Origin of the sequence: Kordiimonas aestuarii (assembly GCF_025574465.1) — a bacterium.
GTDB classification, from domain to species: domain Bacteria; phylum Pseudomonadota; class Alphaproteobacteria; order Sphingomonadales; family Kordiimonadaceae; genus Kordiimonas; species Kordiimonas aestuarii.
Map to the genome: position 1 here is coordinate 1 of NZ_JAOBPP010000021.1, position 55,687 is coordinate 55,687.

Below are 55,687 nucleotides of genomic sequence, written 5' to 3' on the forward strand. Positions count from 1 at the left end.
AAACTCATAAAAGGGATTCCCAAACAGGCGAAGATATGATTCAACGCTTCTCAAATCATTGAGGAGGTTTTGATGCGCCGCCGCCGGTATGAACTGACAGATTATGAATGGTCGATCATAGAGCCTTTGCTGCCGAACAAGCCGCGCGGGGTGCCTAGGGTGGATGACCGCCGGGTGATCAACGGCATCTTGTGGCGCTTTCGGGCGGGAACGCCGTGGGCAGACATTCCCGAAAGATATGGTCCCTACACCACCTGCTACAACCGGTTTGTCCGCTGGCGCAAGGCCGGGGTGTGGGACCGACTGTTCGAGGCGGTGAGCAAAGCCCATGACGGTGACATCATTATGATCGACAGCAGCTGTGTCCGTGTGCATCAACAAGGGGCCACGGCAAAAAGGGGGATCAGGACGATGGCTGCATGGGCCGTTCCCGGGGTGGACTGACCACCAAAATCCACGCCCTCGTCGATGCGGATGGTCTGCCGATCAGGCTTTCGCTGACTGCTGGACAGACCCACGACAGCAAACCGGCCCTTGATCTGATTGAGGACATCAAGGAGGAAGCGATCTTGCTCGCTGACAAAGCCTATGATACCGACGCGCTTCGTGCCTTCACCACAGCGCGCAGAGCTTGGGCCAATATTCCGCCAAAAGCCAACCGCAAGCAGTCCTTTACCTTCAGTAAATGGCTGTACCGACACCGTAATCTCGTCGAGCGTTTCTTCAATAAGCTCAAGCACTATCGGGGCATTGCAACGCGCTATGACAAAAACCCGGAGAATTTCCTCGCCGCTGTAAAACTGGCTTCAGTCTGTATCTGGTTGAAAAATTATGAGTCTACGACCTAATTCGGGCAGGCATCAAAATGCAACTGGGCAAAGCTGCACGGCTTTGGTGCATCCTCCTGCATTGCCAAAGCTCCCACAAGGCAAAGCACACCGGCAACCCACAATGCCGCCAGCAACCGGAACGAAAACTCTATGGATATGTCAGTGTCGGTGGTCATGCCCCTAGGGAACGATATCCCGGGAAGGCTGGCGATTGCTTTGCGGTAAAATGCCATCAGGGTGCGACTATCCGATAAGCTTTTGCTAAAAACAGCCGGTGAGACCACTGCCGACGTTAAGAGGCAGCAACCACCACTGAACCGCCAGGCGGTGCACGCCCTCCCTCCGGCAGAAGGGGAACGGTCGTGTCACCGCCGTGCAACAATACACAGGCACAAGATTAGGCATACCGCCGCCTTTACACTTGCCGGATGGGGCAAACGCGCGTATAAGGCGCGCAAAGTTTGAAGCACAAAAGCCCGCGGCCTCCCCCGCAGGGGCTTTTTTTATATGACGCAAGCCTCAATACCCCGATGTGGGTCAGGGCTGCCCCAGGACACCAGACATGACAAAAGACATTCGCAACATCGCGATCATCGCGCACGTTGACCACGGCAAAACCACACTGGTTGACAACCTTTTCCGGCAATCCGGCACATTGCGTGACAACCAGCGCGTGGAAGAACGCGCCATGGACAGCGGCGACCTTGAAAAAGAGCGCGGCATCACCATTCTGGCGAAATGCACCAGCGTGATGTGGAAAAATACCCGTGTGAACATCGTCGACACCCCCGGCCACGCCGACTTTGGCGGCGAGGTTGAGCGTATTCTGTCGATGGTGGACGGCGTTGTATTGCTGGTTGACGCCGCCGAAGGCCCGATGCCACAAACCAAGTTTGTGACCATGAAGGCGCTGGCCCTTGGCCTGAAGCCGATTGTGGTGGTGAACAAGGTTGACAAACCTGACGGCGACCCGGACGCCGCAACAGACGCATGTTTTGACCTGTTCGTGAACCTTGACGCCAACGACGAACAACTGGACTTCCCTGTGATGTACGCCTCCGGCCGTGACGGCTGGTGCGATAACGAGCTGGACGGCCCGCGCGAAAACCTGCACCCGCTTTTCGAGAAAATCGTTGAGCATGTGCCCGCGCCGAAAGTGGTGACCGACAAGAACATCGACAAACCGTTCTCGATGCTGATCAGCCTGCTGGACCGTGACAACTTTGTTGGCCGTATCCTCACGGGCCGTGTTGAAACGGGCCGTGTGAAAGTAGGTGATGCCATCCACGCCCTCAGCCGCGACAGCAAGGTCATTGAGACCGGCCGCATTTCCAAGCTGCTGGCCTTCCGCGGCCTTGAGCGTGTGCCGGTTGAAGAAGCCGAAGCGGGTGACATTGTCGCCATCGCGGGCCTCACCACAGCCACCGTGGCCAACACCATCGCGGTGCCTGAAGTCACCAAAGCCTTGCACGCCATCCCGGTTGACCCACCAACCCTTGCCATGACCTTCATGGTCAATGACAGCCCGCTGGCGGGCCGCGAGGGCAAGCATGTCACCAGCCGTGTCATTCGTGACCGTCTGATGCGCGAGTCTGAGGGCAACGTGGCGATCGAGATCACCGAAGCGGAAAGCAAGGACGCGTTTGAAGTGGCTGGCCGCGGTGAGCTGCAGCTTGGCGTTCTCATTGAGACCATGCGCCGTGAGGGTTTTGAGCTGGCGATCAGCCGCCCGCGCGTGCTGTTCAAGCAGGATGAAAACTGCAAACGCCTTGAGCCGTATGAGACCGTCCAGATCGACGTGGACGAAGAATATCAGGGCGCGGTTGTTGAGAAAATGTCGCTCCGTAAGGCTGAGCTGACGGGCATGGTGCCATCGGGCGCCGGCAAGGTCCGCCTGACGTTCGACGCCCCGGCCCGCGGCCTTATCGGCTATCACGGCGAATTCCTCACCGACACGCGCGGCACCGGCATCATGGCCCGCGCCTATGACCGCTATGACGCCTACAAGGGCCCGATCCGCGCCCGCCAGCGCGGCGTGCTGGTGGCAACAGCGGGCGGCAAGGCCGTGCAATATGCGCTGTTTTACCTGCAGGAACGCGGCACCATCATGATCAACCATGGTGTGGAGGTGTATGAAGGCATGATCATCGGCGAACACAGCCGTGACAACGACCTTGACGTGAATGTGCAAAAAGCCAAGCAGCTCACCAACATGCGCGCATCCGGCAAGGATGATGCCATCAAGATGAGCACGCCCAAGATCCTGCCGCTTGAAGAAGCGCTGGCCTATATCAACGATGACGAACTGGTGGAAGTCACGCCGGAGAGCATCCGCCTCAGGAAACGCTTCCTGCTGCCACACGAGCGCAAACGCGCCGCCAAGGCCGCCGAATAAGCGCCTGCGGGAGCGTATCAGAGAGAAACACCAAAGCCCCGGCCGCCGCGCCGGGGCTTTTTGTATGCCGCAACCCTTTTATACCGTAGCACTGGCCGCTACTGCACCGCTGGTCGCGCGGGCGGCACGGCTCGCAGCACAGCGGTTTACACTGGCTATCTTTTTTTTATAGGAAAGAGGTGTTATAGTCTTGTAATACACCTAAGGCTCACAATATGTGAGAAACCGGCAACGACCGGAAATCAGAAAACAGACCAGCACATGCTGGCACGACAAAAGCGAGATAGAAAATGCAACAGCAAGCACCCCTCCCTGCCTATGGCATCACCAAAGTCGAATATGCGCGTATGGTGCGCGAGATGGAAGCACGCCAGGCGTACCGCCCCGGCGAAGGCCTCTTTGCCCGCCTGCGCAAACGCTTCAGCTAAGCCCTTCTTGAGCCGCCCTTCTAGCTAGGCCCGCAGCGTGAACCCCTCGCGCTGCGTGATTTCCTGCGCCCTCACCCCAATTTGAAATAATTGCGGATGGCCAGCAACAGCCGCGCCTTGCGCATGTCAAAATCCATGATACCCGGATAGTCCATCCTCACCCCGGCCTGAGATAATTACAGCTTATCAAGTCCCCACCATGCCGCTCATGGTCGCGTGTCTGCAACTATTTGTGCGCATGGACAAACCCTTGGCGCACCTCAAACATTGACGCGGGCGCGTTTGCGTGCACACTGGTGAGCAAGACAGAGACTAGGGGAAAGTGTATGGCAGACCGCAAACTGCAGGTCTTTTTCTACGGCGGTTACATGAATATGAAGGTGCTGGAAGATGCCGGCATCAAAAAGCGTGCCTTCGCGCCCGCAAGCATTCATGGCTATGAACTGGTGATCCAGCCGCACGCCAACATCATCGAGGCCGGTGACGGTGTCGTCTATGGTATCCTCGCCAACATGACCCATGCCGAGCTGGAAATCCTCTATGGCGACAATATCAACAAACTGACCGGCACCCCGTACCTGCCGGAGGCCATGCTTGTCTTCACCCGCGGTGGCAAGATCGCCCCCGCGATCGTATATGTGGGCGACGGCATGAAACCCGGCAAAGCCGACAATGATTATGTGGACAGCATCCTCAAGCCGGCCGAGGCATATGGCTTCCCTGGCTGGTACCGCGAGAAGATTGCCTCCTTCAAGTCCTGATCAGGGCGGGCGTTCTAGCCCCGCATGCGGTCAAGGAAACGGTTCACGGCAGCTTCAAGCACGCTGGCCTGCTCCGTCAGCTCACCCGAGTTTTCGTTGACCACCTGGGCGGCCCCCGCGCTCTTGCCCGTCATTTCCTGCACGCGGCCGACGTTCTGGCCAAGGTTTGCAGTGCCCTGGCTTGCGTTCTGTACGCTGCGGCCGATCTCACCCGTTGAAGCTTCCTGCTCCACCACGGCGGCGGCAATCATGCCCGATATTTCACTGACCTGATTGATGGTCTTGTGGATCTTGTTCACCGCGTCCACGGTTTCACGGGTGGCAAGCTGCATGGCGCCCACCTGCTCCTCGATCTCCTGCGTGGCGCGGGCTGTCTGGTTGGCGAGGCTCTTGACCTCGGATGCCACCACGGCAAAACCCTTGCCCGCCTCGCCCGCACGGGCTGCCTCAATGGTGGCATTGAGCGCGAGCAGATTGGTCTGCTCAGCGATATCGTTGATCAGGTGAATGACCTCCGCGATACGTTCCGACGCGCTGGAGAGCGAACTGACGCGCCCCTCGGCGTCTTTGGCCACCGTCATGGCGTCGGTGGTGATGGAATTTGCCTGCTCCACCTGCGTGCGGATTTCGCCAATCGCCCCTGTCAGGCCCTCGGCGGCTTCCGCCACGGTGATCATGTCCTGGCTGGTGGCGTCGGTGGCGCTGGCGGCCGCATTGACCTCAAGCGAGGTTTGTTCAATGGCGTCGGTCATGGTGTCAGCGGCCATCTGCAGTTCCACCACCGCGCCTGAAAGCGACTGGATCACCGACGACACTTCTTCCTCGAAGCTATTGGCAAGGTCCAGCTGCAGGCGGCGGCGTTCGTCCGCCATTTCGCGGTCGCGGGCGAGCTCTGCGTCGCGCTGGCGCACTTCCTCGGCGCGCTGTTGTTCCTCAAACGCCCGCTCTTCAGCGTCCCGCTGCTTGCGGGCTTCCTCAGCCTCCTCGCGCAGGCGGGCGGCTTCAATTGCGCGCTGGCGCATCACCTCTGCCGCCTTGCCCATGGCGGCAATGCCGTCTTCATGGTCAAGGTCAGAGATCGCCGCGTCATACTTGCCGTCCGACAGGGACATCAGCTCCGCCTGCAAAATACGCAGTGGTTTCATGATGCTGGATGTAATGGAGATGGCCAGGAACAACAGCAACACAACCATGATCGCGGTTAAAATCCAGACAATCTGCTGGTCGCTGGCGAATTGCGCGTCGCTGACGTTGCCAGCCTTCAGCTCCCGCACCAGTGAGGAATATTCAACAATAATCAGCGCCATGCCAATGAACGCCAACACAGTCAACGCCCAGATACGCGCGCTGACTTTAAACTTACGCAGGAAGTTCGTCATACTGACCTAATGCCCCATCACTTAACAAAAAAGTGGCCCTGTTTCGCTCATTAGCACAGCAAGCTTCAAGCGCGGAACAAAAAAATTGCCGCAGGACAACTTGTCCCATACCGCTTTCTTCTTGAAACAGGCTGCGAGCGCTCCCACATATTGAAGACAAAACAAATAAAGATACGATAACGCGAGGAAATAGGAGGAGCAGATGCGCCTGATACTGGCCATTATCTTTCCGCCACTGGTATTTTTCACTATCAACCGCCCCTTTCAGGGCCTGATGAACCTGTTTCTCTGGTTGACCTTCATCGGCTGGCCGGTAGCTGCCATCTGGGCTGTTTATGCCCTTAGTCAATACCGCAATGATGAACTGCGGCGCGAGTTTGATGGTGACCGCCGCTATGGCCGATATAGCCGTTATTAAGGGGGCAGCATCATGATCAGCACTATCATCTTAGGGGCACTTGTCGGTTTTCTGGCGGGCCACATTATGCGCGGCGAAGGCTTTGGCGCCATCGGCAACATTATCCTTGGCGTCTTCGGCGGCATTATCGGACGGTTCCTGTTCGGGCTTGCCGGGCTTGGGCCAACCGGGCTGGTCGGCGATATCATCGCCGGGGTTGTGGGCGCTTTGATCCTTGTCTATGTCTTTGGCGAAACACGGCGCAGGCGCTACCGCTAGGCGCTCAGGCGGGCTCTGTCACGAGGCGCGCCGGACTATAGGTAGCCTGATCAACACCCGCGCCTTCAAGGTAAGCCGGGACCTTCCGGCCAAGCACCAGCGTGGCCAGCAGGTCTGACCACGCTGGGGATGTCTGGATGCCATATCCGCCCTGCCCCACATTCCAGAAGAAAGCAGGGGCGTCGCTTGCGAAACCGATCACCGGTGTGCGGTCCGGGCCAAAGGTCCTCAGACCCGCCCATTTAGCGTCGATTTTTTCCACCTTACGGCCAACCGCCTGCTCAAAACAGTTGACGGCGCGGGCGACATCTTCAAGCTCCGGCTGGGCATCGCAGGCAACACTCACGCTCTCATCCGCCGGGGTGACCAGATAACCATCGCCCTCCGGCTTGAAATAAAATTCTTCCTCGATATCCAGCACCACGGGGCCATGGCGGTCAAACGGCAAGTCCGCCGGGCGCGGCAAGGTCACGATGGTGCGCCTGAGCGGCATGAGCCCCAGGGGCTCCACCCCCGCGCGGCGGGCAACCTCATCGCCCCATGCCCCGGCGGAGTTGATGACCACCTTCGCCCGGATTGGTCCCTTGCGGGTTTTCACATGCCAGCTCGTGCCGTCATGCGCAGCGGTTTCAAACAGAGCATCCAGCATGAGTGTGGCCCCCATGGCCTTGGCGGCGCGCAGGTAGCCCTGATGCAGCGCTGCGACATCAAGATCGCCACAGTCAGGGTCATCAATCGCGCCAGCAAGCGCGTCGGTATCCACATGGGGGGCGCGGGCTTTCACCTCAGCCGCGTTCAGGCGTTTCACACCGGGAAGCGTGGCGCTCAACTCGGTAAACAGGCGGTCAGCGGCGTGGCGTTGGTCCGCGCGGTATATATGAAGGGCGCCAAGGGTTTTCAGCAACGGCACATCGGTAAAACCCGCAGGCGGCGTGCGGAAGAACGCCTTGGACGCTGTCGTCAGCGGCTGCACCTTGGGCCCGCCGTAGGTTTCCGCATAAAAAGCCGCAGACCGACCTGTGGTGTGATAGCCAGCCTGCTCTTCCATATCCAGCATCACCGTGGGGCCGTGTGGCGCGAGGCGATAAGCGGCGCCCGCACCGGCGATCCCTGCGCCGATGATCAAAAAATCACACTCTATCATGCTGGTTCCCGTTGCTCATGACAGCGCAATATGTGATCTAAAGTGGCCGCGCTTGCAAGGCGTTGGCGCATGAAAATTATAAGCCGGGCACAAAAGCCAGACTTGATGAGTGTAAAGGGGACAGACCGTGACATCAGCCATCAGCGATCAAGAGATCAAAACCCTCAAGGCTTTCGCCCTTGAGCTTGCGGATGCAGCGGCCGAAGTAACGCTTGGCTATTTCAAGACGCCGATCTCGATTGACGACAAGGACAAGGGCGCTGGCTTTGACCCCGTCACCAAGGCTGATCAGGGGGCGGAGAAAGCCATCCGGGCGCTGATTGAGGCACGCTTCCCCGACCACGGCATTTTTGGCGAGGAGTTTGGCATCAAGCCTGCCAACGGCCCATTTGAGTGGGTGCTGGACCCGGTTGACGGAACCCGCGCCTTTATCTCGGGCCTGCCCACTTGGGGCACCTTGATTGCGTTGCGCCACAACGGCGTGCCCATCATTGGCGTGATTGACCAGCCCTACATTCGCGAGCGTTACGTGGGCTGGCCCGGCGGTGCGACCCTGAATGGCGAGCCAATCAAGACACGCCCCTGCCCGGTGCTTGAGGACGCCACGATTTCCACCACGGATTTCGCGCTGTTCAAAGACCATGAACGCGGTGCATTCGAGACACTGCTCAAGCGGTCAAAACTCATTCGCTATGGGCTGGACTGTTATGCCTATGCCGTGATGTCGGCGGGGCATATGGACCTTGTGATCGAAAGCGGGCTGAAACCCTATGACATGATGGCGTTGATCCCGGTTATCCGTGGTGCGGGCGGCAGCGTCACCAACTGGGAAGGCGATGCGCCGGGCGACTGCGGACGCCTGCTGGCGCTGGGTGACCCGGCGATGCTGGACGATATCCTGAAGGTGCTGGAAGGCACCGTTCCCGACCTTGACCGCGCGCCCTAGTCCGGCGTCACAAAGGGGCCAAAATCGGGGCCGTTTTCAAGGTCGATAAACTCCCCGATGGCTTCCCAAAGCTCGGCCCGAATATCGTCGGTTTCCTTGAGTATCTCGTGCATCGCGCCCTTAACCACCACAAGCCGACCATGGGGCAGACGGGCGGCAAAGGCGGCCTGCGCGTTGTTATCGACGATGCGGTCCATCTCGGCCTGCAACATCAGAACGGGGGTTTTGATGGCTTCCGGATAGCCCGGCGCATTCAGCTTCTCGCACGATTTCAGCGCTTCGTGAAGCCAGCGATATGTCGCCCCACCGACAGCCAGACGGCGATCTTTTTCCTGAATGAAAAAGTCTTCATCCCTGAAGCGTTCTTCATCATGGGTCAGTTTCCTGCGCCAGCCCCAGCGCCCTTCCTTGAAGGCCGTATGACCCGGGATATAGGCCGCGCCGCGGCCCAGCATACGCATCAGCATGGGCAACCCGTTCACAAAAGCTTTTGGCATCGGGCCGGTAAAAATCTTGACCATCGGCGCCACCGTGATGGCGGCATCCGCATAGCCCGGATGGTCATGCAGGAAACGCAAGATGACATGGCTGCCCGCCGAGTGCCCCATCAGGATGAAAGGCTTTGGCATTTTGTCGATCAGCTTCTGGTCAAACAGCGCGCGCACATCGTCGACATGCGTATCGAACGTTTTAACAAAATGTTTTTCACGGTTTGGATGCGGACGATAGGACATGCCCTGCCCGCGCAGGTCCATCGCGGCGCAGGCAAAACCCATCTGGTTGAAGATATGCACGTCCTCAAGGAATTTTTCGATAAATTCGGTGCGGCCAGGCATGAAAATAACGGTACCCTTGGGCTCAATCACCTTACTGGCCGGAAAGCGGGCAAACCTGATCGGCATCTCGTCATCCGCCAGGAACTGGCCAAACACAGCATCCTCCGGCACTTCGCGGCGATGCTGTTTGGCATAGGCCATAATTGCCGGGCCAGGTGCTACCGAATTGGGGTCCGCTGCAGGCGCCACCACTTCCTTGGTCGCTGTCATCGCCTCGTCGCTCATCTTGTCGTGCCCTCCACACTCTTTGGGTCAACCCTAGACAGCATTAAGCCAATGAGACAAGGCGAAATTTTGACAGCTGGGTGGTTTCTCGTATTCCCGCCAGGCGGACCTCCGCTGGCGACGCACTCAGTTTTGCTAAAATTGCCGCCAAACCTTTACGGAATTTCAAACTGTTGACGAGATGATACGGCAGGCAAAAAATCAGGCAACCGACCCATGAAACAGTATCACCACTCACTCGTCCGCAGGGGACGGGGCTTTATCACCTCCTTCTCGCGGGACGAACGCGGCAGTCTTCTGCCCATGGTAGCCGGAAGCATGTTGATGCTGACCGGTGCGGCAGGTGTCGCGATCGACGGCGCCCGCATGTTCTATGTAAAGGACGTCCTGCAAAAATCGCTCGACAGCGCCGGGCTGGCGGCAGGCCACGCCATGTCGGTCAACGACATGGAAAGTGACGCCCGCGAATTTTTTAACGCCAACGTCGGCTCCATGGCGGGGGTGGTCAGCAGCAGCAACATGGTCGTAGACATCAGCGATGACAATGAACTGATCACGCTCACCGCCAGCGCCAGCGTTGACGCAACCTTCATGCGGCTTTTTGGCTATGAGGCGATTACCGTCAGTGCCAGTACAGAGGTAAGCCGAGAAACCCGCGGCATGGAGCTTGTGCTGGTGATGGACAATACCGGTTCCATGGCATGGGACGACAAGATCGGCACAATGAAGACCGCCGCCACAAATCTGGTAAATATCGTCTTCGGTGACGATGAGACCAATACCAACCTTTGGGCTGGTGTTGTGCCCTATATCACCCATGTCAATGTTGGCAACGGCAACTACAACTGGCTGTCAGAGAGCGGCAAAGACAAGGTCGACAACGAATATTACAGCACGGAATGGAAGGGCTGCCTTGAGGCCCGGGCTGACGGCGAAGACGAAACCGACACCCCACCGACCGAAATTCCGTTTGAGCCTTTCTACTGGAACGACACCGACCCTTACTGGCAATATCATAAGAAGAAGGGCTGGTATCAGGTCGATGAAGATAACAACTGGATTGATGACGATAGCGGTGACGTAACCATCAACGAGGTCAACAACCGCTCAAGCGCGCGCGGCCCCAACCGTGGCTGCGCGAGCGAGATCACCCCACTTGTCGCTGAGAAAAGCAAATTGATCGCCGCCATCGACGTGATGGAGCCCTGGAGTTTCGGTGGCACCGCCGCCAATTACGGCCTTGTATGGGGCTGGCGGGTCATCAGCCCGCGCTGGCGTGGCCTTTGGTCCGGCAGCCCGGCAAACCTGCCCCTTGACCACGATACCCCTTATATGGACAAGGTCATCGTGATGCTGACGGACGGTGTGAACGAGTTGATCAGCGCCGACAGCGAACTTGGCGGGTCCGACTATACCGCCTTTGGCCGTCTGGACGAGTTTGGCTACGCCAATATCTATGATGCGCGGGACGAGTTTGACGACCGCTTCGACCGTATTTGCCAGAACATCAAAAATGATGATGTCCTCATCTATACCATCACATTTGGCTCCACCCCTGATGAAGATACACAGAGCGCTTATGCCGCCTGCGCTTCCAATCCCGCTTTCTACTTCCACGCGCCGACGGCATCGTCCCTGACCGACGCTTTTGAGGAAATCGGGCGGCAGCTTTCAAACCTGAGGCTATCGAAATAATGGGCGTGCGGACAACCATACGGCGCCTGATAGGCGATCAGAGTGGGGCAAACGCCATTGAGGCCGCCCTCGGCCTGCCTATCCTGCTGGTACTCATTATCGGCGTCCTTGAGGTGTCCAACCTGTTTTTCCTGTCGGCCACCATTGAGAATGCCGTGCTCCGGGCTTCGCGTTTTGGTGTCACAGGCAGCAACGAAGACGGGGTAACCCGCGAGGATCAGGTACGCGCCATCATTGCGGAGCAAACCTTCGGCCGGGTGGACATGGACGCAGTTGAAATTGAAACACTGGTCTATCAACAGTTCGGCGACATCGGCGAAGCGGAACCTTTCACGGACGAAAACGGCAACGGCAGTTACGAGGCCGGCGAACCCTACTCGGACGTAAACGGAAACGGCCAGTGGGACGATGACATGGCGGTCGCCGGGCTTGGTGATGCGGGTGATATTGTTCTTTACCGCGTGACCTATTCGGCGCCGAGCCTGAGCGGCTTTATGGACTGGGCCACCAGTAACGTGAATATTTCAGCAACCGTGGCGGTGCGTAATGAGCCTTATTGAGAAATTGCGGTCATCAACACTGCTGGCCCGGCTGCGCCGGGACCAAGGCGGTGCGATCCTTACCGAGCTGGCCTTGTCGGTGCCGATATTCCTCACCCTGCTGACAGGGGTGACGGAGGTGGGCAACTATATGCTGATGAACCTGAAACTACAGCATACCGTTGTGTCCATCGCCGACCTTGTCACCCGAGACGAAACCATCTCTGAGGATGTAATCGACGACATCTTCAAAGCCGTGCCCCAAATCCTCAACCCTTTCCCGACAGGCGACAAGTCCCTGACGATCGTATCATCGATCAGCCAGACCGAAGATGTCGTCGCGTCTGTCTTCTGGCAGCGATCAGGGGGCGGCAGCCTTGATGCCGACAGCGCCCTGGGGGCCGAAGGCGACCCGGTGAACCTGCCCGCGGGGCTTACGCTCCGGGATAATGAGACCATCCTCGCCACCGAGGTGTATTATCGCTATGAGCCACTGGTGTTTGACTTCATACCGACAAAGACCATCAGGAAAGTATCCTACTTTCGTCCCCGCATTGGCGCGCTGCAGGAAATTGAGCCCTGACAGCCACCACCTGGACAACCGGCCAACCCGCATCTGAATAAAAAAAGGGGGTGTCCAGCGCGGCACCGCAGGCGCGCGGTGCCGGGCCGTTGACATGATCCGGCCTTCCCTTCCTGCCACACAGCATGCTCAGTCTCGCAATTGAATGCTTCCCTCCCCGAGAATCACCTCCATGTCGCCCAAAAGAATCGCGTGTGCCGGCTTCCAAAACCAAAAGAATCGGCTCTGTCCCCGCTCCACAGAACGTAAATCAGCGCAAAATTATTAAGTTTCGGCATGCCATCCCCCGTTGTCTGGGGTCGCCGCGACGCCCTGAAACCGTCCCTGGGCGCAATTTGTTAACCATGAATCGCCCGTGCCCGCTTTTCCCCCAACAGGAATCTACGTGCTGTTTCAGCGCTTTAAAAATAAGTGTAAAATTTGATGTAATATTTTGGAACATTTTACATTAACCAGTTGTAATTAAATGATTTTTCTTCTTGTCGTTAACTTTTTATTTAGGCCCATGGCGCTATAACGAGGACATCCAAACTTGGCAGCTGGAGAAAAGCTATGTTGAAAATTCTGAATAAAATCCGTCGTGACGAAGAAGGCGCTACCGCCATTGAATACGGCCTGATCGCCGCCCTCGTTGCAATCGCTCTCATCACCGCGCTCGGCGACCTCGGTACCGCGCTCGACACCAAATTTGGTGAGATCGAAACCGCAGTAGATACGGCTGGTGACCCGGCAGGTTGAGCCCTGGCTTAACCAACCACACTAGCGGAAGCTCAAAAAAAGCCGTCGGGGGACGATTTTTCCGGCGGCTTTTTTACTGAAACACGGATCTTGAACCAGATCTCAGGCAACAAAATGCAGGCAGCATTAATGATAGAGACAAGCGCCTATGTCGCGCTTGCGGGCATCCTGATCACCGCCGCGATAAGCGACCTTCGCTTTCGGCTGATCGCAAACCGGCTCCCGCTTCTCATTGTATCCCTGTTCGTGGTGGCAGCCGCGGCGAGGGTGATGGTGGGAGTACCGGTACCAACCGCCCTTCTATGGCCGCTTGCGACAGGCGTTATCATCTTCCTCGTTGGCCTTGCGGGTTTTGCTGCTGGCATGATGGGAGGGGGTGACGTCAAGCTCCTTGCCGCAACGGCCCTGATGGCCGGACCGGCACTCGCCATGCCGCTTGTATTTTATACGGCGCTGACGGGCGGGCTTGTCGCCCTGGTACTGCTGATATGGCAACGTGCCTCAAAAAGCACATCGCCCTTCGCGCTGAAAGTACCATATGGGGTTGCTATCATGGCCGGTGGCCTGTGGGTCTGTTTTCATAAGGTTTCCGCGGTTTCAGTCTGAAAAGTTTACAGTTTTTCCGGGTCTCGCGCCAAACGCGCCACCGGACAGGCAACTTGGAAGCCGGGAGGGGCCAAATGAACCCCAAGAGTTTGATCTTAATCGTCCTCGCCGCCGTCGGTGTTTTTGCGGTTGTCATGCTGACACGCAGCTACCTGAGCGGCATTGAAAACACCCAGACAGCTCAGGTGGCTGTCAAGCAGATTGACGCCAGCAAGGTTATGGTCGCCGCACGCGACCTTCGCGTTGGCACCATCGTCAAGCCGGAAGATCTGACATGGCAGGCCTGGCCCGAAAGCGGGGTGAATGAGGCCTATTACACGTCGCGCAAACGTGGTGACGAAGACCCGGCCACCCCCAAGGGTCTCTCAGGCCAGGTGGTGCGCAGCCCGCTCTCGGCCGGTGACCCTGTCACACGCTCCTCCCTCGTCAGCCAGGGTGAACGGGGCTTTCTGGCCGCAATCCTCACCCCCGGTATGCGTGCGATCACGGTGCAACTTTCCCCGACATCCGGCATCGGTGGCTTTGTTTTTCCCGGCGACCGCGTGGATGTGATCCTGACCCACGCGGTGGAAAAATCGCGCACCGAGCGCTTCAACATCGCAGAAACCGTGTTTCAGAACGTGCGGGTACTGGGCGTTGACCAGCGCAGTGCTGCCGTGGGTGATGAGGTACGCGTTGCCAAAACCGCGACCCTAGAGGTGACGCCAAAAATGGCTGAAAAAGTGGCGATGCTGGAAAGTATCGGCGCCTTGTCCCTGAGCCTCAGGAGCCTTGCCTCGGGCGGGGATACCCTGCTTGCAAACCCTGACAGCCCGCCGGTTGGCAACACACTGAGCCACACCATGGGCAATGAGATCAGCAAATTCCTGCCATCCCTTGAGGTTGAAGACAAGGACGGTACTTCCGTGCGTGTCACCCGGGGCGGCAACAGCACCTTCGTGGCGCTTGAGGACGTGAAAGAGGACGGGAACAAATGATGTTCAATGTATCGTATATCGTCAAAGCCGTCTTGTTTGGCCTTGCCCTGGGCATGACCCCGCTGGCCAGTGCGTCCGGGCTGAATACCGTCTCGGGTGCCCACGTCATGAATGCGGAGGGCAAAAGCCTCACCGTTGAAGTCGGCAAGGGCACTCTCATTCGCCTCGACCGCCCGGCCACGGAAATCTTCATCGCCAACCCCGAGGTTGCCGATGTACAGGTCAAGTCCTCCCGCGTGGTCTATATCTTCGGGAAAGGTCAGGGCGAAACGACCTTTTACGCGCTGGATGAAAATGACCGCACGGTCTATGGCGCCACAGTTCATGTCACCCGCAACCTGGGCGCGCTGCGGTCCGCCTACGACCGTATGCTGCCCGGCGTGCCCATCGAGGTAACCACCGTTGGTCAGTTGATCGTGCTGCAAGGCAGCGTGGGCGGCCCCGATGAGGCTGCCCTGGCGGAACGGCTTGCCCACACCGTGCTCGGCACGCAGGACGTGCTCAACAGCATCAATGTAACCCAGCCCACACAAGTAAACCTGCGGGTACGCATTGCCGAGGTTTCGCGCACTGTGCTCAAGCAACTGGGCGTATCGTGGGAGGGTTTTGCCTCCAGCGGCAGCTCGGTTTTTGGCCTGCTGCAAACCCGCAACGTGGCGGATGTCATTCTTCATGAAGCAACCAACCTGCCGACGCGGGTGTTTAATTCAGTCACAGATGCCTCCAGCCTTGTTGGCAATATCGGCGGCAGCGGCCTTGATATCAACTGGGCGATCGATGCGATGGATCGTGAAGGTTTCCTGCGGGTACTGGCAGAGCCAAACCTGACAGCCCTCACCGGCCAGACGGCAAATTTCCTGGCGGGTGGTGAATTCCCGATCCCCGTGCCCACCCGCGACGGTATCGGTATCGAATACCGCGAATTTGGCGTGAAGCTTGATTTCACCCCAACGGTCATGAATACCGGCCGCATCTCCATGCACGTAAAACCGGAAGTAAGCGATCTGTCCAGCGCGGGCGCCATCCGTGTCGAGGGTATCAGTATCCCGTCCATCAGCACCCGCCGCGCAGAGACAACCATCGAGCTGGGCTCGGGCCAGTCTTTCGCCATCGCGGGGCTGTTGCAGAACAATGTGGTGCAGGACGCCGACAAATTCCCCGGGCTTGGTGATATCCCGATCCTGGGCGCGCTGTTCCGTTCCGAGAAGTTCCGCCGTGAGGAAACCGAACTGCTTATCGTTGTCACGCCTTACATCGTGCAGCCGGTGTCAGACCGCAAAATGGTCCTGCCCACAGACCGCTACGTCGCGCCGGGGGATATGGACCGGTTCCTGAACGGAAAACGCTGGGTGCCCACCGAGGCCGAGGCCGCCGCCACGCTTGATACCGCTGAAGGCGCTTCCCTGAAGAAACGCGCCGGCTTCCAGCTGGACTAAGGAAAGGCAAGAACCATGATGCACCTGTCACAATATATTGTCGCAAAAGCGTTCAAACCTGCCCTGTTGGGTCTGACGCTGATGTCCACCGCCGCCTGCATGCACGACAGCATCGCCAACCCGGTGGTGGGCGAGACAGTGACGCGCAACACCGTTACGCTTGTGCGCCTAGCCTATACGATTGAAGCAGAAGACGACGGCACAGACACCCTGTCCGCTGGCACTGCGGCATCGCTGCAGGCGTTCCTGCAAAGCGTGGGTGCGGGCCACGGCGATATCATTATGCTGGATAGTGCCAGCACGGCGGGGCGCCGCGATGCCATTGCCCAGACGCTACGCAAGCGCGGCCTTGTGTATGGGGGCGAAGCGCCGCTTGGTGAAACACCGGAAGGCGGCAACATCGCCCTTTATGTCGAACGCTACCTCGTCACCCCGCCCGCGTGTGGTCAGTGGCCCAATGAACCAACGAACAATACGCGCAACAATGCGAGCGCCTATTTTGGCTGTAGCAACACAGCCAACCTCGGCCTGATGGTCGCTGACCCCCGCGACCTGATCGCAGGTCAACATCGCGGCAATTCGACCGCCGCTGCGGTCGGCGCGATCTACACACCGGTTGTTAAACCCGCAGGCCCCAGCATGACCCTGTCCATTGACGGCATGCCTGGCGCCACACAGCAGGTTCCGCTCGGGCGCAATACGCCGCCTGCGGGCAGCAACAAATAGGAGCGTGGCATGATCGCAACATCCAACATTACCGCAACCGGCACCCGTGAAACCTATGCCGCCTTTGTCTGTGATGAAATCTCCTCACAGATCCTCCTGCCGGTGATAAGCGAGCGGGACTGGAACCCGGATATGATCTTCTCTGGGGGCGTGGCGTCCGCCGTACGCGCTCTTGGCGGCATGCCCTGCCCTGAATTCCTGATCGTTGACCTGTCCGAAAGCGAAGATCCCCGCGCCGACATGCAGTCCCTTGCCGATGTATGCGAACCCGGCACTGTTGTGCTGGCGCTGGGCACACTCAATGACGTAACCCTGTACCGCGACCTGCTGCACGCCGGTGTGCATGACTATCTTGTCAAGCCGTTGACCGCTGACGTCCTGCGCGACGCCATCCGCACTGCGGAAGAAGCAATGTTTGCGGATGAGGAAGTCGACGACACCGCGCCCAAAGGCGACACCCGCCAACTTGTGTGTGTTGGGGTGCGTGGCGGTATTGGCACCAGCACCATGGTGGCGAACCTGTCGTGGCTCTTTGCCGATCAGGGCAAAAAGACAGCGCTTCTGGACCTTGATCTGTTTTTCGGCACATCGGCCATGCAATTTGACCTTGAACCCGGACGCGGGCTTTCAGACGCGCTGGATAACCCACGCCGGGTTGATGGCCTGTTCCTGGAACGCGCGGTGGTCAAACCGCATGAAAACCTCTCCATCCTCGGCTGCGAAGCCCCCATTGGCGGCATGAGCGACCCGGCGGAAGGCGCGCTGGAACAACTTGTCGACGCCCTGGGCGAAAACTTCGACTGTGTAGTGGTAGACGTACCGCGCCAGCTTCTTGGCACTCATGTGGATGTGCTGCGCTCCGCCACCGATATCGTTGTGGTGACAGATTTTTCGCTGACCGCCGCGCGGGATTGCATCCGGCTGCTCGCGCACATCAAACAGATCGCCCCCGAGGCAGACATCTACGTGGCAGCGAACAAGGTGGGCATGGTCCCCAGTGAAGTGGACGAAAAGGACTTCGAAAACTCCATCGAGCATGCGGTTGATGTCAAGATACCGTTCGATGTGAAAGCCATGATGACCGCCACCCAAAGGGGTACGGTCATCGCTGATGACGCCCCGTCCGCCCGGGTTTCGCTGTCTTATCTCGACCTTCTGCGGGCAGTGACCTCCGATGACAGCATCGGCAAGGCGACAAAATCTTGGTTCGGTAAGCTTTTCAGCCGGTAAGGATGATCTGAGGAATGAAAGCGTCAGGCTTTGGCAAACGCAAACAGGGTTTAAAACGCCAGACGGGTGGTTTCGGCGGTGGTTTTGGCCGCGGTAACGCGGTACCCGCGCTTGACCCTGCAACAAGCCCCCTCGCGTCAGCGGCCAACGAGCAGGCTGACAGCCCGGCGCCAGAGCTGGTGGACCGCCTTGCCGAGTTGGGGGAAGAAGCACTCAAAAGCCACTTCACCGCCGATGAGTTGCGCATGGCCACCAAAGGTGAGGTGATCAGGAAAATTGAAACCCTTATCGACGAGATGTTGGTAAACGAGGGCGAGAGCCTGAACCCACAAGAGAAGAAAGACCTAGCGACCTATCTTCTCAATGAGGCGGAAGACGCCATTGGCCCCATCGGGGACAGCGCCGACAGCGCACCAGCCAAAAAAGACCAGAATAAACAGACCCTCTTTGAAGCGCGGGACCGTATTCAGGTATTGCTGATGGAACACATCGACCCGACGGCTGCATCCGAGTTGCCGCGCGCCGAGCTGGCCGATCAGGTGGGCGAAGTGGTGGGTGAGTTGCTGGTGCAGGAAAAGATCAACCTGAACCTGACAGAGCAGCGTGACCTTGTCTCCCTGCTGCTGGACGACATGCTGGGCCTTGGGCCCCTTGAGCCCCTTCTCGCCGATGACGCCATCTCCGACATCATGGTCAATGGCCCCAAGCAGGTCTATGTGGAGAAAAAGGGCAAGCTGATCCTGACCGACGTGCACTTTCGCGACAATCAGCACCTGATGAATGTGGCGCAGCGTATCGTGACCGCAGTTGGCCGGCGGGTTGACGAAAGTTCGCCCATCTGTGACGCCCGGCTGGCCGACGGCAGCCGCGTGAACGTGATCGCACCGCCGCTGGCGATTGACGGCGCGTCCATTTCCATCCGGAAATTCACCCAGGACAAAATCACACTCGACAAGATGCTTGAGTTTGGCTCAATCACGCCGCCCCTGGCCAAGCTGCTTAAAATCGCGGGTGCCTGCCGCCTGAACATCCTGATTTCGGGCGGTACAGGCTCGGGTAAAACCACCATGCTGAATGCACTCAGCCGCATGATCGACAAGGGCGAGCGTGTCGTCACCATCGAGGACGCGGCGGAGCTGCAATTGCAACAGCCGCATGTTGTGCGCCTTGAAACCCGCCCGGCCAACCTTGAGGGCCAGGGCGAGATTGACATGCGCGACCTTGTGAAGAACGCCCTGCGCATGCGCCCTGACCGCATTATCCTTGGAGAGATCAGGGGTGGTGAGGCCATCGACATGCTGCAGGCCATGAACACCGGCCATGACGGTTCCATGGGCACTGTGCACGCCAACCGTCCGCGCGAGGCGCTGACCCGGCTTGAAAATATGGTCAATATGGCAGGCCTGCACCTCCCCGCGAAAGCCATCCGCGAACAGATATCCTCCTCGCTCGACCTTATTGTACAAGTTCAGCGCATGCGCGATGGTGGCCGCCGCACCACCCATGTGACCGAGGTTGTGGGCATGGAAGGCGACGTGATCACCACGCAGGACCTGTTCAAATATGAATTCACCGGCGAAGACGAAAGCGGCCGCCTTGTCGGCAGCTTCAACTCCACCGGGGTACGGCCGCACTTTCTTACCAAGGCAGAATATTTTGGGCTGGAACGCGCGCTGATGGAGGCGATGAATGGCTAGTGCAAACCTCGATGTTATTCTGCTGGCCGGTGGCTTTGGTCTGTTTCTGGTGCTACTGGCGCTGATCGTGCTCTCGAGCGCACTCAGCAAGGGCCGCAAGGAGACCCGCCAAAAGCTTGACCGCTTCAAGGCGCGGTTTGACCGGAAAACCGCCCTCAAAGGTGAAGGCGCGCGTTCCATCCGGGTCAACCAGCAACAATCCGGGCTGGCAGCCAGTTTGTCTGAACTGTTGCCGCGCCGCGACCAGGTAAAAAAACGCCTGTCGCAGGCCGGGTTCGAGGTAGACCTCTCGCGTTATACCACCATCGCGCTGGGGATTGCCCTGTTCACTGCCGTCACCATGTTCCTCTTGGGGGCAAGCTTTGTCATGGCACTGGCGCTGGGTGTGATTGTCGGCATTGGCCTGCCGCATATGTGGGTCTCTAACCGCATTACCGCGCGTAAAAACAAGTTCACCAAACAATTCCCTGAAGCCATGGACCTGATGGTCCGTGGCCTAAAATCCGGCCTGCCGGTAAACGAATGTATCGCCAATGTGGGCAAGGAGCTGCCCGCCCCCACAGGGCTTGAATTCCGCAAGATCACCGACGCCATGCGCCTTGGCAAACAACTTGAAGAAGCGCTGTGGGAAACCGCCGACCGGCTTGACACGCCTGACTTCAAGTTTTTTGTCATCTCGCTTGTCGTGCAGCGCGAAACCGGTGGCAACCTTGGCGAAACTCTTGGCAACCTGGCCAATATCCTGAGGCAACGGCAGGCGATGAAGCTGAAGATCAAAGCCATGTCGTCCGAAGCCAAGGCCAGCGCATGGATTGTGGGATCGCTGCCGTTCATCATGCTCGGCGTCATCATGATCATGAACTACGACTATGGCATCATCCTCTTTACCGAACCCAAGGCCATGATGGCGGGCACGGTCGCGCTTGTCTGGATGATGCTTGGCGTTTTCATCATGTCCCGCATGATCAAGTTTGAGGTGTAGCCATGCAGGCTATTGAAGACATGATTGGCATAGCGGTTATTGACCTTTTGTCCTTCGCGGCCGGGCTGGTGGCGCTGCTTGTGATGGTTGCCGTGTACCAGACGGCGCTGGTGCGGGACCCGATGAAAGGGCGGGTGAAAAACCTGCAGAACCGCCGCGACGCGCTGAAGGCGGGCCTGATGACCACCTCCAAGCGCCGGTCGCCGGTCAAACGTGTTGACGGTGTCAGCGCCATGCGCTCGCTGGCCGAGCGATTCCAGCTTCTGCAAAAGGAACAAACGGCCAAGGTTTCACAAAAACTGATGCAGGCCGGGCTCCGGTCCTCCGACGCGGTGGTGATTTATCAGGTGGCGCGGCTGACGCTCCCGCTTCTGATGGGGCTTGTCGCCGTCATTATGTTCTATGGCCTGAATTTCCTGCCAGAGCATGAGCGCATGCATCCGATCTATTCTGCCGTCGCGGTTTTCCTCGGCCTCAAGCTGCCGGATATATATATTGCTAACATCAAGCAAAAACGCACGGACGCGCTCAGGAAGGGCCTGCCCGATGCGCTCGACCTCTTGGTTGTGTGCGCCGAAGCGGGCCTGACGCTTGATGCCGCGCTCAACCGTGTCGCCAAGGAGCTGGGCCGCGCCTACCCGGAGCTCGCGGACGAATTTTCGCTGACCGCGATCGAGCTTGGCTTCCTGCCGGAACGTCGCCAAGCGCTGATCAACCTGTCGGAACGGGTGGACCTGCCGGCGCTCAGGGGTGTCGTCACCACCCTGATCCAGAGCGAGCGGTACGGGACACCACTCGCCTCATCCCTCCGTGTTTTATCGGCCGAGTTCAGGAACGAACGCCTGATGAAAGCCGAGGAAAAAGCCGCGCGCCTGCCCGCGACCCTGACCGTGCCGCTGATCCTTTTTATCCTGCCTTCGCTCTTCGTTGTACTGATCGGCCCGGCCGCCTGCAAGGTGGCTGATGATTTCATCGGCAAAGGCTGACCCCAGTGTCACTGCGGGGATCCGGTGTCACTGCGGGAATTCGATGGGAATCACTGCGGTGTCATCAAAACGTAGCGAATCACCCCGCGCGCAACATGAATGTGTGTTCAAAGAACGCTAAACCTAGTGTGCATGACGCCGGAAAATCGCGCATTTTGTTGCGCTGCAGCGGCATTTTTTGGCTATTTTTCAGGGATTTGGTGGAATGTGATCAGACAGGCATTGACCGCGAGGCCGATATTTGGTTTCTTAGAGGTGCGAGAGGGCACAACTCGTTTGTGCTCACTCCTATTGCGGTGTGCGTGACTGCCGCCGCACTATCCTCGCTGTCGTGACTCGGGCCGGGTATTTACCCGGCCATTTTTTTGCCTGGCCCCCGCACACATTCGGCACATATCTCGCACACATATGCGCAGCCTTGGCACAGAACATGCCCCCAAAACACGACACTAAAAACACGGGAACAAAAGGAAAGGCGGCCCGACCTTGATCAGAACCGCCTCTACCAGACCGCTGAATTGTGACGAGAATCAGGCAGCGGCCTGAATTTTTTATCGGAATACAATCCATCCGTTTTAGCGCCTGCCCAGCCTGGCATCGGCCCCGCCTGGATTCGTCTTCCTCTGGCATCGCCTTCCTCTGGCATCGGCAGGTCACCCCCGACCGGGCATACCAAGGGGGATTGGATTGCCGGGGGCGACCGCCGTATGCCGCACAAGGTCGGGCCTTGTGCAGCGGGGTTGCGTCATATTCTGCATAGGGGCAACGCCCGTCGTATTTTCTGTTGCCCCGACTATGCCGCTTGCCTTAGCATCGATCCAACAAATAGAACTGCATTTTGTAATCGGATAATTCGATGAGCTTCCCCCCCACCCTGAAACAGCTGCGTTATCTTGTGGCCCTGCATCGCACCAACCATTTCGGCAAGGCGGCAGATGCCTGTCATGTCACGCAATCGACCCTGTCGGCAGGCCTGCAGGAGCTGGAAAACCTGTTGGGTACACAGCTTGTGGAACGCACCAAACGCAGTGTGATGTTCACCGCCCTCGGCGAGGAAATGGTGCGGCGCGCGACGGTTATCCTCAATGACGTGGACGACCTGACAGATATGGCATCGTCGGCGAAGGACCCGCTCAAGGGCATCGTGCGGCTTGGCATTATTCCAACCATAGCCCCCTTCCTGCTGCCCAAGATCATGCCGCGTATCCGGGAAAAGTTGCCGGACCTTGAACTGCACCTGCGAGAAGACAAATCGGCCGAACTGTGCGAGCTCGTACGCTCTGGCGAGTTGGACCTTGTCTTGTTTGCCCTGCCTTTCGCGTGCGGGGACGTGGCGGAAATGCCGCTGTTTCATGACCGCTTCATGGTGGCTTATCCCGCAGGTGAAGCGCCCGAGGACGGTATCGATACAACGGAGCTGGATGAAAGCCGCCTGATGCTGCTGGAAGAAGGGCACTGCCTGCGGGACCACGCGCTGGCAGCCTGCCAGCTTTTGGGGCGCGGGGCACGACGCGAGCTTGCGGGCACCAGCCTCAACACCATCGTGCAGATGGTTGCGGCTGGCCACGGCATCACGCTACTGCCGGGCATGGCCGTTGACGCAGGGTTGGCAGATGGCGCCGGTGTGCAGGTGGTACCGTTCAAGGACATGATCCCCACGCGTACCATCGGGCTTATCTGGCGCAAAACCAACCCGCGCGCCAAAACGTTTGAAGCCCTTGGCAATGTCATCAAGGATGTCATGCATCCGCATTAACGGAGAGCAAAAAAATGAAACCGCTGTTTCTTGCGCTGATCATCGGCTTTATATCCTTGCCGGGCGCGGCGCAGGCAGACAAAGAACTACATGACCGGTCCGCCATCATGGCGCAATCCCGGTCGTTTTCAGCCGCCTATGTCGCCATCTATACCCCAGACGCCCGCATAGTCCCCACCAACCAGGCCATCAAGGCGGGCGAACCGCTAATCCGTCAATACTGGACACCGCGCAGCGGCGCCAAACGCAAACCGGTGCGCCATGAGATCACCTCGCAGGAACTGATCATCGACGGCACCATCGCAGCAGATATCGGTTATTTTGAAGGAGCGAGCGCCGACGCCGATGGCAAGGAATATCCCTTCAGGGGCGCCTATCTCATTACATGGCGCAAGACCGGAGGTGTCTGGCGTATCCAGCACGACATGTGGAACAGCCTGAAAGTGGAAGAATAATCAGTGCCCAGCGATTTTGGGGTCTGTATCTATACGCCGGGCATGACCCCCGGCACGCTTGAGGCATCGTGGTTTGAAGCCGGCATGGATACGGCCTGCAAAGGGTTGGCCACCGGCGGCCCGGCAAGCGGTTTTGACGGCAGCTACAACGTGACATATTTCGGGGCGGATGGCGCCCCTCTCGCCACGTTCGATCTCACCATAAAGCATCACGGCGAGATTTTTGCGCTGACATGGCAATCTGAGGGGCGCACAGCCTGTACCGGTGTGGGCCTGCCCACTGCAGATGGCGGTATCGCACTGGCATATCGAACCTCGGACTAGCGTCCAGCGGACCGACCGACAAGCCGCCAGAACTTGAGCATTTCCTCCACCCGGTCGCCGGAGAAATACTCCTCCCGCGCAATCATATCGCCCTGCCAGTAAAGCACATGCACGCCGTTGACCTTGCCGCTGCCATAGTCGGCATGCTCATAACTGCTGCGATTATAAAAAACCGTGATGCCGCGCCCAAGGTCGGTGTGAACCAGTTCGATATTGCCCGTGAACTGATCGCAGGTTTCGATAAAGTTGGCCTGGCGTTCCCGCGCTTCCCCCGCACTTTCGGCAAACAGGAACTCGTTTTCGTAAAAACGGGCGTTGTGACGGTAAAATTCATCAAAGACCGGCATGAACTCCCCGGCATTCAGCATCGCGAGCATCCGCTGAATACGGCCGCTTAGGTTACCTCCGGTCATGTTTGCTCCCTGTACAAAATGACGCGCTCACCGCCCCCAGCCCCAAGACGATGGCACCCTTCATTTATGCACCCCCGCTTTCAGGACAAGCGAGAAAGCAGCAGCCCTCAAGAAAACATACAAAAACCCGCCGCCACCGTGAGTTAGGAGGACACGGCGTGGCGGCGGGCAGGCGTCCCGAAGGACAGCGAGGAAGGAAATGGGAAGCGATCCCGCTTTTTCTACGCAACTCATAGCACCCTGGATTTCACTGGAACGGCAGCAGAGGGTTAGCCAAGATGCAGCGTATCGTTCCCTAAACGCGATAAGGAAAAGATGGCACGCCGGAGCGTATCAATCCAATTGATTGACATTCTGATTGTGATCGAAATTACCGATCATGGGTGGAGCGGTAGATCCATTCCCCAACATCTTCGCCGCGATGCGGGGAATGATAGGTGTCCTCGCCCATGCGCTCGAACTCACATTTCTCAAGCACACGCACCGATGCCGCGTGGTCCTTCGCCACCCGGGCATATAACCCGCCCTCAAACGGGGGCGCATCCATGAGCCATGCGCTGAGCGCTCGTTCAGCCAGCCCCTTACCGCGAAAGTCTGGCCCAAGCCAGTAGCTGACCTCCCATTTTCCGTCACGGGCATAGGCCCCTAGATAACCGGCTACCGCACCTTCATACTGGATAACGTTAAAAAGCGCGCCCTTGTCGATATAGCCCTCGATGCGCTTTTGCATGGCTCCGGCGCTCTCGTCACGCGCGCCGCCTCCCGCCTGATACAAGGCGTCATCATCGACGAAACCGTGCAGTATTTCAAAATCTTCCGCCTTATGCGGACGCAGGCGAATGTCGTCGCGGTAGATGGTTTTGTAGAGCGGCATATCACCGCCGCGGCCCATGGAAGTGCCCATGCCCTCGCCAGTGTGAATGAAGCCAACCTTCTCCAATACCCGGCCCGAGGCCGGATTATCCTGCGCATATCCCGCATGGATGGGGCCGACAAGGCCATGGTCGCGCACCAGTTCAACCCCCAACCGGGCGGCGATGGTCGCCAACCCCTGCCCCCGATGCGCCTTGCCGATGGCATAGCCGATCTCGATATCCCCGTCGCGGAAGAAATAGCTGACGTCGCCCACAAGCTCGCCGTCGCGGAACAGGCCGCGCTGGGCCAATGCGCCCTCTTCTTCCTGTTTGCGGCGGGTGACAATACGCTCGCGCGCCCACTCAAGCGTGACGGGGTGCGGCACCGTGCCCGCCATGATCGCGACGCTCTCGTCATTCATCAGGTGGAAATAGGCTTCGATGTCCTCGTCCGCGATTGGCCGCAATTCTATCGTCATTGTCTCGCTCTCAATTTATTTTGACGCACCGGAATTTTGTGAAACTATTCCAGTGTTTACGGGTGAAGGCAATCGCAGAAAGGGGCTGTCGGTGACAAAATGGATTGAAGGGAAACGACTTTTCATTCCCGTAGCCCTGATCCTGTTTGGCTATATCTATAGCCAGATTGAGGCTGCCGGCAGTTATGTCGCAGCACTCCCCTACATCATGAGCCCAACAGCGCAGATGGGTTTTGTGCTGTTTTTCTTTGCTTTCACTGCGTCTGCCCTTGCCCGGCTGGCACCGGGGCCGGGGCCCAAATTCCTGATGCGCAACCGGCGCTATATCGGGCTTTCCTTCGCGCTGGTGCATTTTGTCCACGGCGGCATTGTGCTATCGAACCTCGCGCTCACGGAGGCCTCACGCGGCATACCGGAACTGATGGTCGGCGGCCTTGCCTACCTGTTCCTTGGCTTGATGGCGCTGACCAGTAACAACGCCTCCGTGCGCAAGCTGGGCGCCAAACGCTGGAAGCGCCTGCACAAGGTGGGCAGCTATTATATCTGGTTGATCTTTGTGGTCACGTCACTGGGGCGCGTGGCAAGCTTCGGGCCGGAACCCGGACATACGTGGGTACCCATACTGGGGTTGGTTGCCCTTGGCCTGCGCATCGCGGCTCACCAAAAAGGAAAGCGTAAAAAGGCAGCATGACGGATGGCGTTGCTGAGATAAGCCTTGCGGCCCTTGCGCTGGCTTTCCTGCCTGCCGCTGTGGTGATTGCTGTCCTTTACCGGTGGTCAACTGTCGGGCGGGAAACGCTCTATGCCTTTGGCCGTATGTTGCTGCAGCTCACCGTTATCGGGTATGTGCTGGTTTATATTTTTGACGCCTCGCACCCCGGCATTGTGCTTGCGGTACTTGCCTTCATGATGCTGGTTGCCAGTTGGATTGCGCTGCGGACCAGCAACCTGCCGCGCGCGCAGCTTTACCCCCGTGCGCTGGCCGCCATCCTTGTTGGCGGCGGCAGCGTGCTCCTGCTTGTCACCCAGGGCGTGTTGTCGCTTGAGCCGGCGTTTGAGCCACGGTACGTCATCCCGCTCGCGGGGATGATCTTCGCGTCGTCCATGAACAGCATCAGCCTGGCGGCGGAGCGTTTTGAGGCGGAGGCCAGGCGCGGCGGCGACTACCAGGCCGCACGCGGCACCGCGCTCAGGGCCTCGCTGATCCCCATTACCAACTCACTTTTCGCTGTCGGCCTGGTGTCCCTGCCCGGCATGATGACGGGGCAGATACTCTCCGGCGTTTCGCCACTGGTCGCCGCGCGCTATCAGATCATGGTGATGTGCATGATGTTTGCGTCCGCGGGGCTTTCCGCCAGCCTGTTCCTCTTGCTGATGAAGTCAAGGCTTGGCCTGCTTAAACCCGCGGCTGAGGAACAAAGGCCCGGCGACGCCGGACCCCCTGCCTAGTTTTGTAGCGCGGCCAAAAGCGCGGCGCGCATCGCAGGGAAATGGGTCTTGTCCGTCACAGAACCCGAAAGAGCCACCCCGGTCGCCGGGTTATAGATGGCGAGCGTGCCCCAGAAGCCAGAGTGCTCGTAATAGGTGGTTCCATCATGTTCCTTGACGAAGACACCAAGGCGGTAAGGGCTGCCAGATGGCAGGCCTTGGGGAGACAGCATCACCTCGAGCGTACCGGGCTTTTTAAACACCTTGCCTGAGAACAGCGCCTGAAAGAAACGCGCCATATCACGCGGGGAACTGACGATACCGCCACCACCATAAAGGTCGAGCGACGCGCTCCAGCCGAAGGTATCCAAGCCATTGAGCATCTGGTGCGCGCGGCGGTTGGCGATGCCCTCCCCCTTTTCCATGATTTCCCAATAGGTGTCCGGCAAGCCGATGGCATCAAGGCCAAGATGCTGCCGCACCGCTGCGGCCAGCGTCATACCGGTCTGGCGCTCAATGATATGGCCAAGCAGGATATAACCGGTATCTGAGTAGGAAAAACGCTCCCCCGGTTTACCCTTGGGTTCCGTCCAGTCCACAAGGCCGCGCAGGTCTTCTTCCCGTGTCCATGCATGGGTAGGGTCTTTGATGATGGTATCGAAGAAGGTTTGTGTTTGCGCATGGTCCGCCATGCCGGATGTGTGCGACATCAGATGCCTGACGGTAATCTCGTCCGCATCATAGCCGTCTTCGGCTATTATCGTGGCGAAAGCCGGGTCGATATAACACGCGATGGGGACGCCCAACTCCAGCTTGTCCTCTTCCCATAGCCTGAGCGCAGTGGCCGCCACATAAGTTTTTGTTACGCTTGCAATACGAAGCGGCGTGGTGGATTTAAGCGCTCCCTGGCCAAAACTTTCCTCCTTGCCCAAGGCACCGACTTTGTAGAGCGCGACATCCGCCTGTCCCAGTTCGGCCTGTGCTTCCTTACTGGTTGGTGTCCAGTCGGATGCGCGCAGCGCTGACGGGCCGAGCAAGGTTATTCCCATGACAACTGAAATAATGATGGAGCGCATGGCGCGACCTCCCTGTCTATTTGTCGTGATGATTATTGTTATGAAAAAGCCGGGACACAAGGCCCCGGCTTCCAGTCATTCAATAACGCACAGCATACGTCCCTGTTACTTCACGTAAGCAGGGGAACGCGGCAGGTCGATATAGCGGTCGCGCAGCTTGGTCTGGCGGCTGACAAGCGGTACTTCCTCGCCGCGGATGAAGACCGCGTCGGGGCTTGTCATCAATTCAAGCGGGTCACCGTTCCACACCACGACATCGGCGTCCTTGCCCGCTTCAAGCGTGCCGTAGCTGTCGGCAATGCCGAAGATTTCAGCCGGGTTGACGGTCATGGCGTCAACAGCGGCCTCCCACGGCATGCCCATGGCAACGGCGTTGCCCGCGTTTTGCACCACAAGGCGGGTGTTGTTGGTGTCAGGTGGCAGGAACGCCACTTTCACCCCAGCCGCATGAAGACGCGCGGCCGCCGCACCTGTTGTGCCAAGGCTGTCGAAGTCTTCCGGCAGGTTGCGGGTCGGGTTCATCACAACCGGGATACCGGCTGCGGCAAGCTCGTCCGCGACCATCCACGCTTCAGCGGCAGATGTCAGCACCACATCAATGCCAAAGCGTTCCTTCAGCTTGATGACATTCAGGATGTCTGCTTTGCGCTCAACTTCCACAAGCAGCGGCATTTCGCCTGCAAAAAGCCGGTCAAGCGCTGCTTTGGCGCTGTCATACTTGGGCTTTTTGTCTTTCTTGGCGTCGTCCTTGTTGTCGTCATCGGCACCGGGGCGAGATTCCTCAAGCTTGGTAATCACCATGTCCCAAAGGGCGGCACGGCTGTCGCCGTTCTTCTCGGCCGAACCCTCGTCCATGTCGATGCTGAGCACGGCATGTTCCTTGACGATCATATTGTCACCGGCCAGCGCGATAACCGCACTTTGGCCACGCCACATGTCCTTCGAGGCACTGAAGCCTGTCACCGCGCGGGTCACCCCTTCGATCCGCGTATTCGGGATGAAGGTCGTCGCCGGGTTGAAGGCATAGCTGACTTCAAGGCCGATGCTGTTTTTGGCGTCGGACGCGCGGGCATCATTGATGCCGCCCGAAAGCCCCACTTCCATCAGGCCAAGGTTGGTGCCCGATGCCATGAAGCCCGTGGTCACCCACTTGCCGCTGGCATCTACCGTGCGGTAACCCGCTGGTACCTCACCGCCGGATGTAACCGACTGTACCTTGCCATCATGGATCAGCACGGTGGCGTTTTCCACCTTGCCCTTGCCGCCCATCGTGAAGGCTGTACCGCCAGTGATGGCAACATCTTCAGCGCTTGCGCCCACTGCTGTGATCGCGAGGAGGGAAGCGCCCATAAGCGTTTTCATGATGCTCATTTCACGTCTCCTTCACCGGGTTGGCCAAGCTCGAAGTCCATCACACCCTGACGCGCGGGATCATTGCGGTCAAAGGTTACAGCCCCATCCACAAAGGTCATGTCCGCCTTGGTGTAAACGCTGAATGGATCGCCGGACCACAGTACGATGTCTGCGTCCTTGCCCACGTCAAGCGAGCCGGTCTTGTCAGCAATGCCGAGCGATTTTGCAGGGTTCAGCGACAGCCACTGCCACGCTTCGGCCTTGGAGATATCCACGCCTGCCTTGCGGCCATCAGCAAGCGCCTTGGCAGCTTCCTGATTGAGGCGCTGGATGCCGTAGGGGTCATCCGAGTGCACGATGGCACAGGCCCCTGCCTTGTGCACAAACGGGATATTTTCGCGGATACCGTCATACGCTTCCATCTTGAAGCCGTACCAGTCGGCCCACATGGCGCTGCACACGTTGTTCTCAGCCAGCTTGTCAGCGATTTTATAGCTTTCAACCGCATGCTGGAACGAGGTGATCTGATACCCGAACTCTTTCATGACGTCGAGCATGGTGCCCATGTCATCGGCACGGTAGCAGTGCATGTGCACGAGGATTTCCCCGTTGAGCACGCCGGCAAGCGTTTCAAGGTTCAGGTCGCGGGCTGGTGGCTTGGCGTCAAGCCCGGCCTTATAGTCCCGTTCATACTTCTGCCATGCGCGGTTATAAGCCTGAGCGTCTGCCCATGCCTGACGGTAACCAGCCACGTTGCCCATGCGGGTGTGCGGGCGATACTCAATGCTGTTTTTGCCGCTGCCGTAAACCCGTTTCGGGTTTTCGCCACACGCCATTTTCATGCCGTAAGGCGCGCCGGGAAACTTCATGTCCTGCGCCACGCGGCCAGGCACGTTCTTGAGTGTAACCGAGCGGCCACCAACAAGGTTGGCAGACCCCGGCAGAAGCTGAAGCGACGTGATGCCGCCCGCTGCCGCGCGCAGGAAGCCGGAGTCCTGTGGCCAGTTTGAGTGTTCAACCCACGCGTCGGCCGTTACAGGTTCGCCCACTTCGTTACCGTCGGAAAGCGACTGCACGCCCGGGCTTGGATAAACACCCAAGTGGCTGTGCACATCGATGATGCCAGGGGTAACCCAACGCCCACCCGCGTCAATTACCTTGGCGCCGTCCGGTGCTGCGATATCCTTGCCAACAGCGGTGATTTTACCATCCTGAACCAGCACGGAACCGCCATCGATGCGGCCCCCCTTGCCGTCGAGCACAGTTGCGTTGGTGATGAATGTGGTGCCGCTTTCAAGCGGTGTGTAGCTGGATGGAAACGGATCTTTGTTGAGTTCAACAAAGTCGCCCTGTTCCTCTCCACCGGGTTGACAGGCAGCAAGCGAAAGCCCCATTGCTGCCACGGCCAACCCGCGCTGGACCAAACTGGTCCGCGAGCGTTTCGTCCTCATTGATTATTCTCCCTTTTTCGCCCCCTAAAGGCGTTTAGCGCGGCGAGCCTAACAGCCGATCTAATTCGAGTCATCAAAAAGCCTCACCCCCGCCACCGGCTGCGACGAGCCGTGCATAAACTGCGACAAAAGGATTATTGCGCTTGCTTTCCTTCGCCGCCTGAAAGGATATACTAGGGAACAGGCATGAATCTTGGCGGGGAAAAACAATGAGAAACCGGGCTTTTGCATATCTACTGATGCTGTTTTCAGGAGTCTTTGCCACAAGTTCGGCCGTAAGCGCACAACCTGCGGACCTGCCAACACCAGAGGCACTTTTCGCGGCGGCAGCGCAGGCGCATGGCTGGGACAAGCTCAAGCCGGACCTGGGCACAATCGAGGCCCACGCCGATGTGACCGTGGGAGACGTGGCGTATGAAACCATCGTGCGCGGCGCCGTCACCGAGGCGGGCCTCGGTAATGCCACCTTCACGCTGATCCGCGAGGGCGGCACCTCGGTCTATTCGGAAACAAACGGCGACATTCATTACACAAGCCCGGACGGCACGGTTAAACAGCTTGCACCCGTCATGGCGGCCTATGTGCGCGGGCACCAGTTTCACCGGCGGGTGTTATATCCAACCCTTGAGCTGGCAACCTACAGCCCCAATGTGGAAGAGGTGGAGTTTGAAGGCCGCCCGGCCTTCAAGGTGTCTGGGCAGACCCACGCTGGCGCGACGCTTGAGTATTATTTTGATGAAAGGCTCAAGACCATGTTGGGTTTCCACCTCACAGTGCAGGAGCCCGACGGCCCGCACCCCATGTCCTTTGTCCTGAAGGATTGGCGGGACGTGGATGGCAGCGATATCTTTTACCAGATCGAGATCGTCGACCGGGGCGACTTATACGTCTATCGCTTCAGCAAGATCCTGCTGCTGCCCTAGCAACCGAGAGGGTCCGTGGCTCGCCTTCACGCACCACCTTCTGCCCTATCACGGGCACGACATCCTCATACACACACATGTGCGTGCCTGCCCCGCACGCGCCAAAGGTAACGGTGACCGTTGAAATGGAAACCAGCCTGCCCGCCACATAGGTATCGCAGCGATAAGCGATATATTCTGCCTCAATAATCCTGTTGTAGGTCAGCTCAAGAAGAAAGGCCCGGCCGTTCTCAAGGCAGATCAGCGTTTCCTGCCCACCTTCCCTGAAACCGGTGCCGCCAATACCGACACGGGCATCCTTTGCAAACCATGCTGCCTTGGCGCGCGGGTCGACCCACGCCGCAAAAACCTGTGCGGGCGTTGCACCGAAGTACCTCTCCATCCCGAGACTCAAGTCGTTTTGCTGTTGCATATCCCCTCCCCCAAGAAAGGCTGCCGACACACCGCCAGCAGCCTTGCCTCGTCAGGCTGCTTTGCGGCCCTCGAAGTTCACCATCCAGGGGATGCCGAATTTGTCCTTGAACATGCCGAATGCCTCGGCCCAGGATGTTGGACCAAAAGGCATGAACACCTGCCCGCCTTGCGAGAGCGCATCAAAAATGCGTTGGGCTTCTTCCATGCTGTCCGCCTGGAGCGCGCATGTGGTGCCTGCCGCCTGTTCATAAGCGCCGGGCGGGCAGTCGGATGCCATGATGACCACATCGCCAACTTCAAGCCGCATATGTGCGATCAGGCTGCCCATTTTTTCCATATCGAATTCAGCGCCAGCGCATCCTTCCTCCGGCGGGCCGTCTTCACCCGGCGGCATGTCGGCATAGGTGACGATGAAGGCAATCTCGCCACCAAGGCAGCTATGGTAAAACACCATGGCCTCACGGCAATTGCCGTCAAAATTCAGATAAGGATTCAGTTTCATGTGCTTGTCCTCTGGTCCTTCGCTTTGTCATAAACTCGGGCGTTACCCGTACGTGAATATGTCGCATATCCACATCACGATGTTTCATATATGTTGATATCAACCTACTTGACAAAAAGCTTGATATCAACATAATCAGCTCATGTCAAAAGAAGATTTTTTACCGCTTGAGATTACCCATTTGGTCCGCGACAGTTGCCTTTGCATGCATTTGCAGCGCGCAGCGCGCGCCATGGCCCGCCATTTTGATGACGCGCTCAGGCCTCACGGGCTGACCAGCGGCCAGTTCTCGCTTCTTATGTCGCTCAACCGGCCGGATGCCCCGTCCATCGGCTCGGTCGCCCAGCTTCTGGCCATGGACCGCACCACGCTCACCGCCAACATCAAGCCGCTTGAACGGCGCGGGCTGATGAAAGTATCTCCTCATCCGAAGGACAAGCGCAGCCGCTGCCTCTCTCTCACAGACGAAGGGCGGCGCCTCCTGAAGGAAGCTTTCCCTACATGGCAGTCCGCGCATGAGCGTGCGGAAGACCTCATCGGCACACCGGATGCCGAACGCCTGCGCTGCAATCTGGTGCAATTGTCATAATCTCTCATTCCCCGTCGCACCAACCGGCCTGACGCAGGCGTTGATGATGTCGTTGTTGCCAACCTGCGGAGAAACCGGCTTTTTAGCTCGTGGAAACCGGAGAGCTGTGGCACACTTCCGTTCTGTGTGAGGTGATATAGTGGCGTCTACGGCCCTCAAAATTATAGCATTGTCAGGCATTTTTGCCTTTGGTTCATATGCTCCCTTGCTGGCATGCGATGCGGTTTTGAATGTCGTTTATTTCAACTCCGCCCCCTATCATTATGAGAAAGATGACGGAACGCTCACTGGCCTAGATGTGGAAATTCTGGAAAATGTGCTAACCACGGCAGGGTGCCAGTGGCGCTACACAAAAATGCCGCTCAAACGCTCCCTGTCCGCTCTCAGGGCTGGCCTTGCGGATGCTGCCATGGGCGCATCCATCACGCCGGAACGGGAAAGATACGCCTATTTCAGCCAGGCGTACCGGCGTGAAATGATTGTCATGTTCATGCGGAAGGAAAATGAGGCCGCCAGGAGGCTGAAACGTATCTCCGACGTCCCGACATCAAACCTGCGTGTGGGTGCACACCTTGGCAGTTGGTATGGTTATGAATATGCCCGCCTGTTTGAGCAAAGCAAAGATTTTCGCAACCGGGTTTTACAATCAGTTGACTATGAAAACCTTTACCGGGCCTTGCTTGCCGACCGGGTTGACGTCGTCATTGATGACATATTCAACGGTCATGCCCTGCTGCTGAAGCTGGGTGTCATTGACCAGGTCGATGCCCACGTCAATCCGGTGAACGATAGCCTCACCCATTTTATGCTGAGCCGGAAATCCGTCAGCACCGCCACAATTGAGAGTATCGACCATGCCATCAGGGCGTTTCAGCACAGCCCCGTCTATAAAAGCATTATTGCCCACTACGTGCCCGAGGAATACATATTGCGCTACCCCCTTCTCAGCACGTCGCCGGCGATCGACGATGTAAGCAGCAAGCCTGACGCCCCCACCGCGCACGCTCGCTAAAACCGCCAAGCTAAAACCCCCGGCGCGAACCGGGGGTTTCCAATTTTTTAGCCGAAGCAATCAGCGTTTAGTGCACGCCGTGCATGCCCTTGCGCAGAAGCGGGGTCAACAGCAGGATGAAGATACCGACGCCACCGCTGAGATAACCGATGGTCGTGTACACATCCATTGTTGCCGCCATATTGAGCATGCCGGAGTCCGCACCGTGACCGCCACTTCCGGTCAGCGAGCTGATCCAGCCTGCGACATAGTTGCCAAGAGCGGTAAACAGGAACCATGTCCCCATCAACATGCCAACAATCTTGGTCACCGAAAGCTTGGTGACCATGGACAGCCCGACCGGGCTCAGGCACAGCTCCGCCAAAGTTAGCGACAGATAGATGAATACCAGCCAGATGAAGCTCTTGTTGGTGCTGTCATCCAGTGCCATGCCCCAGGAAAAGACGATATACCCAAGGCCGATAAGCAGCATGGCAATACCAAATTTCGCCGGTGTCGAAGGCTCGACCTTTTTATTGGCCAAGGCAACCCACAGCCACGCCATCACCGGTGCCAGCAGCACGATGAAAAGCGGGTTCATCAGCTGTACCTGGCTGGCCAGCACATTCATGCCCAACACATCAAGGTTGAACTGTTGGTCGGCAAGCAAGGTCAGGCTTGCGGCCTGCTGCTCAAACAGTGCCCAGAACACGCTTTGGATGGCAATCAGGAAGCACGCAACCATCAGGCGGTCACGCTCCACTTTGGTACATTTGGTAAAGGCGTAGAAAAGGATCAGGCCAATCATGACAAAACCCGAGAAACCAAGAAGCTGGCCAACAAATTCCTGATACTGCATCAGGGCCCAGCTCACGATTACCATCAGGATACCACCAAGATAGATGGCGTGTTCCTTGCTGATGCCTGCGAAGGCCTTTTCTTTCAGTTCAGGTGGGTTTGGTGGCTCGGCGCGGCCGTCCAACAGGCGCTGGCCCCAAAGGAAAACCATAAGGCCGAACAACATGCCGATACCAGCAAGGCCAAAGCCGTAGTTCCAACCGTAGGTCTCGCCCACATAGCCGACAAGGCCGGTTGCGATAAGCGAACCAACGTTGATGCCCATGTAGAAAATGGAGAAACCCCCATCGCGACGGGGATCATTCGGGCCATAAAGTGCGCCCACGATCGTGGAGATGTTGGCTTTCAGGAAGCCAACACCCGCGATGATCAAGGCGAGCGCGAGGAAAAACAGGTTCAGGTAAAATTCGCTCCTGACCACGGTTTCGCCGTCCATGAAGGCAGCGGGGCCATGGAAGCCCATCAGACCATGCCCCAGCACCAGAAGGATGGCACCATAGGTCACGGCTTTACGGCTGCCGAGATACCGGTCAGCCATGTATCCGCCAATGATCGGCATCATGTAAACAAGACCGGCGTAAGCGCCGTAAATCATGCTGGCTTTTTCAGCACTGAAAAGGTGATATTTCACCAGATAAAGCACAAGGATCGTGCGCATGCCATAGTAGGAGAAACGCTCCCACATTTCGGTCAGAAAGCATACGGCCAATCCAATCGGGTGGCCCAGAAGCTCACGCTCCTGCGACCCCTCGGTCGAAACGACTGTGTCGGACATCTTCACCCCTTAATATTATAGTCTGGGCTGCCCGATTATTTTTTTGTGCAGACAGCCTCTCCCCGTGCGCCCTTATGGCGGGCTCACCTGTCTTTAAAACCACAAAACGGGGGTTGGAGAAAGGAAAATTGGCGCAGCAGCACCACTTTCACCATATGTTCTCAGCCGGTCTTCAGCGGTTGCGCCCGATGTGAGCATCAAGGAAGTTAAGCGCACTTTGGTAATAAATACGCTTGTCCGCTGTGCGCACAAGTTGGTGCTCAGCCCCCTCGAGCACAATGAAATTATGCTCTTTTTCCAGCTGCGTCAGCGACCTGTGCATGAGTTGGGAATGAAGGAAGGGCACATTGTTGTCCTTCGTGGCATGCAACAGCAAAACCGGCACCCGCACAAGGTCCGCGCGGTTGAGCGGTGACCGCCGCCGCAATGAATAGTCAGACAAGCGGCCCCTGATACGCGGGACCGAGAGATCGTGAAACCGCAACGTCTCGAGAAAATCCACCAGAAGCGGCAGGGATGTCACGCCGTTGAGGCTGATGGCACAGGCGATGAGATCATCATCCTTGATGGCCGACAGCAGGGAAGCATAACCGCCGTATGACCCCCCCATCGCACACATCCGGCCCGCTTCCGCCACCCCCTTGTCTACCATCCAGTCAAGGGCTGTGCGCACATCCTCCTGCATATCGCGGCCCCATTCGTTATATCCTGCCCGGCGCCAGCGCTCGCCAAAGCCACTCGACCCGCGGAAGTTGGGTTGCAGCACGCTATATCCGTTTGCGGTTAGCCAACTGACCAGCGGGTTGTAGCTGTCGGTGACCCGTTTTACAGGACCACCGTGAACAAGCACCACCGCACGGCCTGTCACGCCTCCGGGTGGCACGCTCAGAAGTGCATGCATCGCGCCGTCGCCCCGCTTCGGCAAGGGTATCCACACACCCCGGGTTTCAGGTTTGGGCAAGCTGTCGTCTTCCGCATCATGAGGCAGGGTGATCAGCGTCTCGCTCTCCGCGTCATACAGATGATAGCGTGGCGGCGCGGACTTGAGATATTGCCGGTACAGCAGGCGCCTGCCATCATAACTTGCCGTGGCCAGGGTAAGCCCCTCTGCCCCGGTCTGCGATGATACGTCCGCCAGCCGCGCGCGGTAGGCATCCTGCCAGATCACTTCCTGAACATCGTCTGCCACATAGGACGCGCCCACCGCCATTGCCGTCACCGGGTCCAGAATCGCCGACGCGATATCAAACTTTTTGTGGCTGGCGAGCTTGCGCATGAAACGGCCGCTTTTGATATCATATCGCCACAAGGCGCGCGTGTCGCTGTCATGCGCGGCCAGCACCAACGCGGTCGCACCACCCGTTTCCACCGCGAGGACCGACCGCACCGCGCCTTTGAAAAAATCCTCATCACTGATTTTGCGCCATGCGCCATCTGCTGTGCTGCTGAACAAAAGCTGATCACGACCATTGAAGCCTTCCCCCAGCTTTACCTTACCCTCAGGGGAAGCCCACCAGCGGATGACCGGCGCCCAGCCACCAACGATCTTTTCACTTTCGCCGGTGACAGCATCCACCCGGTACACAGCCGGATATCCCGGTACACCCGGGTCTTCCCATTGCAGCAGGATTTTGGTCGGGTCATCAGGCAGCGCGCTCAGCAAGATGGGGGGCAACTCATCGGGGCGCGGTCCGGCCCCTTCGATCAACGGCCTGAGGCGCCTGATATGGGCATCATACAGCACAAGGCCATGCTCCTTGAGGGAGATCAGCAACCGGCCATTGCCCACCCATGAAATCCAGCTAAGATCCTTGTAAAGATACGGCAGCGCATCCGCTGTATCGGCCCCGGCATCCACGTTCCAGACGACCAGTTCGGCGTCATCGCCCTTGCGGTGAAGGGCGGACAGAAAGTGACCATCCGTCGACAACGCCACCGCCGCATATTTCGGCACCCGCACCAGTTGCTCCAGAAGCGCGGCGTCCCCCGTGGCAAAGGCGCGCCCGTCCGGCATGGCCGACAGCAACATAACAAGACACATCAAACGGGCGAAAATCGAAATCATGGTCCTATTCTATCAAGCCTGGTAACCAGTTCAAACGATACAGCGGTCGCTCGCTGACATTTGATCACGCGGACGCGGGTTTGAAAACTGGTGAATACAGGCTATTCTCTTTTTTAGACTCGCGGTTCCAGTATTCATGCGGCAAAATCCTTAAGGAAGGTTTTAGGCCGCGCGGGGCGGCGATCTTTTTGGGGGAAGAGGGAAGTGACATGTCCACGCAGTGGCAAAGCATCAAACCGTCTGACATTCTGACGAAGGAACAATCCCATCGGCTCAGACAACGGTCTGACCTCATGGGCGCGTGGCTTCTTGTCCACTGCTGGGGTGTCATTGCGGTCGCCATCGCGCTTTATGCGCTTTTCCCCAATGTGCTGACCTTCCTGGTCTGCGCCGTGCTTGTTGGCAGCCGCCAGTTGGGCCTTGCCATCATCATGCATGAGGGCAGCCACGGCATGCTGTTCAAAACCCGCTGGATAAACGAACGCTTCACCGCATGGTGCGCGGCGTGGCCCATGGTCCTGCGTATGCAGAACTACCGCATCCGTCACATGGCCCATCACCGCTTCACCCGCACGGAAGACGACCCTGAAAACTTCCTCTATACCCCCTTCCCTGTCTCAAGGGAAAGCATGCTGCGCAAGGTCGCGCGCGACCTGACCGGGATTGTTTTCCTGCGCACGCAGCTTGGCATCTTCCGCTTTATCTGGGGTGGGAGAGAAGGCCGCATAGAACGACTGAAGGCTTTTTACACCGGGCCTATCCTCTTTTATACGCTGTTCATCGCAGGCTTTGCGCTTGCCGGGCGGCTGGACCTTTTTGTCCTGTGCTGGCTTATCCCCTTGATGACCACGCAGCAGCTTTTCCTGCGCGTCCGCAACATCGCCGAACATTCCACCATGCCGGACCTTGCACACCCGCTCAAAAACAGCCGCACAACTCTTGTCAGCATATGGGAGCGCATGACCTTCGCGCCTTATTATGTGAATTATCACATTGAGCATCACATGCTGCCCTTTGTGCCCTGCTGGCGTTTGCCCGAAGTGCACCGCATCATGCTTGAGCGAGGGTTCGGCGGCGAGATGGAAATCAGACGCGGCTATTGGGATGTGCTCAAGCTGAACGCCGCAGCCTAAATATTTTAGAGGCGGCATCGCCCTCCTGCGCAGTGTACAAATTATCAAAAGGATAGTCCAAAGCGCATGGGCGCGCACGAGACGGGGATTAAAATGTCAAAAACCACAAAACGGGTGGCACTCGCTGCCCTCATACTGGTTCTGCTGCCTTTGGGATATTATGGCTACACCTACGGCACGGCCTTTGCCCGCATGGCGTCCTATTACGATCTCGAACACATCACCGAAAATTACCGTCGCACCAGAGAGTTTTTTGACACCACAACCGTACACGCAGGTGATGATCCGTGGCAGTTCACATATGCCAGACAGCCGCTGCCGGACACTTATGTCTATGGCGGCGAAGAACGCTCCATCAGGGACCTGATGGTCGAGACAGGCACCACCGGCCTGATTGTAGTGCGCGACGACACCGTTTTGTTTGAGGAATATTACCAGGGCGAAAGAGCGGACGACCGGCACATCCAGTTTTCGGTCACCAAAAGTTTTGTCTCCGCCCTGTTCGGCATCGCGCTTGAGAAGGGGCAGATCGAAAGCATCGAAGACGACGTGACCAAATACCTGCCGGAACTCAAGGGCTCAGGGTATGACATGGTCAGCCTGCGTGACATCCTGACCATGTCGTCCGGCATTCGCTTCACCGAGGACTATGGCGACCTGACATCCGACGTGAACCGCATGTCCATGGTGATCGGCACCGGCGCCAGCCTTGACGGTTATGCCGCCAGCCTTAAGCGGGAGCGTGACCCCGGCACCTTCAACGACTATGTCAGCGTCAACACCCATGTGCTGGGCATGGTGCTGGTGCGGGTAACCGGCAAATCATTGACCACGCTGCTTGAGGAGCAGATCTGGCAACCCATCGGCATGGAACACGACGCCTATTTCCTGATCGACGGCCACGGCATGGAAGTGGCCATGGGCGGCCTGCAGGCCAGCCTGCGCGACATGGCGCGCATGGGTCGCCTTTACCTGCATAAGGGCAATTGGGAAGGCGAGCAGATTGTACCCGCTGACTGGGTCGAAGCCTCGATCACACCGTCCGCGCCGCACCTCGCCGCGGGCTTTGACAATGCAAATTCGGATACACCATACGGCTATGGTTTCCAGTGGTGGACCCCCTCAAACCCGCATGGGGACTTCATGGCCGCCGGTATTTACAGCCAGTATATCTATGTGGACCCCACAACCCGCACCATCATCGCCAAAACCAGCGCCAACAAAGGCTATAACGACCCTGCAAACAAGCTGCATATGGACATGATCATCACCGCCTTCCAAGCCATCAGCTCGGCCGTGGGCGAGATGGACGGCCGGCGTGAATTTGCCGCGAGCGGGGAATAAGGCCCCAGGCGTATTTTCCTCTTGAGCCTGTAGCGGCTACAGGCTTTACGGTTGGGCGAATCGCCGTACAATTGGCTGATAGGAGAAGCCGCCGATGTCCAACTATGACCTGATCACCTATTACGGGCCACTGGTACTCATCGCCCTTGCGCTTGCCTGGGGTTTTGCCCGCATCATGTACCTGAGCTGCGCAGAGGACATCACCGTGCTTGCTGTTGTTGGCCGCAAGCGCACGGGGCCAGAGGCTGTGCTGGCGCTTGTCGCCATCGTGCTTGACCTTTACCTCGTGGCGCGCCCCTTTGTGCCGGGGCTGGACCGGCTCGTGATGACGGCGCCCAATGCCTACGCCCATTATGGTGTCGCCGTTATGGCGCTTGGCATCGGTATCGCCGTGCTTTCGCAGGTGGACATGGGCAAGGCGTGGCGCATTGGCATCCCCTCCGGTATTGAGGCAAGCCAAAGCCTTGTCACCGGAGGGCTGTACCGCTTTTCCCGCAACCCGATCTATGTTGGCATTATGCTGTTTATCGTGGGCGCTGTCATTGTAGCCCCCGGCCCTCTCACCATCCTGTCGCTCCTGCTGACAGGGGTGTTCACCACCAAAATCATCGAAGCGGAAGAAGCCTTCCTGCACGGCGCGTTTGGCGCGGAGTTTGACGCCTATCGCCAGTGCACGCGGCGCTGGCTTTAACGGCCGCAGCCCATAAAAAAGCCGGAGGCAAGCGCGCTCCGGCTTCAGGCATAGGTGCAATAGGCTGGTTAGTCGATATCAATCTCGACATTCGCGCCACCACCGGTGCGGCAGCCGTAAACCAGTTCCCCACCCTTGTCGGTGCGGTCGCGCACAAAAAGCGACGTGCCATCAGGGCAACCGAACTTCACGCGTTGGCCGTCGGGCAATTTCACGGTTGCCTGACCGCCGTCCCAGTCATAATGACGAGGGCCATAACCACGGTCTTCACCCTCGACCGAAATCGAACAGGCGCCAAGGCCAACACTTAAAATGGATAGAATCAGAGCGTCTTTTGCTCGCATGGGGTATCTCCTCAACTGTCGTTAGCTATCGTTTGTATATTTTTATATATCGAAGTGATACAGGGGCGGGCGGCGCTGTGCAAGCCAAAATAATCAGAAATTCGCCCGCAAACCCACACGCCAGAAGCGGCGCTGTGCGAGCGTTTCCACCCCGTCCTCCGTAAGAGCCGAGACTACCTTGGCATCAAACAGGTTACGGATATCGGCAAACAGGCTTACCCCGCTGCCCAGCGCGTAATCAGCGCGAGCGTCAAAGGTGACGATACCCTCCAGTCTGCGGATATTCAGGTCATCATCATACTGGCCCGAAGCGTAGCGCATCAGGCCCAACAAGGTAAGCGGCCCACCCGCATCATAGGCAAGTGAGAGGTTCATCCCGTGCTTCGGGGTCTGCACCGGGCGGTTGCCCACAAGCTCGGGCCTTGCATCAAACGCTGTGATACGAGCGCGGGCATATTGATACCGTGCCCCCAGAGTCCAGCCGGGTTGCAACTTCAACTGGCCCTCAAGCTCAATGCCATCGGTGATGCTGGCGTCGATATTCGCCCGCTGCCTGAGCACTCCGCCCTCGGGCACAAAACCGCCAAGCGGGAAAAAGCCGGGGCCAAGGCCAATGGTCACATTACCCACACCGTCTCGCAGCCAGTTGCGGAAATAGGTGATGGACGCCTTGAAGGTGTTCAGCGGTTCATAGTCCGCCCCGATCTCTAAGCCATACAGTTTTTCGGGCACCAGGCCAGGGTTGGCCTCGGTGATGTCATTCACCACGCGGAACGGGCGGTAATATTCATTAAGCGTGGGCAGGCGCCAGCTGCGGTAGGCTGCCGCACGCAGGTCGATCGCCCCCGTGACCGGCACCACGGCACCCAGCCGTGCTGACGGTTGCCAGCCACTTCTGTCGGGCACCTCATCATCGCGCAGCACTGCGCCGGTTGTCATATCGCTTTCGGTGCGGGAGCCATTATAGCTGCGCCAGCGGTCCAGCCGAAGCGTGGCGGAAACCACAGCCGCGCCCACCTCCATCTTACCTTCACCGTAAGCACCCATCGTCCACTGGTCACCGCCAGCTGTGCGTTCGCGGGTGAAGCCGTCGCCCAGGTTGCGAAAACGTTCATTGGTTTCCCCGCTCATCCGGCGGCCATCAAGGCCAAGTTCAAAACCTTCAAATTGCATGCGCGCCAGCAGGCCCGCGCCCCATGCGGGCACATCATATTGGTCCAGCACTGCAAGTTCGGTGGTACGGCCATCACGGGCGGCAGAAAATACATTGGCAAAATCGCGCGTGCGGTAGTAGCTGACAACCTCCCACCGGCCGTCGCCCGCGTCACCTGAAAGCGTGAGCGAGGCATCGGCCGCTTCTGTCTCATTGGTTGCGAGGGCAAGACCGTTCACCCGGTCCTCGCAGAAGTAGCGCAGGGCGCCGCGGGCTTCAACGCCGCCGACATCATGCTCAACCTTCATGCTGGCAAAGGAGGCCTCATTAGCCGCCCGCGTGTCAACCGCGCCACGGTCAGCGGACCCAAGCAGATAATCGCCATCCGTCTGGAAATGCCCTCCAGCCAGGGCAAGGCCCATATCACCGAGGTAAAAACCCGCGCGGCCCCTGACGCTGAAGCTGTTGTCAGATCCATACCAGCCCTCAACACCAGGGCGCATGCCACGGATGGTGCGGCTGCGGATATCCACTACGCCCGCCAGCGCCTGCGCGCCATATGCGCCTGCGCTGCCACCGGGTTTCACGCGCATGTCCGCCAGCTCAAACGCATCAAGCGCGGACCAGTAGATCCAGCCGCCAAACGGGTCGCCCATGGGTACACCGTCAAGTGTCACCAACACCCGCCCTGCCGCGCTGGCGCCCACGCCGCGCATGGAAAGGCCTTGTGTGGTGGGATGGCCCGTCAGGCTGTCAGCGCGGCGGAAAAGCGTGACGCCGGGCACCGCGGCAAGCGCGGTATCCAGCCGAAAGCCGGGAGCAGCGCCTGCATCAAGGTCCAGCGCCTTCTGGCCAACAGCGTCAGCGGGCAAGCGTTTTTCCACAACGGAAATTTCCTGCCAGTTGGTCGTGCCGCCGGGCTTACTGTCCTGCGTGGCTCGCGCGGCGGGCGCGCACGTCATCAGCAGTGACAGCGCCGCCACTATTTTCAAAATGGGTTCGGACATAAGATGCAATCAGCGCAATATCTTCATCAGAGAGATAATCAAAAGGCGGCATTTCGTTGGAGTAGCCGCTGGTGCCCGCGGGCACGGCGGCACTGCCGAGCAGAATCATGTCAATCACCCCGCCAATGTCACCGTTTGCCTTCTCACTCAGGATCAACTCAGGCTGCATCATCGGTACACCGCCCCCGTCATACTGGTGGCATGCCGCGCAGTTGGCCTCGTATAGCGCCTGTCCGGTGCCACCGTCGGCTTCCTCATCCTGCGCATACGCCGCGCCTGTGAGGGAAGCGGCGACAAGCGCCGCCGCAAATTTATTGGCCTTCATAAACCACCTTCCAGACGCGACCGCCTGACATCAGGCTTGAAATATAAATCGCACCATCCGCACCTTCGGCAAGGCCCGTCGGACGGTGCTTGGCGTTCCGTGGGCTCATGATCGGGCCCTCGCCGGCAAAGCCGTCCGCGAAGGTGACCCAGTCACCTGAAACGGCGCCGGCTTCATCCATTGGCACAAATACAACGCGGTAACCGGCCTGTGGTTTTGGCGCCCGGTTCCACGACCCATGGAAGGCAATGAAGGCCCCGGTGCGCATCTCTGCTGGCAATACCTCACTGCGCGGGAACAACAGGTCATTAGGTGCCCAGTGGCCAGGGAAGGCAATCAGCGGTTCCTGGCCGCGGTCGGTTGTCGCCTTGCCATCACCGCCATATTCCGGCATCAGAACACGGCCCTCGATATCTGGGTCCACATAGCCGTAGGGCCAGCCTATGTCAGCTCCCTCTTCCACGCGGTGGAATTCCTCGGCGGGCAGTTCAGCACTTTGCTGTTCCGTGTACATATCTGGGAAAAAGCTGTTCAACTGGTCGCGGCCATGCTGCGCGATGTAAAGCGCGCCCGCATGCGGGTTCCAGTCAATCGCCATGGCGTTACGGATGCCGGTGGCGTAGCGCATACCGTCTACCTGGGTTTGCCCGGCCTTGTCGGCGTCAAAACGCCACACGCCACCGAATTCCTCAAGAATGGGGCATGGGTCCATGCCCGGGGAGCCTTTGGTGCGCATCTTTTCCATACAGGCGTTCGACGGCGCGCCAATGTTCACATACAGGTGGCCATCACTGTCAAAAGTGAAGGGCTTGGCTGAATGCTGGCGCTTGTTGGGGAAACCTTCGACGATCATCTCTGCCTCGCCTTCGGGTGCGCCACCTTCCGGCAACGGCCAGCGCATAATGCGTTCGTCTTCTGCAAAATACAGATGCCCATCGTTGATGCCCATGCCGGTGCCGGACATGCCCCTGGCAAACGGGACCCGCTCATCAGCCTTGCCGTCGCCGTCGCTGTCATAAAGCGCCACGGCACCAAAACCTTCCTCTGGTTTCATCAGCGCAACGTAGACCCAGCCATTGTCACTGACGGCCATGTGCCGCGCAGCGCCAATGCCGTCAGCAAATACCGTGGCCCGGAAACCGGGCGCAAGCTTGATGCCTGTGTCCGCCGGAATGGGGGCATCCTCTGCCACACCCGTAATGTCAGCCTGCGCAGGCACAGCCATCGCCGCACTCATCATCAAAATTGCCAGCAACTGTCGTTTCATCGACCATCTCCCAAATTTTGCCCTCAGGTATAAACTATGCGTGGCGCCATGCAAACAAACAAGAAAGTGATAAAAGCACACATATGTGATTAGCTAAGCTTTTGTAAAAACATGCAAATTTTCTATGGCCTTTTCTACGCACTGCCCATACTCTCGGATTAAAGTGGCTTCAGGCAGCCACCCGAGAGAGTGAAAACGGACGTTTGGCCATATTAGCCGCTCTCTGATTATATTTTATGGAAACTTGGATTTTTCAGGCGAATGCAAGTTGAACAGATAGAAGACCTTTCGCCCTATCTGGCGGATTTGACCGATATTCTTGTCGCCTCTGTGGCGGCTGGAGCGTCTATTGGTTTCCTGCCCCAGCTCGCGCGCGAAGAGGCCGAAAATTACTGGCTTGATGTGCAGAAAGCGGTCAATAAAGACCGCATCGTATTATTACTCGCAATCGAGAACGGCAAGGCGTACGGCACTGTACAGCTTGTACCTTGTCTTAAAGGCAACGCTGAGCACCGCGCCGAGGTGCATAAATTGATGGTGGGCCCACGCTCACGGCGGCACGGTATTGGCCACCGGCTGATGGCAGCACTTGAACACACAGCATGGGAAATTGGCCGCACGCTCCTTATTCTCGACACACGCAGGGGCGATGTTGCAGATGGCCTTTATGGTCGCATGGGCTATACCCGCTTTGGTATCGTGCCCGCCTTCACAATTGACAGTGATGGCACAAGCCATGATACCTGTTTCTTCTACAAACATCTGACCCCTGCCAAGTGAGAATTTGATGCCTTTCAATACCCCAAGCGCCGAGACCTATGAGCTTTTGATCAACCGCCGCAGTGTAAAAGCGCGCGATATGGTCGGTCCGGGCCCTGACAAGGCTGACATGGAAAAAATCCTCGCCGCCGCGCTGAGGGTCCCTGACCACGGCAAGCTGTTTCCGTGGCGCTATCTGGTGCTTGAGGGTGCAGCGCGCGAGAAGTTGGGCGACCTGATTGCACATGCGCTTGTCAAAGAAAATGAAAGCAGCCCCAAGGTTGCAGAGAAAATGAAGGGCTACGCCACGCAAGGCCCCGTGCTGGTGGTAGCCATCTCCAGCACCAACCCGAACAGCTCCATCCCCGTGTGGGAGCAGGAGCTATCGTCCGGCGCCGCATGCCAAAACATGATTATCGCCGCCACCGCGCTGGGGTACGCAAGCTGCTGGCTTACCGGCTGGGCGTCCTACAGCCCTGCAGTCAAGGGCGGACTGGGCCTTTCAGAAAACGAGAATATTGCGGGCTTTATTTTCTTTGGCACACAGGCCGACGAGCCAAGCGAACGCCCACGGCCCGATTTTGACAGCCATGTGACTTGGGGTTTCCCGTCCTGACCTGTTAGGCTAAGCGCCCACACACTGGTCAGAGGAATTTATGCCCCTATCCAAAAACTATAAGGCAGACCCGGCCTTTGCCACGCTTGGCGATGGGTTTGGTGATGCGGTGGAAGCCGCCGACTTCCCCAAACATATCCTCAGGTACCGCAATGATCGGGCGGCAGGCGACGTGGGCCTCAATACCCTCACCGATGAAGAGTGGATTGCACACTGTGCGAAGTTTGTGCGACTTCCGGGCAATCTCGAAAGCCCCATCGCACAGCGGTATCACGGGCACCAGTTCCAGGTTTACAATCCCGACATCGGCGATGGTCGCGGCTTTCTGTATGCCCAGATGCGCAACACACGCGGGCGCCTGATGGACCTTGGCACCAAGGGCTCCGGTCGCACACCTTATAGCCGGTCAGGGGACGGCAAGCTGACATTGAAGGGGGGCGTGCGCGAGATCATGGCAACCGAGATGTTGGAGGCGCTTGGTGCCTGCACGAGCCGCACCTTTTCTATCGTTGAAACCGGCGAGAGCCTGATGCGCGGCGACGAACCCTCGCCCACCCGCTCTGCGGTCATGGTGCGCCTGACCCACGGCAATATCCGTATCGGCACCTTCCAGCGCCATGCTTATTATACAGATACCAACCGGCTGAATACACTGGTGGACTATTGCCTGAAATATTATTTCGATACCGAAATGAAATCCAGCGACGCTGACAAGGCCCTGCATTTCCTTGGCCTTGTGATGGAACGCGTGGCGATGCAGGCGGCTGACCTGATGGCCGCAGGCTTCGTGCACGGCGTGCTTAATACCGACAATATCAACATTACCGGCGAGATATTCGACTTTGGCCCGTGGCGCTTCCTGCCGCGCATGGAGCTGGGTTTCACGGCTGCCTATTTTGATGAGCGGGGACTTTATGCCTTTGGCCGCCAGCCGGACGCGTTGCACTGGAATATCTACCAGCTTGGCGGGGCGCTGGCAGACATCTGCGAGGAACAGGCACTCAAGGACGTGCTGGAACCCTTCCCCAAGGTTTATCTTGCTGCCTTGCGGTCAAAACTGCTGGCCCGCATGGGGGTGAAGCCGAAGGGAGACAAGGATGACGACGCGCTGTTGAGCGCCGTCAATAATTTCATGCTGCGGGAGACCTTCTCCTACGAGCGTTTTTTCTTTGACTGGTACGGCGGCAGCCAAAGCGAAAAGCGCGCTGCCAAAAGCCCAGAGGCCGCGCGCTACGACGCCGACGCGGCGCTGAAAGCCGCGATCACCAGCTACGCCCCCGCCCGACCGGACGCATTGAACCATGCCTATTTTGGAGGCGATGGACCCTGCACCATGCTGATCGAGGAAGTGGAGGATATCTGGTCTCATATTGCCGAGCACGACGACTGGCAGCCCCTTTATGACAAGATAGACGCCATCCGACAGATGGGTGATGCGCTGACAAAGTGATGTTCGGCAGCTCGCGACACCAGGTTGCGAACAGGCCGCCTAGCGCCGACAGGCACAAAGCGTATCTTTGAGTAGCTGACAAGGAGGATGAGATGCCCGCACAGAAAATCATGTTTAGAGGCGCGCTAGGCGCCGAACTTGCCGCCAAGCTGGATACGCCTGAGGGCACACCCCGTGCCTACGCACTGTTTGCCCATTGTTTTACCTGCGGGAAAGACCTGAATGCCATCAACCGCATCGCCAGGGCGCTGAATGATGACGGCATTGCCTTGTTCCGGTTTGACTTCACCGGGCTTGGCCGGTCAAACGGCGATTTTGCCAACACCAATTTCTCCTCCAATGTTGCCGACCTTCTGGCTGCCGCAAATTACATGCGCGAGAAACTTGAGGCCCCGGCCATCATGATGGGTCACAGCCTTGGCGGTGCCGCCACATTGGTCGCTGCCGGACAGGTGCCCGAAGTGAAAGCCGTCGCCACCATCGCCGCCCCCTTTGACAGTGAAAATGTGCTCAAGCAGTTCAGCGAGGATCTTGACCGCATCGCCGAACAGGGTGAAGCCACCGTGGCTCTGGCTGGCCGCCCCTTCAAGATCAAACACCAGTTTGTTGAGGACGCCCGAGCGCAAAATGTGGAAGGCGCGATACGTAACCTGCGCAAGCCGCTTCTTGTGATGCACAGCCCCGTGGATAAAACCGTCTCGGTCGACCATGCCCGGCGCATTTTTGACGCGGCCAAACACCCTAAAAGCTATGTCTCGCTTGACTTGGCCGACCATCTGTTGATGGAGCGCCCGCATGACGGCGTGTATGTGGCACGGGTCTTGTCGGCATGGGCCAGCCAATACCTTGACCCAGCCCCTTGACAGCCGCCCAAGCGGATTGAAAATTAGCGCATTTCTTGTATAATGCTGCCAATTGCGGGTAAGCGTGGCTTGCGCGGCTGTGTCCTGAGTAAATTGCCAGACAAACCGCCCTGCCCTTGCTCTGATGGGGGCTTTCATCATGAAAACCATTCGTACGGCAGCCGTTGTGTTTGCCTGCTCATACAGCGCAGCCGTCTGCGCGCAACAAGGCCCACCAGCCTCGGCTGATCTGGACCAGTTGGCACGCCAGCTTCAGCACCTCAACGCAGCAGACCTGCAGGCCTTGCAAAACAAACTGCAAAGCAGCCAAACCCCTGCCGATATTTCTGCCCTCCTGCGTGCCGCACAGAACCCGGCCTCTGGCTATCAGTTGCCCGGCGGCCTGCAAGGCCTGTTGGACGGCAAAAAGGTGGAACAGCTTCTCAGGGAAGCGGCCAAGCCCAAGGGAAATCCGATGTCCTTGCAGCTGAACCGCCCGGAATATGAGTATAAAATCCCCACAGTCGGCACGCCGGTTTTACCCTCGCAGCCAACCCAGCCGGGCGTCACCCTGCCCACCCTCGGCACGCCGAAGCCAAAATGCGAGCTGCCGCCTTATTGCAAACATGTCACCAAGCCGGGACCACTTTGCCAATGCCCGGAGGAGGACGAGGGGGGCGATAGCCAATGACACATGCCATGAAAATCCTTGGCGCGATGCTGGCCGCCCTCGTGATATCGTCAGTTGCTGGCGCTTATGAAACAAACCCCTACGCCGCCAAAAGCCAGGAAGAACTGGCCATGATTGCCAAGGCGCAGGAGGATATCCTGAATGATCTTTCAGCCCAGTTGGACGAGCTCAAGGCGCAGCAGGTCACGGACCCTGCCACCCTCGCCGCGATGAAGGATGTTGAATTGACCTACTATGAGGCGCAGACCCAGCAGAACAGAACCATTGCCGCCCTGCTGCGAAAACAGGAGGATATCTTCCTCTATCAGGATGTGGCGTCCTACACGCTTCTGGTGATGGTGGTTGTCATTACCATGGCGGGCATCATTTTTTCCGCGAAGGAACTGAACCGCTCCGTGGCTGTCGCCCCGCCAGTGGCGGACCCTGGCAAAAAGGAACCCGACCCAACCGCGCGGGAAGGGGAAGGGGCGGCACCACAGCCCGCGCCGCAACCAATCCCCAACAATATCAAGATCGGTTTTTCCGGCATCCAGATCACCTCCGCCCTGACTGGCATCACCGTACTGACCTTGTCGCTGGCGTTCCTCTATCTGTTCCTGAAAGAAGTCTACCAGATCGAGGCTATACGCGTGCCGCACATCGAAGACCAGACGCAGGCAGCGAGCGGCGGAAAATGATCAGCGGCCAATATGCACCGCGCCGTGCTCATAAGCGGGCAGGATATAGCGTTCGATAATGTCGGTCGACTGGTCATGCATGCCGGGCGTGTTATAGGCCGTTGCCGTGATCACCGCCACAAGCTTCAGGCCCGGCACCACAACCACCTTGTTGCCGCCATTGCCTGACATGTAATAGGCCGGGTGCTTCTTGCCAGTGGTGGCGCTTTTGAAGTCCTGCAGCCACCAGAGATAGCCGTATGATCTCAGCTCATTCACCACACGCTGCGGCTTGGTGGATTTCGCCATCCACCCCTTGGGCAGGATGCGTCTGCCGTTCCAAACACCATCGGCGCGCGCCAATTCCGCCAGTTTCCAGAGATCACGGCTTTTCATCCGCAGGCCGCCGCCGGTTTGCTCCTCCCCCGTGGGGGACCGGTACCATTTGTATTCCTCAATTGTCAGCGGCCGGAAGATGGCACCGCGAACGAAATCGTCCACACTCAGGCCAGTTGCGCGCTCGAGCGCCTGCCCCAGCAGAAACACACCAGCCGTGCAGTAGCGGAACGAACCAAGGCCGTCGGCGTCACGGCTATAGTTTTCCTCAACCGGCAGGCCAAGCACAAAGCTGGTCCAGTCGTCACGCTCGTGCATCTTGTCCTCATAGCCCGCGCTCGCGCTGTCGCTGTCGTCGCAGTCCAGCGCGGAACTCATGGTCAGGAGGTCCCGCACCGTGATCGACCGTTTGAGCGGGTCCATATTGCCGTGCGGGGCGCGGTCGCCAAAAAGCTGGAAAACCGCTTCGTCCTCCCCCTCAAGCGCGCCCTGATAAACAGCAGCCCCCACGGCCATACTTGTCAGCGTTTTGGTCACAGAACGGGTATCGTTCAACATCTGCGGACCACCGTCCCCAAAATAATATTCTTCGACAATCTTGCCGTCCTTGGCGACCAGCACGCTGGTGATGTCCTTGAAGGTGCCTTCGCCAATCGCCCGCACCAGTTCCTCGGTGGTGCCATTGGCGGCATGGGCGGCGGGGGCAAACACGACGGCAAGACCGGTCAGCAGAGGTATCAAATGGCTTTTCAGATGGCGGCTCAGGCGCATATCGTTCCTCTCGGGCTGGAAGCGCAGAGTTGCTCTGTGCCACATGAAATGGGGCTAAACTATGGTATGGCCCTGAAACCCAGACCCTACTCTGCTTTCTCCGCTGCGGCAAATATACCTTCAAGTACCTCAAAGGGCAGCATGACGGACCCATGCCGGCCCGGGTGGTCCTGCACCGGGGCAAGGAGGGCAAGCGCCTCCCATTTTGACGGGAAATCCGCCTCACCGGTTTTCACCATATGGCGAAAGCGCCCGGCGATGTCTTCAAGCTCTGGCTCCGCAAGGCCGATGACATGCTGGCCGACAATGGCAGAGGTTGCCTGCCCAAGCGCACAGGCTTTCACTTCCCAGCCGAATGTCTTGATGCGGCCAAGCACAAGATGAGCGTCCGCACCAATACGGCTGCCGCAGATACGGCTGGTTTTTGTCACTGTCACATCTGCGGCCACCAACCGTTCCTGATGCGGAATGCGGGTGGTCCAGCGCAGAATGTCAGTGTTGTAGAGCTCGGTCATGTGGTGGCCTGTTTACTTGATCCGGTTAATTCTTTCGTTCGTAAAACCCTCAGGTCTGATTGCCAAGGGACAATATTGTGATCGCGTTCGAATCTTGCCTTTACCTTGAAATCGCTGTAATCCTGACCATATTAATGACAGTTTGTGCGTGGGTCTTCCACGCCAGTTTACATACTGCCCCGGCGTACTCTCGCCATGAAGGGGCCTCATCCACAGAAAGGAATTCTTGATGGATGCCGTACTTGAAAGGGCCGAAACCGGCTCTGAACTGAAGGTCATCCCGGATGGTGCTCGCGCGAGCGCCGGTGGCCGTCCATCGCGCGCTGAAGCCGAAGCTGCCGTCCGTACTCTCATTCGCTGGGCAGGGGACGACCCAAGCCGCGAAGGCCTGCTCGACACGCCAAAGCGTGTTGCCAAGGCGTATGAAGAGTTTTTCGCCGGCTATAAAGCCGACCCGGAGGAAATCCTCGCGCGCACCTTTGATGAAGTCGCAGGCTATGACGACATGGTCGTGCTGCGCGGCATTCGTGTGGAGAGCCACTGCGAACACCATATGGTGCCGGTGCAAGGCACAGCGCACGTGGCCTATATGCCAAACGGCAGCGTTGTGGGCATCTCCAAGCTCGCGCGTATCGTGGAAGCCTATGCCCGCCGCCTGCAAACGCAGGAAACCATGACGGCGCAGATTGCGGACGCGATTGAGAAATACCTTGAGCCTAAAGGCGTGGCCGTGGTGGTGGACGCCACACACCAGTGCATGACCTGTCGCGGCGTGAAGCATCACGGTGTTTACACCATTACCCGCCAGTTCCGCGGTGTGTTCCGTGAAGCCGACCAGGAACGCCGTTTCTGGGACCTCATCCGCGGCTAAAGGTTGCGACAAGAAACTGTGACTTGATGAAGCGGCACGATCATAAGAGACTGCCGCTTCATTCGCTTTAAGGACTGCCCGGAATGTCATTCGCCGAAAGAGAGAGCAAGGATGCCGTTGAAAACGGCCTTGAGTTTGCGCCCAAATTTGATGAGCGCGGGCTCATCCCCGTTGTCACGACATGCGCCACCACAGGCCGCGTGCTGATGCAGGCGTGGATGAACGGTGAGGCGATTGAGAGGACGATCGAGACCGGCGAGGCGCATTATTTCTCCCGCTCGCGCCAGTCACTGTGGCACAAGGGCGCAACCTCGGGCGAGTTTCAAGTGGTGCGGGATTTCCGGACCGACTGCGACCAGGACAGCCTGTGGCTGGTGGTGGAGCAAAAGGGCGGCAAGTGCTGCCACGTGGGGCATGAGAGCTGTTTCTACCGCTCCATCCCGCTTGCGCAAAACCTCGCGCCCGGCAGCACGGTGAAACTGGCACCCCATGAAGATTAAAGCCTTCCTTTGCGCACTTCTACTCGTCTCAACCTCCTTCGCCGCATACGCGCAGGACGACGCGACCCTGAGCGCGCAGGAAAGGCTCAAGCGCATGCGCGAAGCGGGCACCTTGCCCGATAATGTGGTAACGAGCTTTGGCCGCCCCACTGTCGACAGCCGGGAAGCGCCGTGGCGCTCCATCGGGCGGGTCAACATTGGCGGGCGGGCGCACTGCACCGGCAGCCTTGTGGGCGAAAGGCTGGTGCTGACCGCCGCACATTGCCTGTACTCCAAAGCGCAGGGCCACATGGTGGTGCCGTCCATTGTGCATTTTGTTGCCGGATACCACTCCGGCGGCTACGCTGGTCATTCGAAGGTTGCGTCCTATAAGGTCAGCCCCGATTTTGACGGCACGCTTGGCGCTTCTCACAAAACGCTGGCCTATGACTGGGCCCTGCTCACGCTTGAGGAAGCGCTGGGTAAGGAGCTTGGCCACCTCCCGTTCCCGAACGACCTGACTGTCGACGAAAACGGCAACGCTCACACCACGCTCTATAGCCCCATCATCACCGTGGCGGGTTATCCCGGGGACCGGGCCCACCTGCTGTCGCTTGAGGGGAATTGCAAAATTCAGGCGCTGGCGCAAAAGGGCCATGTGATCATGACCGACTGCGTCTCCATCAAGGGCGACAGCGGCGGCCCCATGTTGCAAAAAACCGAGGCGGGCTGGCATATCTTCGGTATCCAGACAGCCAATAGCCGCATCAACAACCGTGTCGTGAGCATGGGGGTGTCGGTGCTTGCCTTCTGGCCGACCTACCGCGACTTGCTGCAATCGCAACAATAAATGATATAAAGTAACATTTCACCGCAAGCACCACACCGTCCGTCGCAGTGTGATTGCCGCAGCATGCCCAAACCGCAAAAGTTCAATGGCACCAAGCGACCGGCCTGTCGGGCCCCCGGAAATGAGTTTCGAGCGCGACAGCGACGCGTTAAACGAGGTCAACAAAAGGCGCTCCGGTTGACTGTCCTCTCCGGAGTTCCTCCTGTCAAGGCCACTGCCCCGCTCCCCCCCGGGCGGGGCATTTTTTTGGGAACGACCAGCCCTGTCACCACATTCGCGAGGCCGCGTCAGGCGCTCTGGCTCACCGGTGTCGCAATAGTGCCCGTCTTCCGCGCGTCGGTCAGCGCTTCATAGTGGCTGATGGGCTTGGGCATGCCGGTATAAAAACCCTGCACCTCGTCGCCGTGTTCCAGCCTGAGCATGGCCAGTTGGGCTTCATTTTCGACGCCTTCAGCCAGCACAGGTATATTCAACCCGTGCGCAAGGCCGATCATGCCCTTGACGATACCCAGCGACTGCTGGTCGTCCTTCAGGTCGGTTATAAAGCTTTTATCAATCTTGAGTTTGTCAAACGGGAACTGACGCAGGTAGCTGAGCGACGAATAGCCAGTGCCAAAGTCATCCATCGCCAGTTGGATGCCCTTGTCTTTCAGCCGTCTGAGCATGCCAAGCGCGCGTATTTCATCTTCAATCAACACGCCTTCGGTTATCTCAAGCTCCAGCCTGCGCGGGTCAAGCCCGCATTCCGCCAGCACGCTGTCGATCTTTTCCGGCAATTCATTGTCGTCAAATTGAACGGGGGACAGATTGACCGCAATCCTCAATGGGCTTGCCCAACCTGCTGCCTCCCTGCATGCCTCGCGGAAAATCCAGCTACCTATTTCAACAATCAACCCACTCTCTTCCGCCAGCGGGATAAACTCGACCGGGGAGACCACACCGCGCTTTGGGTGTCGCCAGCGTGCAAGCGCCTCAAACCCGGTCACCGCGCCGCTGTCGATATCGAACTGCGGCTGATACAGCAGGAATATCTGGTCTTCGGCCAGCGCATCCGCCAGCTCAAGCT

General features: G+C 58.3%; 59 protein-coding genes (1 of these 59 cut by a window edge). 39 read left to right on the plus strand and 20 right to left on the minus strand.

Annotation, left to right across the window (positions count from 1 at the left end):
* Positions 1-72 precede the first annotated feature (72 nt).
* Positions 73-848 (plus strand): IS5 family transposase gene (locus OEU85_RS12525; RefSeq protein ID WP_262689381.1). Its coding sequence is split into 2 segments (ribosomal slippage): positions 73-388 and positions 388-848, totalling 777 coding nucleotides; the frame shifts between segments, so codons are not numbered across the junction.
* On the opposite strand, the gene OEU85_RS12530 is transcribed toward OEU85_RS12525, so the two are convergent.
* Positions 845-1,063, minus strand: coding sequence for a hypothetical protein (locus tag OEU85_RS12530; protein ID WP_262691832.1), 219 nt, complete (start codon positions 1,061-1,063; stop codon positions 845-847). The two genes, OEU85_RS12525 and OEU85_RS12530, sit on opposite strands and share 4 nt — an antisense overlap.
* A gap of 329 nt (positions 1,064-1,392) precedes the next feature.
* Between OEU85_RS12530 and typA the strand changes: the two genes are divergently transcribed.
* From typA to OEU85_RS12545, 3 genes are all read left to right on the plus strand, one after another.
* Entirely contained in the window at positions 1,393-3,225 is a 1,833-nt protein-coding gene (typA, locus tag OEU85_RS12535; protein WP_262691833.1) for a translational GTPase TypA, read from the plus strand.
* Between the two features lie 290 nt (positions 3,226-3,515).
* A complete protein-coding gene (locus OEU85_RS12540; protein WP_262691834.1) occupies positions 3,516-3,653 on the plus strand; it encodes a hypothetical protein in 138 nt (45 codons plus the stop codon).
* A 326-nt stretch (positions 3,654-3,979) separates the two neighbouring features.
* Complete coding sequence (locus tag OEU85_RS12545; RefSeq protein WP_262691835.1) at positions 3,980-4,414, plus strand: hypothetical protein; 435 nt, start codon at positions 3,980-3,982, stop codon at positions 4,412-4,414.
* A gap of 14 nt (positions 4,415-4,428) precedes the next feature.
* Here the strand turns inward: OEU85_RS12545 and OEU85_RS12550 are convergent, their stop codons facing one another.
* Complete coding sequence (locus OEU85_RS12550) at positions 4,429-5,793, minus strand: methyl-accepting chemotaxis protein (RefSeq protein WP_262691836.1); 1,365 nt, start codon at positions 5,791-5,793, stop codon at positions 4,429-4,431.
* 202 nt (positions 5,794-5,995) lie between these two features.
* Here OEU85_RS12550 and OEU85_RS12555 point away from each other — a divergent pair, with 202 nt between their 5' ends.
* Both OEU85_RS12555 and OEU85_RS12560 read left to right on the plus strand, forming a co-directional pair.
* Positions 5,996-6,211 (plus strand): YqaE/Pmp3 family membrane protein, encoded by a 216-nt coding sequence (locus OEU85_RS12555; protein ID WP_262691837.1) that lies wholly within the window; start codon positions 5,996-5,998, stop codon positions 6,209-6,211.
* A gap of 12 nt (positions 6,212-6,223) precedes the next feature.
* Complete coding sequence (locus tag OEU85_RS12560; RefSeq protein WP_262691838.1) at positions 6,224-6,469, plus strand: GlsB/YeaQ/YmgE family stress response membrane protein; 246 nt, start codon at positions 6,224-6,226, stop codon at positions 6,467-6,469.
* Positions 6,470-6,473: 4 nt separating this feature from the next.
* On the opposite strand, the gene OEU85_RS12565 is transcribed toward OEU85_RS12560, so the two are convergent.
* Complete coding sequence (locus OEU85_RS12565) at positions 6,474-7,613, minus strand: NAD(P)/FAD-dependent oxidoreductase (RefSeq protein WP_262691839.1); 1,140 nt, start codon at positions 7,611-7,613, stop codon at positions 6,474-6,476.
* A 127-nt stretch (positions 7,614-7,740) separates the two neighbouring features.
* Between OEU85_RS12565 and hisN the strand changes: the two genes are divergently transcribed.
* Positions 7,741-8,559, plus strand: coding sequence for a histidinol-phosphatase (gene hisN / locus OEU85_RS12570; RefSeq protein WP_262691840.1), 819 nt, complete (start codon positions 7,741-7,743; stop codon positions 8,557-8,559).
* On the opposite strand, the gene OEU85_RS12575 is transcribed toward hisN, so the two are convergent.
* Positions 8,556-9,620 (minus strand): alpha/beta fold hydrolase, encoded by a 1,065-nt coding sequence (locus OEU85_RS12575; protein WP_262691841.1) that lies wholly within the window; start codon positions 9,618-9,620, stop codon positions 8,556-8,558. The genes hisN and OEU85_RS12575 overlap by 4 nt on opposite strands.
* Before the next feature lie 216 nt (positions 9,621-9,836).
* On the opposite strand from OEU85_RS12575, the gene OEU85_RS12580 reads away from it, so the two are divergent.
* The 15 genes from OEU85_RS12580 (at position 9,837) to OEU85_RS12650 (ending at position 24,350) form a co-directional block, all read left to right on the plus strand.
* Complete coding sequence (locus tag OEU85_RS12580; protein ID WP_262691842.1) at positions 9,837-11,315, plus strand: TadE/TadG family type IV pilus assembly protein; 1,479 nt, start codon at positions 9,837-9,839, stop codon at positions 11,313-11,315.
* Complete coding sequence (locus OEU85_RS12585; RefSeq protein ID WP_262691843.1) at positions 11,315-11,875, plus strand: TadE/TadG family type IV pilus assembly protein; 561 nt, start codon at positions 11,315-11,317, stop codon at positions 11,873-11,875. Before OEU85_RS12580 ends, OEU85_RS12585 begins: the two co-directional genes overlap by 1 nt.
* The gene (locus OEU85_RS12590) at positions 11,862-12,437 is read left to right on the plus strand and encodes a TadE/TadG family type IV pilus assembly protein (protein WP_262691844.1); all 576 of its coding nucleotides are present in this window, start codon (positions 11,862-11,864) and stop codon (positions 12,435-12,437) included. Before OEU85_RS12585 ends, OEU85_RS12590 begins: the two co-directional genes overlap by 14 nt.
* A gap of 552 nt (positions 12,438-12,989) precedes the next feature.
* Complete coding sequence (locus tag OEU85_RS12595) at positions 12,990-13,175, plus strand: Flp family type IVb pilin (protein WP_262691845.1); 186 nt, start codon at positions 12,990-12,992, stop codon at positions 13,173-13,175.
* Positions 13,176-13,304: 129 nt separating this feature from the next.
* Positions 13,305-13,781, plus strand: a complete 477-nt coding sequence (locus OEU85_RS12600; protein ID WP_262691846.1) for a prepilin peptidase — start codon at positions 13,305-13,307, stop codon at positions 13,779-13,781.
* Between the two features lie 74 nt (positions 13,782-13,855).
* Positions 13,856-14,758 carry a Flp pilus assembly protein CpaB gene (gene cpaB, locus OEU85_RS12605; RefSeq protein WP_262691847.1) on the plus strand — a complete coding sequence of 301 codons (903 nt, stop codon included), beginning with the start codon at positions 13,856-13,858 and terminating at the stop codon, positions 14,756-14,758.
* The gene (locus OEU85_RS12610; protein WP_262691848.1) at positions 14,755-16,194 is read left to right on the plus strand and encodes a type II and III secretion system protein family protein; all 1,440 of its coding nucleotides are present in this window, start codon (positions 14,755-14,757) and stop codon (positions 16,192-16,194) included. Before cpaB ends, OEU85_RS12610 begins: the two co-directional genes overlap by 4 nt.
* Positions 16,195-16,209: 15 nt before the next feature.
* Positions 16,210-16,920 carry a CpaD family pilus assembly protein gene (locus OEU85_RS12615; protein ID WP_262691849.1) on the plus strand — a complete coding sequence of 237 codons (711 nt, stop codon included), beginning with the start codon at positions 16,210-16,212 and terminating at the stop codon, positions 16,918-16,920.
* Between the two features lie 9 nt (positions 16,921-16,929).
* A complete protein-coding gene (locus OEU85_RS12620) occupies positions 16,930-18,150 on the plus strand; it encodes an AAA family ATPase (protein ID WP_262691850.1) in 1,221 nt (406 codons plus the stop codon).
* A gap of 14 nt (positions 18,151-18,164) precedes the next feature.
* Complete coding sequence (locus OEU85_RS12625) at positions 18,165-19,847, plus strand: CpaF family protein (RefSeq protein ID WP_262691851.1); 1,683 nt, start codon at positions 18,165-18,167, stop codon at positions 19,845-19,847.
* Positions 19,840-20,829 carry a type II secretion system F family protein gene (locus OEU85_RS12630; RefSeq protein ID WP_262691852.1) on the plus strand — a complete coding sequence of 330 codons (990 nt, stop codon included), beginning with the start codon at positions 19,840-19,842 and terminating at the stop codon, positions 20,827-20,829. Before OEU85_RS12625 ends, OEU85_RS12630 begins: the two co-directional genes overlap by 8 nt.
* A 2-nt stretch (positions 20,830-20,831) precedes the next feature.
* Positions 20,832-21,815, plus strand: coding sequence for a type II secretion system F family protein (locus tag OEU85_RS12635; RefSeq protein ID WP_262691853.1), 984 nt, complete (start codon positions 20,832-20,834; stop codon positions 21,813-21,815).
* Positions 21,816-22,671: 856 nt separating this feature from the next.
* Positions 22,672-23,571, plus strand: a complete 900-nt coding sequence (locus tag OEU85_RS12640) for a hydrogen peroxide-inducible genes activator (RefSeq protein WP_262691854.1) — start codon at positions 22,672-22,674, stop codon at positions 23,569-23,571.
* A gap of 14 nt (positions 23,572-23,585) precedes the next feature.
* On the plus strand, positions 23,586-24,026 hold the full coding sequence (locus OEU85_RS12645; RefSeq protein ID WP_262691856.1) for a YybH family protein: 441 nt from the start codon (positions 23,586-23,588) through the stop codon (positions 24,024-24,026).
* Between the two features lie 3 nt (positions 24,027-24,029).
* Entirely contained in the window at positions 24,030-24,350 is a 321-nt protein-coding gene (locus tag OEU85_RS12650; RefSeq protein ID WP_262691857.1) for a hypothetical protein, read from the plus strand.
* On the opposite strand, the gene OEU85_RS12655 is transcribed toward OEU85_RS12650, so the two are convergent.
* Both OEU85_RS12655 and OEU85_RS12660 read right to left on the minus strand, forming a co-directional pair.
* Positions 24,347-24,763, minus strand: a complete 417-nt coding sequence (locus tag OEU85_RS12655) for a hypothetical protein (RefSeq protein WP_262691858.1) — start codon at positions 24,761-24,763, stop codon at positions 24,347-24,349. The genes OEU85_RS12650 and OEU85_RS12655 overlap by 4 nt on opposite strands.
* A 370-nt stretch (positions 24,764-25,133) precedes the next feature.
* Complete coding sequence (locus tag OEU85_RS12660; protein ID WP_262691859.1) at positions 25,134-26,096, minus strand: GNAT family N-acetyltransferase; 963 nt, start codon at positions 26,094-26,096, stop codon at positions 25,134-25,136.
* A gap of 91 nt (positions 26,097-26,187) precedes the next feature.
* Between OEU85_RS12660 and OEU85_RS12665 the strand changes: the two genes are divergently transcribed.
* Together OEU85_RS12665 and OEU85_RS12670 are read left to right on the plus strand one after the other, a co-directional pair.
* Entirely contained in the window at positions 26,188-26,787 is a 600-nt protein-coding gene (locus OEU85_RS12665; RefSeq protein ID WP_262691860.1) for a ferric reductase-like transmembrane domain-containing protein, read from the plus strand.
* Positions 26,784-27,545 carry an ABC transporter permease gene (locus OEU85_RS12670; RefSeq protein WP_262691861.1) on the plus strand — a complete coding sequence of 254 codons (762 nt, stop codon included), beginning with the start codon at positions 26,784-26,786 and terminating at the stop codon, positions 27,543-27,545. The genes OEU85_RS12665 and OEU85_RS12670 overlap by 4 nt, the downstream gene beginning before the upstream one ends.
* Here OEU85_RS12670 and OEU85_RS12675 read toward each other — a convergent pair.
* The 3 genes from OEU85_RS12675 to OEU85_RS12685 form a co-directional block, all read right to left on the minus strand.
* Positions 27,542-28,600, minus strand: a complete 1,059-nt coding sequence (locus OEU85_RS12675; RefSeq protein ID WP_262691862.1) for a serine hydrolase domain-containing protein — start codon at positions 28,598-28,600, stop codon at positions 27,542-27,544. The two genes, OEU85_RS12670 and OEU85_RS12675, sit on opposite strands and share 4 nt — an antisense overlap.
* Before the next feature lie 105 nt (positions 28,601-28,705).
* Positions 28,706-29,971: an amidohydrolase family protein gene (locus OEU85_RS12680; protein WP_262691863.1), complete on the minus strand. Its 1,266-nt coding sequence runs from the start codon at positions 29,969-29,971 to the stop codon at positions 28,706-28,708.
* Complete coding sequence (locus OEU85_RS12685; RefSeq protein WP_262691864.1) at positions 29,968-31,404, minus strand: amidohydrolase; 1,437 nt, start codon at positions 31,402-31,404, stop codon at positions 29,968-29,970. Before OEU85_RS12685 ends, OEU85_RS12680 begins: the two co-directional genes overlap by 4 nt.
* Positions 31,405-31,613: 209 nt before the next feature.
* Between OEU85_RS12685 and OEU85_RS12690 the strand changes: the two genes are divergently transcribed.
* Entirely contained in the window at positions 31,614-32,327 is a 714-nt protein-coding gene (locus OEU85_RS12690; RefSeq protein WP_262691865.1) for a hypothetical protein, read from the plus strand.
* Here the strand turns inward: OEU85_RS12690 and OEU85_RS12695 are convergent.
* On the minus strand, positions 32,302-32,739 hold the full coding sequence (locus OEU85_RS12695) for an SRPBCC domain-containing protein (protein WP_262691866.1): 438 nt from the start codon (positions 32,737-32,739) through the stop codon (positions 32,302-32,304). The two genes, OEU85_RS12690 and OEU85_RS12695, sit on opposite strands and share 26 nt — an antisense overlap.
* 51 nt (positions 32,740-32,790) lie before the next feature.
* Positions 32,791-33,243, minus strand: coding sequence for a VOC family protein (locus tag OEU85_RS12700; RefSeq protein ID WP_262691867.1), 453 nt, complete (start codon positions 33,241-33,243; stop codon positions 32,791-32,793).
* 142 nt (positions 33,244-33,385) lie between these two features.
* Here OEU85_RS12700 and OEU85_RS12705 point away from each other — a divergent pair, with 142 nt between their 5' ends.
* Both OEU85_RS12705 and OEU85_RS12710 read left to right on the plus strand, forming a co-directional pair.
* The gene (locus tag OEU85_RS12705) at positions 33,386-33,832 is read left to right on the plus strand and encodes a MarR family winged helix-turn-helix transcriptional regulator (protein WP_262691868.1); all 447 of its coding nucleotides are present in this window, start codon (positions 33,386-33,388) and stop codon (positions 33,830-33,832) included.
* 139 nt (positions 33,833-33,971) lie between these two features.
* Positions 33,972-34,844, plus strand: coding sequence for a substrate-binding periplasmic protein (locus OEU85_RS12710; RefSeq protein ID WP_262691869.1), 873 nt, complete (start codon positions 33,972-33,974; stop codon positions 34,842-34,844).
* Between the two features lie 67 nt (positions 34,845-34,911).
* Here the strand turns inward: OEU85_RS12710 and OEU85_RS12715 are convergent, their stop codons facing one another.
* Both OEU85_RS12715 and OEU85_RS12720 read right to left on the minus strand, forming a co-directional pair.
* On the minus strand, positions 34,912-36,456 hold the full coding sequence (locus OEU85_RS12715; protein ID WP_262691870.1) for a peptide MFS transporter: 1,545 nt from the start codon (positions 36,454-36,456) through the stop codon (positions 34,912-34,914).
* A 172-nt stretch (positions 36,457-36,628) separates the two neighbouring features.
* Complete coding sequence (locus tag OEU85_RS12720; protein WP_262691871.1) at positions 36,629-38,521, minus strand: alpha/beta hydrolase family protein; 1,893 nt, start codon at positions 38,519-38,521, stop codon at positions 36,629-36,631.
* A gap of 209 nt (positions 38,522-38,730) precedes the next feature.
* On the opposite strand from OEU85_RS12720, the gene OEU85_RS12725 reads away from it, so the two are divergent.
* The 3 genes from OEU85_RS12725 (at position 38,731) to OEU85_RS12735 (ending at position 41,689) form a co-directional block, all read left to right on the plus strand.
* Positions 38,731-39,654 (plus strand): fatty acid desaturase family protein, encoded by a 924-nt coding sequence (locus OEU85_RS12725; protein ID WP_262691872.1) that lies wholly within the window; start codon positions 38,731-38,733, stop codon positions 39,652-39,654.
* Positions 39,655-39,747: 93 nt separating this feature from the next.
* Positions 39,748-40,998 carry a serine hydrolase domain-containing protein gene (locus OEU85_RS12730; protein ID WP_262691873.1) on the plus strand — a complete coding sequence of 417 codons (1,251 nt, stop codon included), beginning with the start codon at positions 39,748-39,750 and terminating at the stop codon, positions 40,996-40,998.
* 94 nt (positions 40,999-41,092) lie between these two features.
* Entirely contained in the window at positions 41,093-41,689 is a 597-nt protein-coding gene (locus OEU85_RS12735) for a methyltransferase family protein (protein WP_262691874.1), read from the plus strand.
* A gap of 68 nt (positions 41,690-41,757) precedes the next feature.
* Here OEU85_RS12735 and OEU85_RS12740 read toward each other — a convergent pair whose 3' ends face one another.
* The 4 genes from OEU85_RS12740 to OEU85_RS12755 all read right to left on the minus strand — a co-directional run bounded on the left by OEU85_RS12740 (position 41,758) and on the right by OEU85_RS12755 (position 45,785).
* Entirely contained in the window at positions 41,758-42,033 is a 276-nt protein-coding gene (locus OEU85_RS12740) for a hypothetical protein (RefSeq protein WP_262691875.1), read from the minus strand.
* Between the two features lie 93 nt (positions 42,034-42,126).
* Positions 42,127-44,193 (minus strand): TonB-dependent receptor, encoded by a 2,067-nt coding sequence (locus OEU85_RS12745; protein WP_262691876.1) that lies wholly within the window; start codon positions 44,191-44,193, stop codon positions 42,127-42,129.
* On the minus strand, positions 44,108-44,518 hold the full coding sequence (locus tag OEU85_RS12750; protein WP_262691877.1) for a c-type cytochrome: 411 nt from the start codon (positions 44,516-44,518) through the stop codon (positions 44,108-44,110). Before OEU85_RS12750 ends, OEU85_RS12745 begins: the two co-directional genes overlap by 86 nt.
* Positions 44,505-45,785, minus strand: a complete 1,281-nt coding sequence (locus OEU85_RS12755; RefSeq protein ID WP_262691878.1) for a PQQ-dependent sugar dehydrogenase — start codon at positions 45,783-45,785, stop codon at positions 44,505-44,507. Before OEU85_RS12755 ends, OEU85_RS12750 begins: the two co-directional genes overlap by 14 nt.
* Before the next feature lie 261 nt (positions 45,786-46,046).
* Between OEU85_RS12755 and OEU85_RS12760 the strand changes: the two genes are divergently transcribed.
* The 6 genes from OEU85_RS12760 to OEU85_RS12785 all read left to right on the plus strand — a co-directional run bounded on the left by OEU85_RS12760 (position 46,047) and on the right by OEU85_RS12785 (position 50,820).
* The gene (locus OEU85_RS12760; RefSeq protein WP_262691879.1) at positions 46,047-46,565 is read left to right on the plus strand and encodes a GNAT family N-acetyltransferase; all 519 of its coding nucleotides are present in this window, start codon (positions 46,047-46,049) and stop codon (positions 46,563-46,565) included.
* 7 nt (positions 46,566-46,572) lie between these two features.
* Positions 46,573-47,160 carry a nitroreductase family protein gene (locus OEU85_RS12765; RefSeq protein ID WP_262691880.1) on the plus strand — a complete coding sequence of 196 codons (588 nt, stop codon included), beginning with the start codon at positions 46,573-46,575 and terminating at the stop codon, positions 47,158-47,160.
* Positions 47,161-47,200: 40 nt separating this feature from the next.
* Positions 47,201-48,610, plus strand: a complete 1,410-nt coding sequence (locus tag OEU85_RS12770; RefSeq protein WP_262691881.1) for a protein adenylyltransferase SelO family protein — start codon at positions 47,201-47,203, stop codon at positions 48,608-48,610.
* Between the two features lie 92 nt (positions 48,611-48,702).
* Positions 48,703-49,473: an alpha/beta hydrolase family protein gene (locus OEU85_RS12775; protein WP_262691882.1), complete on the plus strand. Its 771-nt coding sequence runs from the start codon at positions 48,703-48,705 to the stop codon at positions 49,471-49,473.
* A gap of 139 nt (positions 49,474-49,612) precedes the next feature.
* A complete protein-coding gene (locus OEU85_RS12780; RefSeq protein ID WP_262691883.1) occupies positions 49,613-50,143 on the plus strand; it encodes a hypothetical protein in 531 nt (176 codons plus the stop codon).
* On the plus strand, positions 50,140-50,820 hold the full coding sequence (locus tag OEU85_RS12785; RefSeq protein ID WP_262691884.1) for a hypothetical protein: 681 nt from the start codon (positions 50,140-50,142) through the stop codon (positions 50,818-50,820). The genes OEU85_RS12780 and OEU85_RS12785 overlap by 4 nt, the downstream gene beginning before the upstream one ends.
* On the opposite strand, the gene OEU85_RS12790 is transcribed toward OEU85_RS12785, so the two are convergent.
* On the minus strand, positions 50,821-51,906 hold the full coding sequence (locus OEU85_RS12790) for a serine hydrolase domain-containing protein (RefSeq protein ID WP_262691885.1): 1,086 nt from the start codon (positions 51,904-51,906) through the stop codon (positions 50,821-50,823).
* 86 nt (positions 51,907-51,992) lie between these two features.
* Positions 51,993-52,421 carry an iron-sulfur cluster assembly scaffold protein gene (locus OEU85_RS12795; RefSeq protein ID WP_262691886.1) on the minus strand — a complete coding sequence of 143 codons (429 nt, stop codon included), beginning with the start codon at positions 52,419-52,421 and terminating at the stop codon, positions 51,993-51,995.
* 229 nt (positions 52,422-52,650) lie between these two features.
* Between OEU85_RS12795 and folE the strand changes: the two genes are divergently transcribed.
* From folE to OEU85_RS12810, 3 genes are all read left to right on the plus strand, one after another.
* On the plus strand, positions 52,651-53,292 hold the full coding sequence (gene folE / locus OEU85_RS12800) for a GTP cyclohydrolase I FolE (RefSeq protein WP_262691887.1): 642 nt from the start codon (positions 52,651-52,653) through the stop codon (positions 53,290-53,292).
* A gap of 83 nt (positions 53,293-53,375) precedes the next feature.
* Positions 53,376-53,792 (plus strand): phosphoribosyl-AMP cyclohydrolase, encoded by a 417-nt coding sequence (hisI, locus tag OEU85_RS12805; protein WP_262691888.1) that lies wholly within the window; start codon positions 53,376-53,378, stop codon positions 53,790-53,792.
* Entirely contained in the window at positions 53,782-54,621 is an 840-nt protein-coding gene (locus OEU85_RS12810; RefSeq protein ID WP_262691889.1) for a trypsin-like serine peptidase, read from the plus strand. Before hisI ends, OEU85_RS12810 begins: the two co-directional genes overlap by 11 nt.
* A 287-nt stretch (positions 54,622-54,908) precedes the next feature.
* Here the strand turns inward: OEU85_RS12810 and OEU85_RS12815 are convergent, their stop codons facing one another.
* Positions 54,909-55,687: the 3' portion of a bifunctional diguanylate cyclase/phosphodiesterase gene (locus tag OEU85_RS12815; RefSeq protein ID WP_262691891.1), read on the minus strand. Its footprint extends 1,636 nt past the window's final position; 779 of the gene's 2,415 nt are visible here — the last part of the coding sequence; the start codon falls outside the window, past its right edge — the gene reads right to left on this strand; it ends in the stop codon at positions 54,909-54,911.

Excerpts from the sequence above, each read along its gene's own strand:
- OEU85_RS12530 (WP_262691832.1), bottom strand. The coding sequence starts at position 1,063 with ATGGCATTTTACCGCAAAGCAATCGCCAGCCTTCCCGGGATATCGTTC.
- typA (WP_262691833.1), top strand. The coding sequence starts at position 1,393 with ATGACAAAAGACATTCGCAACATCGCGATCATCGCGCACGTTGACCAC.
- OEU85_RS12540 (WP_262691834.1), top strand. The coding sequence starts at position 3,516 with ATGCAACAGCAAGCACCCCTCCCTGCCTATGGCATCACCAAAGTCGAA.
- OEU85_RS12545 (WP_262691835.1), top strand. The coding sequence starts at position 3,980 with ATGGCAGACCGCAAACTGCAGGTCTTTTTCTACGGCGGTTACATGAAT.
- OEU85_RS12550 (WP_262691836.1), bottom strand. The coding sequence starts at position 5,793 with ATGACGAACTTCCTGCGTAAGTTTAAAGTCAGCGCGCGTATCTGGGCG.
- OEU85_RS12555 (WP_262691837.1), top strand. The coding sequence starts at position 5,996 with ATGCGCCTGATACTGGCCATTATCTTTCCGCCACTGGTATTTTTCACT.
- OEU85_RS12560 (WP_262691838.1), top strand. The coding sequence starts at position 6,224 with ATGATCAGCACTATCATCTTAGGGGCACTTGTCGGTTTTCTGGCGGGC.
- OEU85_RS12565 (WP_262691839.1), bottom strand. The coding sequence starts at position 7,613 with ATGATAGAGTGTGATTTTTTGATCATCGGCGCAGGGATCGCCGGTGCG.
- OEU85_RS12575 (WP_262691841.1), bottom strand. The coding sequence starts at position 9,620 with ATGAGCGACGAGGCGATGACAGCGACCAAGGAAGTGGTGGCGCCTGCA.
- OEU85_RS12580 (WP_262691842.1), top strand. The coding sequence starts at position 9,837 with ATGAAACAGTATCACCACTCACTCGTCCGCAGGGGACGGGGCTTTATC.
- OEU85_RS12585 (WP_262691843.1), top strand. The coding sequence starts at position 11,315 with ATGGGCGTGCGGACAACCATACGGCGCCTGATAGGCGATCAGAGTGGG.
- OEU85_RS12590 (WP_262691844.1), top strand. The coding sequence starts at position 11,862 with ATGAGCCTTATTGAGAAATTGCGGTCATCAACACTGCTGGCCCGGCTG.
- OEU85_RS12595 (WP_262691845.1), top strand. The coding sequence starts at position 12,990 with ATGTTGAAAATTCTGAATAAAATCCGTCGTGACGAAGAAGGCGCTACC.
- OEU85_RS12600 (WP_262691846.1), top strand. The coding sequence starts at position 13,305 with ATGATAGAGACAAGCGCCTATGTCGCGCTTGCGGGCATCCTGATCACC.
- cpaB (WP_262691847.1), top strand. The coding sequence starts at position 13,856 with ATGAACCCCAAGAGTTTGATCTTAATCGTCCTCGCCGCCGTCGGTGTT.
- OEU85_RS12610 (WP_262691848.1), top strand. The coding sequence starts at position 14,755 with ATGATGTTCAATGTATCGTATATCGTCAAAGCCGTCTTGTTTGGCCTT.
- OEU85_RS12615 (WP_262691849.1), top strand. The coding sequence starts at position 16,210 with ATGATGCACCTGTCACAATATATTGTCGCAAAAGCGTTCAAACCTGCC.
- OEU85_RS12620 (WP_262691850.1), top strand. The coding sequence starts at position 16,930 with ATGATCGCAACATCCAACATTACCGCAACCGGCACCCGTGAAACCTAT.
- OEU85_RS12625 (WP_262691851.1), top strand. The coding sequence starts at position 18,165 with ATGAAAGCGTCAGGCTTTGGCAAACGCAAACAGGGTTTAAAACGCCAG.
- OEU85_RS12630 (WP_262691852.1), top strand. The coding sequence starts at position 19,840 with ATGGCTAGTGCAAACCTCGATGTTATTCTGCTGGCCGGTGGCTTTGGT.
- OEU85_RS12635 (WP_262691853.1), top strand. The coding sequence starts at position 20,832 with ATGCAGGCTATTGAAGACATGATTGGCATAGCGGTTATTGACCTTTTG.
- OEU85_RS12640 (WP_262691854.1), top strand. The coding sequence starts at position 22,672 with ATGAGCTTCCCCCCCACCCTGAAACAGCTGCGTTATCTTGTGGCCCTG.
- OEU85_RS12645 (WP_262691856.1), top strand. The coding sequence starts at position 23,586 with ATGAAACCGCTGTTTCTTGCGCTGATCATCGGCTTTATATCCTTGCCG.
- OEU85_RS12655 (WP_262691858.1), bottom strand. The coding sequence starts at position 24,763 with ATGACCGGAGGTAACCTAAGCGGCCGTATTCAGCGGATGCTCGCGATG.
- OEU85_RS12660 (WP_262691859.1), bottom strand. The coding sequence starts at position 26,096 with ATGACGATAGAATTGCGGCCAATCGCGGACGAGGACATCGAAGCCTAT.
- OEU85_RS12670 (WP_262691861.1), top strand. The coding sequence starts at position 26,784 with ATGACGGATGGCGTTGCTGAGATAAGCCTTGCGGCCCTTGCGCTGGCT.
- OEU85_RS12675 (WP_262691862.1), bottom strand. The coding sequence starts at position 28,600 with ATGCGCTCCATCATTATTTCAGTTGTCATGGGAATAACCTTGCTCGGC.
- OEU85_RS12680 (WP_262691863.1), bottom strand. The coding sequence starts at position 29,971 with ATGAGCATCATGAAAACGCTTATGGGCGCTTCCCTCCTCGCGATCACA.
- OEU85_RS12685 (WP_262691864.1), bottom strand. The coding sequence starts at position 31,404 with ATGAGGACGAAACGCTCGCGGACCAGTTTGGTCCAGCGCGGGTTGGCC.
- OEU85_RS12690 (WP_262691865.1), top strand. The coding sequence starts at position 31,614 with ATGAGAAACCGGGCTTTTGCATATCTACTGATGCTGTTTTCAGGAGTC.
- OEU85_RS12695 (WP_262691866.1), bottom strand. The coding sequence starts at position 32,739 with ATGCAACAGCAAAACGACTTGAGTCTCGGGATGGAGAGGTACTTCGGT.
- OEU85_RS12700 (WP_262691867.1), bottom strand. The coding sequence starts at position 33,243 with ATGAAACTGAATCCTTATCTGAATTTTGACGGCAATTGCCGTGAGGCC.
- OEU85_RS12705 (WP_262691868.1), top strand. The coding sequence starts at position 33,386 with ATGTCAAAAGAAGATTTTTTACCGCTTGAGATTACCCATTTGGTCCGC.
- OEU85_RS12715 (WP_262691870.1), bottom strand. The coding sequence starts at position 36,456 with ATGTCCGACACAGTCGTTTCGACCGAGGGGTCGCAGGAGCGTGAGCTT.
- OEU85_RS12720 (WP_262691871.1), bottom strand. The coding sequence starts at position 38,521 with ATGATTTCGATTTTCGCCCGTTTGATGTGTCTTGTTATGTTGCTGTCG.
- OEU85_RS12725 (WP_262691872.1), top strand. The coding sequence starts at position 38,731 with ATGTCCACGCAGTGGCAAAGCATCAAACCGTCTGACATTCTGACGAAG.
- OEU85_RS12730 (WP_262691873.1), top strand. The coding sequence starts at position 39,748 with ATGTCAAAAACCACAAAACGGGTGGCACTCGCTGCCCTCATACTGGTT.
- OEU85_RS12735 (WP_262691874.1), top strand. The coding sequence starts at position 41,093 with ATGTCCAACTATGACCTGATCACCTATTACGGGCCACTGGTACTCATC.
- OEU85_RS12740 (WP_262691875.1), bottom strand. The coding sequence starts at position 42,033 with ATGCGAGCAAAAGACGCTCTGATTCTATCCATTTTAAGTGTTGGCCTT.
- OEU85_RS12745 (WP_262691876.1), bottom strand. The coding sequence starts at position 44,193 with ATGTCCGAACCCATTTTGAAAATAGTGGCGGCGCTGTCACTGCTGATG.
- OEU85_RS12750 (WP_262691877.1), bottom strand. The coding sequence starts at position 44,518 with ATGAAGGCCAATAAATTTGCGGCGGCGCTTGTCGCCGCTTCCCTCACA.
- OEU85_RS12755 (WP_262691878.1), bottom strand. The coding sequence starts at position 45,785 with ATGAAACGACAGTTGCTGGCAATTTTGATGATGAGTGCGGCGATGGCT.
- OEU85_RS12760 (WP_262691879.1), top strand. The coding sequence starts at position 46,047 with ATGCAAGTTGAACAGATAGAAGACCTTTCGCCCTATCTGGCGGATTTG.
- OEU85_RS12765 (WP_262691880.1), top strand. The coding sequence starts at position 46,573 with ATGCCTTTCAATACCCCAAGCGCCGAGACCTATGAGCTTTTGATCAAC.
- OEU85_RS12770 (WP_262691881.1), top strand. The coding sequence starts at position 47,201 with ATGCCCCTATCCAAAAACTATAAGGCAGACCCGGCCTTTGCCACGCTT.
- OEU85_RS12775 (WP_262691882.1), top strand. The coding sequence starts at position 48,703 with ATGCCCGCACAGAAAATCATGTTTAGAGGCGCGCTAGGCGCCGAACTT.
- OEU85_RS12780 (WP_262691883.1), top strand. The coding sequence starts at position 49,613 with ATGAAAACCATTCGTACGGCAGCCGTTGTGTTTGCCTGCTCATACAGC.
- OEU85_RS12785 (WP_262691884.1), top strand. The coding sequence starts at position 50,140 with ATGACACATGCCATGAAAATCCTTGGCGCGATGCTGGCCGCCCTCGTG.
- OEU85_RS12790 (WP_262691885.1), bottom strand. The coding sequence starts at position 51,906 with ATGCGCCTGAGCCGCCATCTGAAAAGCCATTTGATACCTCTGCTGACC.
- OEU85_RS12795 (WP_262691886.1), bottom strand. The coding sequence starts at position 52,421 with ATGACCGAGCTCTACAACACTGACATTCTGCGCTGGACCACCCGCATT.
- folE (WP_262691887.1), top strand. The coding sequence starts at position 52,651 with ATGGATGCCGTACTTGAAAGGGCCGAAACCGGCTCTGAACTGAAGGTC.
- hisI (WP_262691888.1), top strand. The coding sequence starts at position 53,376 with ATGTCATTCGCCGAAAGAGAGAGCAAGGATGCCGTTGAAAACGGCCTT.
- OEU85_RS12810 (WP_262691889.1), top strand. The coding sequence starts at position 53,782 with ATGAAGATTAAAGCCTTCCTTTGCGCACTTCTACTCGTCTCAACCTCC.